The sequence below is a fragment of the Micromonospora fulviviridis genome (assembly GCF_014648395.1).
GTDB classification, from domain to species: domain Bacteria; phylum Actinomycetota; class Actinomycetes; order Mycobacteriales; family Micromonosporaceae; genus Micromonospora; species Micromonospora fulviviridis.
Window position 1 is genome coordinate 440,719 of record NZ_BMRA01000004.1, and the last position, 56,033, is coordinate 496,751.

56 protein-coding genes and 1 pseudogene (2 of these 57 only partly in view) are annotated in these 56,033 nt (G+C 74.9%); 45 read left to right on the top strand and 12 right to left on the bottom strand.

The window, feature by feature from the left end; all coding sequences use genetic code 11:
- The 15 genes from IEY96_RS13440 to IEY96_RS13510 all read left to right on the top strand — a co-directional run.
- Positions 1-654 carry the 3' portion of a cell division protein FtsQ/DivIB gene (locus tag IEY96_RS13440; RefSeq protein ID WP_189195136.1) on the top strand. The gene continues 165 nt to the left of window position 1, outside the view, so 654 of the gene's 819 nt are visible here — the last part of the coding sequence; the start codon falls outside the window, past its left edge; the stop codon is at positions 652-654.
- A 238-nt stretch (positions 655-892) separates the two neighbouring features.
- Positions 893-2,008 carry a cell division protein FtsZ gene (gene ftsZ, locus IEY96_RS13445; RefSeq protein ID WP_189195137.1) on the top strand — a complete coding sequence of 372 codons (1,116 nt, stop codon included), beginning with the start codon at positions 893-895 and terminating at the stop codon, positions 2,006-2,008.
- Between the two features lie 9 nt (positions 2,009-2,017).
- Positions 2,018-2,764 carry a YggS family pyridoxal phosphate-dependent enzyme gene (locus IEY96_RS13450; RefSeq protein ID WP_189195138.1) on the top strand — a complete coding sequence of 249 codons (747 nt, stop codon included), beginning with the start codon at positions 2,018-2,020 and terminating at the stop codon, positions 2,762-2,764.
- Positions 2,765-2,959: 195 nt separating this feature from the next.
- A complete protein-coding gene (locus tag IEY96_RS13455; RefSeq protein ID WP_189195139.1) occupies positions 2,960-3,655 on the top strand; it encodes a cell division protein SepF in 696 nt (231 codons plus the stop codon).
- A gap of 28 nt (positions 3,656-3,683) precedes the next feature.
- A complete protein-coding gene (locus IEY96_RS13460; protein WP_091320368.1) occupies positions 3,684-3,989 on the top strand; it encodes a YggT family protein in 306 nt (101 codons plus the stop codon).
- Between the two features lie 41 nt (positions 3,990-4,030).
- Positions 4,031-4,834 carry a DivIVA domain-containing protein gene (locus tag IEY96_RS13465; RefSeq protein ID WP_189195140.1) on the top strand — a complete coding sequence of 268 codons (804 nt, stop codon included), beginning with the start codon at positions 4,031-4,033 and terminating at the stop codon, positions 4,832-4,834.
- Positions 4,835-4,907: 73 nt separating this feature from the next.
- Positions 4,908-5,636 carry a hypothetical protein gene (locus IEY96_RS13470; RefSeq protein WP_189195141.1) on the top strand — a complete coding sequence of 243 codons (729 nt, stop codon included), beginning with the start codon at positions 4,908-4,910 and terminating at the stop codon, positions 5,634-5,636.
- A gap of 2 nt (positions 5,637-5,638) precedes the next feature.
- A complete protein-coding gene (locus tag IEY96_RS13475) occupies positions 5,639-5,947 on the top strand; it encodes a DUF167 domain-containing protein (RefSeq protein WP_091320381.1) in 309 nt (102 codons plus the stop codon).
- Between the two features lie 22 nt (positions 5,948-5,969).
- On the top strand, positions 5,970-7,475 hold the full coding sequence (locus IEY96_RS13480; protein ID WP_189195143.1) for a potassium/proton antiporter: 1,506 nt from the start codon (positions 5,970-5,972) through the stop codon (positions 7,473-7,475).
- A gap of 222 nt (positions 7,476-7,697) precedes the next feature.
- On the top strand, positions 7,698-8,117 hold the full coding sequence (locus IEY96_RS13485; RefSeq protein WP_091268039.1) for a TraR/DksA family transcriptional regulator: 420 nt from the start codon (positions 7,698-7,700) through the stop codon (positions 8,115-8,117).
- 67 nt (positions 8,118-8,184) lie between these two features.
- The gene (gene lspA, locus IEY96_RS13490) at positions 8,185-8,787 is read left to right on the top strand and encodes a signal peptidase II (protein ID WP_189195144.1); all 603 of its coding nucleotides are present in this window, start codon (positions 8,185-8,187) and stop codon (positions 8,785-8,787) included.
- Positions 8,784-9,728: an RluA family pseudouridine synthase gene (locus IEY96_RS13495; protein ID WP_189195145.1), complete on the top strand. Its 945-nt coding sequence runs from the start codon at positions 8,784-8,786 to the stop codon at positions 9,726-9,728. Before lspA ends, IEY96_RS13495 begins: the two co-directional genes overlap by 4 nt.
- 7 nt (positions 9,729-9,735) lie before the next feature.
- Positions 9,736-10,596, top strand: coding sequence for a hypothetical protein (locus IEY96_RS13500; protein WP_189195146.1), 861 nt, complete (start codon positions 9,736-9,738; stop codon positions 10,594-10,596).
- A 117-nt stretch (positions 10,597-10,713) separates the two neighbouring features.
- The gene (locus IEY96_RS13505; protein ID WP_189195147.1) at positions 10,714-12,207 is read left to right on the top strand and encodes an AAA family ATPase; all 1,494 of its coding nucleotides are present in this window, start codon (positions 10,714-10,716) and stop codon (positions 12,205-12,207) included.
- Between the two features lie 47 nt (positions 12,208-12,254).
- Complete coding sequence (locus IEY96_RS13510) at positions 12,255-13,160, top strand: DUF2567 domain-containing protein (RefSeq protein ID WP_308429908.1); 906 nt, start codon at positions 12,255-12,257, stop codon at positions 13,158-13,160.
- On the opposite strand, the gene IEY96_RS13515 is transcribed toward IEY96_RS13510, so the two are convergent.
- Positions 13,126-13,830 (bottom strand): LON peptidase substrate-binding domain-containing protein, encoded by a 705-nt coding sequence (locus tag IEY96_RS13515; protein ID WP_189195148.1) that lies wholly within the window; start codon positions 13,828-13,830, stop codon positions 13,126-13,128. The genes IEY96_RS13510 and IEY96_RS13515 overlap by 35 nt on opposite strands.
- Positions 13,831-13,937: 107 nt before the next feature.
- On the opposite strand from IEY96_RS13515, the gene hisD reads away from it, so the two are divergent.
- The 12 genes from hisD (at position 13,938) to hisF (ending at position 22,090) form a co-directional block, all read left to right on the top strand.
- Positions 13,938-15,260, top strand: a complete 1,323-nt coding sequence (gene hisD, locus IEY96_RS13520; protein ID WP_189195149.1) for a histidinol dehydrogenase — start codon at positions 13,938-13,940, stop codon at positions 15,258-15,260.
- Complete coding sequence (locus IEY96_RS13525) at positions 15,257-16,330, top strand: histidinol-phosphate transaminase (protein ID WP_189195150.1); 1,074 nt, start codon at positions 15,257-15,259, stop codon at positions 16,328-16,330. Before hisD ends, IEY96_RS13525 begins: the two co-directional genes overlap by 4 nt.
- Positions 16,327-16,938 carry an imidazoleglycerol-phosphate dehydratase HisB gene (gene hisB / locus IEY96_RS13530; protein WP_107079486.1) on the top strand — a complete coding sequence of 204 codons (612 nt, stop codon included), beginning with the start codon at positions 16,327-16,329 and terminating at the stop codon, positions 16,936-16,938. Before IEY96_RS13525 ends, hisB begins: the two co-directional genes overlap by 4 nt.
- Complete coding sequence (locus tag IEY96_RS13535) at positions 16,938-17,108, top strand: CG2302 family histidine operon protein (protein WP_189195151.1); 171 nt, start codon at positions 16,938-16,940, stop codon at positions 17,106-17,108. Before hisB ends, IEY96_RS13535 begins: the two co-directional genes overlap by 1 nt.
- Positions 17,105-17,728: an imidazole glycerol phosphate synthase subunit HisH gene (gene hisH / locus IEY96_RS13540; protein ID WP_189195152.1), complete on the top strand. Its 624-nt coding sequence runs from the start codon at positions 17,105-17,107 to the stop codon at positions 17,726-17,728. The genes IEY96_RS13535 and hisH overlap by 4 nt, the downstream gene beginning before the upstream one ends.
- A 58-nt stretch (positions 17,729-17,786) precedes the next feature.
- Positions 17,787-18,110: a hypothetical protein gene (locus IEY96_RS13545; protein ID WP_189195153.1), complete on the top strand. Its 324-nt coding sequence runs from the start codon at positions 17,787-17,789 to the stop codon at positions 18,108-18,110.
- A 16-nt stretch (positions 18,111-18,126) separates the two neighbouring features.
- Positions 18,127-18,855, top strand: a complete 729-nt coding sequence (gene priA, locus IEY96_RS13550) for a bifunctional 1-(5-phosphoribosyl)-5-((5-phosphoribosylamino)methylideneamino)imidazole-4-carboxamide isomerase/phosphoribosylanthranilate isomerase PriA (protein ID WP_189195154.1) — start codon at positions 18,127-18,129, stop codon at positions 18,853-18,855.
- Positions 18,852-19,295, top strand: a complete 444-nt coding sequence (locus tag IEY96_RS13555; RefSeq protein ID WP_229791579.1) for a RidA family protein — start codon at positions 18,852-18,854, stop codon at positions 19,293-19,295. The genes priA and IEY96_RS13555 overlap by 4 nt, the downstream gene beginning before the upstream one ends.
- Before the next feature lie 81 nt (positions 19,296-19,376).
- Positions 19,377-19,823 carry a MarR family winged helix-turn-helix transcriptional regulator gene (locus tag IEY96_RS13560; protein ID WP_189195155.1) on the top strand — a complete coding sequence of 149 codons (447 nt, stop codon included), beginning with the start codon at positions 19,377-19,379 and terminating at the stop codon, positions 19,821-19,823.
- A gap of 5 nt (positions 19,824-19,828) precedes the next feature.
- On the top strand, positions 19,829-20,254 hold the full coding sequence (locus IEY96_RS13565) for an organic hydroperoxide resistance protein (RefSeq protein WP_189195290.1): 426 nt from the start codon (positions 19,829-19,831) through the stop codon (positions 20,252-20,254).
- Entirely contained in the window at positions 20,251-21,249 is a 999-nt protein-coding gene (locus IEY96_RS13570) for an NADP-dependent oxidoreductase (protein ID WP_189195156.1), read from the top strand. Before IEY96_RS13565 ends, IEY96_RS13570 begins: the two co-directional genes overlap by 4 nt.
- A 73-nt stretch (positions 21,250-21,322) precedes the next feature.
- Positions 21,323-22,090, top strand: a complete 768-nt coding sequence (gene hisF, locus IEY96_RS13575) for an imidazole glycerol phosphate synthase subunit HisF (RefSeq protein ID WP_189195157.1) — start codon at positions 21,323-21,325, stop codon at positions 22,088-22,090.
- 70 nt (positions 22,091-22,160) lie between these two features.
- Here the strand turns inward: hisF and IEY96_RS13580 are convergent, their stop codons facing one another.
- The gene (locus IEY96_RS13580; RefSeq protein ID WP_189195158.1) at positions 22,161-22,622 is read right to left on the bottom strand and encodes a hypothetical protein; all 462 of its coding nucleotides are present in this window, start codon (positions 22,620-22,622) and stop codon (positions 22,161-22,163) included.
- Positions 22,623-22,763: 141 nt separating this feature from the next.
- The gene (yczE, locus tag IEY96_RS13585; RefSeq protein ID WP_189195159.1) at positions 22,764-23,429 is read right to left on the bottom strand and encodes a membrane protein YczE; all 666 of its coding nucleotides are present in this window, start codon (positions 23,427-23,429) and stop codon (positions 22,764-22,766) included.
- A gap of 58 nt (positions 23,430-23,487) precedes the next feature.
- On the opposite strand from yczE, the gene yczR reads away from it, so the two are divergent.
- From yczR to IEY96_RS13600, 3 genes are all read left to right on the top strand, one after another.
- A complete protein-coding gene (yczR, locus tag IEY96_RS13590; RefSeq protein ID WP_189195160.1) occupies positions 23,488-24,945 on the top strand; it encodes a MocR-like transcription factor YczR in 1,458 nt (485 codons plus the stop codon).
- A 66-nt stretch (positions 24,946-25,011) separates the two neighbouring features.
- Entirely contained in the window at positions 25,012-26,289 is a 1,278-nt protein-coding gene (locus IEY96_RS13595; protein WP_229791580.1) for a low temperature requirement protein A, read from the top strand.
- Positions 26,290-26,355: 66 nt separating this feature from the next.
- Positions 26,356-27,663, top strand: a complete 1,308-nt coding sequence (locus tag IEY96_RS13600) for a low temperature requirement protein A (protein WP_229791581.1) — start codon at positions 26,356-26,358, stop codon at positions 27,661-27,663.
- A 72-nt stretch (positions 27,664-27,735) separates the two neighbouring features.
- Here the strand turns inward: IEY96_RS13600 and IEY96_RS13605 are convergent, their stop codons facing one another.
- From IEY96_RS13605 to IEY96_RS13615, 3 genes are all read right to left on the bottom strand, one after another.
- Positions 27,736-29,562: an AMP-dependent synthetase/ligase gene (locus tag IEY96_RS13605; protein WP_189195161.1), complete on the bottom strand. Its 1,827-nt coding sequence runs from the start codon at positions 29,560-29,562 to the stop codon at positions 27,736-27,738.
- Between the two features lie 142 nt (positions 29,563-29,704).
- Positions 29,705-30,655 carry a terpene synthase family protein gene (locus IEY96_RS13610; RefSeq protein ID WP_189195162.1) on the bottom strand — a complete coding sequence of 317 codons (951 nt, stop codon included), beginning with the start codon at positions 30,653-30,655 and terminating at the stop codon, positions 29,705-29,707.
- Between the two features lie 125 nt (positions 30,656-30,780).
- A complete protein-coding gene (locus tag IEY96_RS13615; protein ID WP_189195163.1) occupies positions 30,781-31,410 on the bottom strand; it encodes a TIGR03085 family metal-binding protein in 630 nt (209 codons plus the stop codon).
- Positions 31,411-31,627: 217 nt separating this feature from the next.
- Here IEY96_RS13615 and IEY96_RS13620 point away from each other — a divergent pair, with 217 nt between their 5' ends.
- Both IEY96_RS13620 and IEY96_RS13625 read left to right on the top strand, forming a co-directional pair.
- Positions 31,628-33,502: an ABC transporter ATP-binding protein gene (locus tag IEY96_RS13620; RefSeq protein ID WP_189195164.1), complete on the top strand. Its 1,875-nt coding sequence runs from the start codon at positions 31,628-31,630 to the stop codon at positions 33,500-33,502.
- Complete coding sequence (locus IEY96_RS13625) at positions 33,499-35,286, top strand: ABC transporter ATP-binding protein (RefSeq protein ID WP_189195165.1); 1,788 nt, start codon at positions 33,499-33,501, stop codon at positions 35,284-35,286. The genes IEY96_RS13620 and IEY96_RS13625 overlap by 4 nt, the downstream gene beginning before the upstream one ends.
- A 21-nt stretch (positions 35,287-35,307) precedes the next feature.
- Here IEY96_RS13625 and IEY96_RS13630 read toward each other — a convergent pair whose 3' ends face one another.
- From IEY96_RS13630 to IEY96_RS13640, 3 genes are read right to left on the bottom strand one after another with little or no spacing between them, the layout of a single operon-like run.
- Positions 35,308-35,907 carry a TetR/AcrR family transcriptional regulator gene (locus IEY96_RS13630; RefSeq protein ID WP_189195166.1) on the bottom strand — a complete coding sequence of 200 codons (600 nt, stop codon included), beginning with the start codon at positions 35,905-35,907 and terminating at the stop codon, positions 35,308-35,310.
- Positions 35,907-36,662: an ABC transporter permease gene (locus IEY96_RS13635; protein WP_189195167.1), complete on the bottom strand. Its 756-nt coding sequence runs from the start codon at positions 36,660-36,662 to the stop codon at positions 35,907-35,909. The genes IEY96_RS13630 and IEY96_RS13635 overlap by 1 nt, the downstream gene beginning before the upstream one ends.
- Positions 36,659-37,384 (bottom strand): ABC transporter ATP-binding protein, encoded by a 726-nt coding sequence (locus IEY96_RS13640; RefSeq protein ID WP_189195168.1) that lies wholly within the window; start codon positions 37,382-37,384, stop codon positions 36,659-36,661. Before IEY96_RS13640 ends, IEY96_RS13635 begins: the two co-directional genes overlap by 4 nt.
- A gap of 104 nt (positions 37,385-37,488) precedes the next feature.
- Here IEY96_RS13640 and IEY96_RS13645 point away from each other — a divergent pair, with 104 nt between their 5' ends.
- From IEY96_RS13645 to IEY96_RS13665, 6 genes and pseudogenes are all read left to right on the top strand, one after another.
- Positions 37,489-37,878: a MerR family transcriptional regulator gene (locus IEY96_RS13645; protein WP_189195169.1), complete on the top strand. Its 390-nt coding sequence runs from the start codon at positions 37,489-37,491 to the stop codon at positions 37,876-37,878.
- Positions 37,875-38,879, top strand: coding sequence for an aldo/keto reductase (locus IEY96_RS13650; protein WP_189195170.1), 1,005 nt, complete (start codon positions 37,875-37,877; stop codon positions 38,877-38,879). The genes IEY96_RS13645 and IEY96_RS13650 overlap by 4 nt, the downstream gene beginning before the upstream one ends.
- A gap of 215 nt (positions 38,880-39,094) precedes the next feature.
- Positions 39,095-39,763, top strand: a pseudogene (locus IEY96_RS32625) (phosphoribosyl-AMP cyclohydrolase); the annotation flags it as partial.
- Positions 39,764-39,949: 186 nt separating this feature from the next.
- On the top strand, positions 39,950-40,384 hold the full coding sequence (gene hisI / locus IEY96_RS32630; protein WP_229791595.1) for a phosphoribosyl-AMP cyclohydrolase: 435 nt from the start codon (positions 39,950-39,952) through the stop codon (positions 40,382-40,384).
- Entirely contained in the window at positions 40,381-41,934 is a 1,554-nt protein-coding gene (locus IEY96_RS13660; protein ID WP_189195171.1) for an anthranilate synthase component I, read from the top strand. Before hisI ends, IEY96_RS13660 begins: the two co-directional genes overlap by 4 nt.
- Positions 41,931-42,485 carry a Trp biosynthesis-associated membrane protein gene (locus IEY96_RS13665; RefSeq protein WP_189195172.1) on the top strand — a complete coding sequence of 185 codons (555 nt, stop codon included), beginning with the start codon at positions 41,931-41,933 and terminating at the stop codon, positions 42,483-42,485. Before IEY96_RS13660 ends, IEY96_RS13665 begins: the two co-directional genes overlap by 4 nt.
- A gap of 52 nt (positions 42,486-42,537) precedes the next feature.
- Here IEY96_RS13665 and IEY96_RS13670 read toward each other — a convergent pair whose 3' ends face one another.
- Positions 42,538-42,822: a hypothetical protein gene (locus IEY96_RS13670; protein ID WP_091322413.1), complete on the bottom strand. Its 285-nt coding sequence runs from the start codon at positions 42,820-42,822 to the stop codon at positions 42,538-42,540.
- 489 nt (positions 42,823-43,311) lie between these two features.
- On the opposite strand from IEY96_RS13670, the gene trpC reads away from it, so the two are divergent.
- The 3 genes from trpC to trpA are packed head-to-tail and all read left to right on the top strand — an operon-like array spanning position 43,312 to position 46,198.
- Positions 43,312-44,115 carry an indole-3-glycerol phosphate synthase TrpC gene (gene trpC, locus IEY96_RS13675; protein WP_189195294.1) on the top strand — a complete coding sequence of 268 codons (804 nt, stop codon included), beginning with the start codon at positions 43,312-43,314 and terminating at the stop codon, positions 44,113-44,115.
- Positions 44,116-44,157: 42 nt separating this feature from the next.
- Positions 44,158-45,390 (top strand): tryptophan synthase subunit beta, encoded by a 1,233-nt coding sequence (gene trpB, locus IEY96_RS13680; RefSeq protein ID WP_189195173.1) that lies wholly within the window; start codon positions 44,158-44,160, stop codon positions 45,388-45,390.
- A 4-nt stretch (positions 45,391-45,394) separates the two neighbouring features.
- A complete protein-coding gene (gene trpA / locus IEY96_RS13685) occupies positions 45,395-46,198 on the top strand; it encodes a tryptophan synthase subunit alpha (RefSeq protein ID WP_189195174.1) in 804 nt (267 codons plus the stop codon).
- Positions 46,199-46,210: 12 nt separating this feature from the next.
- On the opposite strand, the gene IEY96_RS13690 is transcribed toward trpA, so the two are convergent.
- Positions 46,211-46,744, bottom strand: a complete 534-nt coding sequence (locus IEY96_RS13690) for an NUDIX hydrolase (protein WP_189195175.1) — start codon at positions 46,742-46,744, stop codon at positions 46,211-46,213.
- A 103-nt stretch (positions 46,745-46,847) separates the two neighbouring features.
- Between IEY96_RS13690 and lgt the strand changes: the two genes are divergently transcribed.
- Positions 46,848-48,065, top strand: a complete 1,218-nt coding sequence (gene lgt, locus IEY96_RS13695) for a prolipoprotein diacylglyceryl transferase (protein ID WP_189195176.1) — start codon at positions 46,848-46,850, stop codon at positions 48,063-48,065.
- 11 nt (positions 48,066-48,076) lie between these two features.
- Positions 48,077-49,258, top strand: coding sequence for an FAD-dependent oxidoreductase (locus IEY96_RS13700; protein ID WP_189195177.1), 1,182 nt, complete (start codon positions 48,077-48,079; stop codon positions 49,256-49,258).
- A 39-nt stretch (positions 49,259-49,297) separates the two neighbouring features.
- Here the strand turns inward: IEY96_RS13700 and IEY96_RS13705 are convergent, their stop codons facing one another.
- A complete protein-coding gene (locus IEY96_RS13705) occupies positions 49,298-50,143 on the bottom strand; it encodes a GNAT family N-acetyltransferase (protein WP_189195178.1) in 846 nt (281 codons plus the stop codon).
- A 146-nt stretch (positions 50,144-50,289) separates the two neighbouring features.
- Between IEY96_RS13705 and gltB the strand changes: the two genes are divergently transcribed.
- Together gltB and IEY96_RS13715 are read left to right on the top strand one after the other, a co-directional pair.
- On the top strand, positions 50,290-54,957 hold the full coding sequence (gene gltB / locus IEY96_RS13710; protein ID WP_189195179.1) for a glutamate synthase large subunit: 4,668 nt from the start codon (positions 50,290-50,292) through the stop codon (positions 54,955-54,957).
- Positions 54,950-56,033, top strand: the 5' portion of a protein-coding gene (locus IEY96_RS13715; RefSeq protein ID WP_189195180.1) for a glutamate synthase subunit beta. Its footprint extends 425 nt past the window's final position; only the first 1,084 of its 1,509 coding nucleotides appear in the window; the start codon lies at positions 54,950-54,952; its stop codon lies beyond the right edge, outside the window. The genes gltB and IEY96_RS13715 overlap by 8 nt, the downstream gene beginning before the upstream one ends.

Below are 56,033 nucleotides of genomic sequence, written 5' to 3' on the forward strand. Positions count from 1 at the left end.
CTGCCCTGGGCGGTCACCGTCGCCGTGCTGGCCGTCGCCGGCCTGGTCGCCTGGACCGTGCTGGGCACCGGCCTGTTCGGCGTCCGGGAGGTGCGGGTGGTCGGCGCCGAGCTGGTCACCCCGGTCGAGGTACGCGACGCCGCGGCCGTGCCCGACGAGGCGCCGCTGGCCCGGGTGGACCTGGCCGCGACCGCCCGCCGGGTCGGCGCGCTCGCCCCGGTGGAGCGGGCCACGGTGGAGCGGGACTGGCCGGGCGCCCTGGTGATCCGGGTGGTGGAGCGGACCCCGGTGGCCGCGGTGCCGCAGGGCGACCGGTGGGTCGTCGTCGACCGCGCCGGCGTGGTCTTCCGGAACCTGGACCAGGCCCCCGGCGGGCTGCCGGTCATCCAGGTCGGCAGTCCGGCCCCCGGCGACCCGGGCACCCGCGCCGGGCTGGACGTGCTCGCCGCGCTCAGCCCGAAGCTGCGTGCCGAACTGGTCGCCGTGGACGTGGCCGGGTTGGCCCGGATCACCCTGCTGCTGCGCGGCGACCGGAAGGTGGTCTGGGGCGACGCGACCCGCAGCCCGGACAAGTCCAAGGTGGCCACCGCCCTGCTCGGTCGGAAGGCCGACACGATCGACGTGAGCGCCCCGGACGTGGTCACCCTCCGGTGATCCGCCGGTCGGCCGACGTGAGCCCGCCCGCTCCGCCCGCGACACGCCGGAAAGGTCCTTGGCTCAGCGCGCGGCGGCGCATACGTTGCCCCGAAGAGATCAGTGGTTGACATAGCTCTAAGCCTCTAGTAGAGGGTGAGAGTTTCAGCCGTCGGCATCGCTGGGAAATGCTCCGCTGCTGGTCTGGCCAAGCCGTGTGGGGTCGGCCCATGCCAATCTCGAAGGGAAAGGACCGGAGATGACACCTCCGCACAACTACCTGGCGGTCATCAAGGTCGTCGGCATCGGGGGCGGTGGCGTGAACGCCGTCAACCGGATGATCGAGGTTGGGCTCAAGGGCGTCGAGTTCATCGCGATCAACACCGATGCGCAGGCGCTGCTCATGAGCGACGCCGACGTCAAGCTCGACGTCGGCCGGGAGCTGACCCGCGGCCTGGGCGCCGGCGCGAACCCGGACGTCGGCAAGAACGCCGCCGAGGACCACCGCGACGAGATCGAGGAGGTGCTCAAGGGCGCCGACATGGTCTTCGTGACCTGTGGCGAGGGCGGCGGCACCGGCACCGGCGGCGCGCCCGTCGTGGCGAACATCGCCCGCAAGCTCGGCGCACTCACCATCGGCGTGGTCACCCGCCCGTTCTCCTTCGAGGGCAAGCGCCGCCAGGTGCAAGCCGAGGCGGGCATCGAGGAGCTGCGCAACCAGTGCGACACGCTCATCGTGATCCCGAACGACCGGCTGCTCGCGCTCGGCGACCGGAACATCTCCATGATGGACGCCTTCCGCACCGCGGACCAGGTGCTCCTCTCCGGTGTCCAGGGCATCACCGACCTGATCACCACGCCGGGTCTGATCAACCTGGACTTCGCCGACGTGAAGAGCGTGATGAGCGGCGCCGGCAGCGCACTCATGGGCATCGGCAGCGCCCGCGGCGAGAACCGCGCCGTGGAGGCGGCCGAGGCGGCCATCTCCAGCCCGCTGCTGGAGCAGAGCATGGACGGCGCGCGGGGCGTGCTGCTCTCCATCGCCGGTGGCTCCGACCTGGGCCTGTTCGAGATCAACGACGCCGCCCAGCTGGTCACCGACGCGGCCCACCCGGACGCCAACATCATCTTCGGCGCGGTCATCGACGACGCGCTCGGCGACGAGGTGCGGGTGACCGTGATCGCGGCGGGCTTCGACGGGGGCGCGCCGGCGTACAAGGCCGTCGAGCCGTCCCGCAAGACCAACCAGAACCCGCCGACCCAGGCGAACGCCCCGGTCAGCCCGCCGGCCACCATGCCGGCCCCGCAGCAGTCGCCGCGCCGGGTGCTCTTCGACGACGTCGACGTGCCGGACTTCCTCAAGAACGGGTCCTGAGCCGCGCCGATGACCGAATCACCCACCACGGTGCGACCCGACCGTCGCGCCGAGCTCGCGGCCGGCCTCGCCCGGGTCCGGGCCCGCATCGCCGACGCCTGCGCGGCGGCCGGCCGGGACCGGGGCGAGATCACCCTGGTCGCGGTCACCAAGACGTACCCGGCCGCCGACGTGGTCGCGCTGGCCGGGCTCGGGGTGACCGACGTGGGGGAGAACCGCGACCAGGAGGCGGCCCCGAAGGCCGCCGAGGCGGCCGCCGCCGGCGCCACGCCGCGCTGGCACTTCATCGGCCAACTGCAGCGCAACAAGGCCCGTTCGGTGGTCCGCTACGCCGACGTGGTCCAGTCGGTCGACAGCGTGCGGCTGGCCGCGGCCCTGGACGGCGCCGCGACCGCCGCCCGGGACCGGCCGCTGGACGTGCTGGTGCAGGTGAGCGTCGACGGCGACCCGGCCCGGGGCGGGGCGCTGCCGGACGTGGCCGACCCGGACCGGGGGCTCGACGCGGTGGCCGCGGCGGTGGCCGGCGCCGGCGGGTTGCGGCTCGCCGGCCTCATGGCGGTCGCCCCGCTGGGCTGGGAGCCGGATCGGGCGTTCGCCCGGCTGGCCGAGGTGGTGGCGCGATTCCGCGCGGACCATCCCGAGGCGACGGTGCTGTCGGCGGGTATGAGCGGCGATCTGGAAATCGCGATCGAATACGGCGCGACACATGTCCGCGTCGGTAGCGCGTTGCTCGGAATGCGCTCCACGCTGCGGTAGCCTGACCGCGAAAGAAGCAAATTACATCAGTGTTGTTCAGGAACGGCGTTCCCGTAGCCGGGGGCCGTGGCGAGCGGACCGCGAATCGCTCGCCGGGGGATTGCCGATCCGGTCCGGTGGGCATCGTTGTCCACTCGTGATCAAAGCGACACGGCACGGGGGCGCGTGCCGCACGGCGGACGGAAGGGCGCGGGGATGGGTGCACTGCGCAAGGCGGGGGTCTGGCTCGGTCTCGTCGAGGAGGACGATGAGCGGGCGTACGACGACGGTGGCTACGACAAGGGTGGCTACCGCGAGTCGCGCTACCGGTCGAGCCGCTACTCGGAGGAGTTCGCCGACGACGAGGACGACGAGTCCGAGGAGCCGCCGGCCACCCGTGGCCGGGTGGGCGACCGCGGCCGGCTGAGCGAGCGCGCGTCGAGCCGCGCCGTCGACGCCGACCGGGCCGAGGTGGAGCGGCCGGAGCGGACCGAGCGGTCCAGCGTCCGGTCGATCACCCGCTCCGGTGCGGGGGAGACCTCCGGCGCGCTGACCTACCACACCCGCGACAACCTCGCCCTGGCGCCGCAGGCCCAGCCGCGCGAGCGGGCCGTGGTGCCCGAGGACGAGCAGCGCTACCAGATCACCACCCTGCACCCGACCACCTACCGGGAGGCGCGCACCATCGGCGAGCACTTCCGCGACGGCGTACCGGTGATCATCAACCTCACCGAGATGGACGAGGCGGACGCCCGCCGGCTGGTCGACTTCGCCGCCGGGCTCGCGTTCGGCCTGCGGGGTACGATCGAGCGCGTGACCAACCGGGTGTTCCTGCTCTCACCGGCCAACGTCCAGGTCACCGCGGAGGACAAGGCCAAGATCGCTGAGGGCGGCTTCTTCAGCCTGAGCTAGCCCGCACGACCGAGGGACGTCGCCTGCCGTGTTGTCGATTCTGTTCCAGGTGCTTTATCTGCTCCTGTATTTCTTCCTGCTCATCCTGTTGGCCCGATTTGTCCTCGGCGCTGTTCTGGCCTATGGTCGCCGCTGGCAACCGGGCCGGGGAGCATCGGCGGGACTGGAAGTCGTGTGGAGCGTCACTGATCCGCCCCTGCGCGCGTTGAGGCGTGTGATCCCACCGCTTCGAATTGGTACCGTGAGCATCGACCTGGCCTCCCTTGTGCTCCTGGTTATCCTGTTCGTGCTGATGGAGTTCGTGTTAGGGCAACTGATCAGAGCGTTCGCCTGACCAGACTGCTTTCGCGGCCGCAACTGACCCGAGGAGTTTCGATGCCGCTGACCCCGGCTGACGTCCACAACGTCGCCTTCAAAAAGCCGCCGATCGGCAAGCGGGGGTATGACGAGGAGGAGGTCGACGCCTTCCTGGACGAGGTCGAGCGCGAGCTTGCCCGTCTGATCGAGGAGAACAACGAGCTGCGCGCCCAGGTGGAGCGCGGCGGTCGGGGCGGCGCTCCCTCCGGCCCCGGCGGCGACGCCCGCCTCGCGGCGGAGCTCAACGACGTCAAGGCCCAGCTCGACCGGGTGCAGCGCGACAAGGCGGCCGCCGAGCAGGCGGCCCGGGCGATGCAGGCCGAGCTGGAGCAGGTCCGCGCCCAGGGTGGCCCGGCCAGCGCGGCGGACGGCGAGCAGCAGGCCCTGCGCGTGCTCATGATGGCCCAGCGCACCGCCGACGACCACGTGTCCGACGCGCGCCGCGAGGCCGACCAGCTGCTCTCCGAGGCCCGTTCCAAGGCCGAGGAGGTCACCCGCGAGGCCCGCGCCAAGGCCGACGCCCTGGAGCGGGACGCCCGCCAGCGGCACCAGGAGGCCATGGGCGGCCTGGACGCCAAGCGCACCGCGCTGCAGAAGCACATCGAGGAGCTCAAGCAGTTCGAGCGCGAGTACCGCACCCGCCTCAAGGCCTACCTGGAGAGCCAGCTGCGTGACCTCGACGGTCGCGGCCAGGGCCTGGAGGCCGAGATGACCCGCTCCGAGGGCAACCGTGCCACCGGCGGCAGCAACGGCCTCGCCGCGGCCGGCCTCGCCGGCTCCTACGGCGGCGGCCGCGCGGGCTCGCTCGAGTCCGGCCGCTGATCCCGCCGTCGGTGGCCGTCCCCGGGACGGCCACCGACCGCGCAGACCGACACGACGCGGCCGGGGGTGAGCCGTGATAGCCGCCAGCATCCTGCTCATCCTCGGCGCGGTCGTGCTCCTGGTCGCCGGGCTGGCCGGTGGGTCCAGCCCGCTGCTGATCACCTCGATCGCGGCCAGCCTGCTGGCCGCCGTCGCCCTCGTGGCGTTCGCCCGCCAGGCGGCCGCCGCCCGGGCCACGGCCGGCCGGGAGACCGGGCCGCGCCGCCGGACCGCGCCCGGCCCGTCCCACGACGGGCCGGAGATCCCGGTCCCGCACGTTCCGTCGACGGTCGGCGCCGGTGGACCCGGGTGGCGGCAACCACCCGAGCCACCGGCAGCCGACCCGTTCGACCCGCCGGCCGACCGGTTCGACAGTCCGGCCGACCCGCTGGCCGAGCCCTACTCGCCGGCGGAGCCCTACTCGCCGGCCGAGCCCTACTCGCCCCCCGCACCGCGCGGTCCGTCGCGTGCCGAGACGGCGGCGGACGCCCCGGCGCCCACCTCGCCGGCGCCGGACGGCCCGTTCGAGGGGGACCCGCCGGCCGAGGTTCTCTCCGCCGGGGAGGTCGCCCGGCTGGTCCGGCTCGACGGCGAGGTCCGGGTGGTCGACGGCCACCCCCGCTTCCACCTGCCCGGCTGCCCCCACCTGGTGGGCCGGGTCGACGAGCCGCTGCCGGTCGCCGAGGCGGTCGGGCTGGGCTTCACCCCGTGTGCCGGCTGCGCGCCGGCCACCACCCTGCTCGCCGAGGCCCGGCCCCACTGATCATGGTGACCATGGACGACACGCTCACCGTCGCCGTACGGGTGAAGCCCGGGGCCTCGCGGGCCCGCGTCGGCGGCCGGTTCGACGGCCCGCACGGGCCGGCCCTGGTCATCGCCGTGAACGCGCCCGCGGTGGACGGCCGGGCCACCGAGGCGGCCCGCCGGGCCCTGGCCGACGCGCTCGGCGTCCGGCCGGCGGCGGTCTCCCTGCGGGCCGGCGCGGCCAGCCGGGACAAGCTCTTCCTGGTCGAGCACCCGGCCCCCGGGCTGCCCGACGTGCTCCGGCGGCTCCGCGACGGATCGGCCGGGTGAGGACCCTCCGGACCGGTCCCGCATGACGCCGGGGCTCGACGTCGCGCTGCTGGTCGGTGCGGGCGTCCTGCTGGTCGCGGTGGGCGCGGTGCGCTTCTCCACCCGGCTCGGCGTGCCGAGTCTCCTGGTCTACCTGGCGCTCGGGGTGGCCATCGGCGAGGCCGGCCTGGGCATCCGCTTCGACGACGTCGAGCTGACCCGGGTGCTCGGCTTCTGCGCGCTCATCGTGATCATCGCGGAGGGCGGGCTGAGCGCCCGGTGGAGCACCCTGCGGCCGGTGCTCGGCCTGGCCGCCGCGCTCTCCACGGTCGGCGTGGTGGTCAGCATCCTGGTCGTCGGCGTGGTGGTGCACCTGCTGCTCGGCCTCGACTGGCGGCTGGCCCTGCTCTACGGCGCGGTGCTGTCGTCCACCGACGCGGCGGCCGTCTTCGCCACCCTGCGCCGGCTGCGCCTGCCGCCCCGCCTCGTGGCCACCCTGGAGGCCGAGTCCGGGATCAACGACGCCCCGGTGGTCATCCTGGTGCTGCTGCTGTCCCGGGCCGGCGTGGAGGCCGCCCACCCGTGGTGGCACGAGGTGCTCCTGGTCGGCTACGAGCTGGGCGCCGGCGCGGCGGTCGGGGTGGCCGCCGGTATCGCCGGCCGGTACGCGCTGCGCCGGGCCGCCCTGCCGTCCGCCGGCCTCTACCCGATCGCGGTGGTCGGCTTCACGGTGCTGGCGTACGCGGCCGGCTCGGTGCTGCACGCCTCGGGCTTCCTGGCCGTCTACGTGGCCGGCGTCCTGCTCGGCAACGCCCGGCTGCCGCACCGGCAGGCCATCCTGGGTTTCGCCGACGGGCTGGCCTGGCTGGCCCAGATCGGCCTGTTCGTGCTGCTCGGCCTGCTGGTCTCGCCGAGCCGGCTGGCCGCGGCGGTGCTGCCGGCCGTGGTGACCGGGCTGGCCCTTCTGCTGCTCGCCCGGCCGCTGTCGGTGGCGGTCTCCGCGCTGCCGTTCCGGTTCCGGGTGCGCGAGCAGCTCTTCCTCTCCTGGGCCGGGCTGCGCGGCGCGGTGCCGATCGTGCTGGCCACCATCCCGCTCTCGCTGCGGGTGCCGGGCGCCGACCGGCTCTTCGACGCGGTCTTCGTGCTGGTGGTGATCTTCACGCTGCTCCAGGCCGGGACCCTGGCGCCGGCGGCCCGCCGGCTCGGGGTGACCGCGCCGGCCGAGGCGGCGGAGATCCTGCTGGAGACGGCCCCGCTGGAGCGGATGCGGGCCGACCTGCTCCAGCTGGAGGTGCCGCCCGGCTCCCGGCTGGGCGGGGTGCACGTGGACGAGCTGCGACTGCCGGTGGGCGCCTCGGTGACCCTGGTGCTGCGCGACGGGGTGGGCTTCGTGCCCGGTCCGGACACCCGGCTGAAGGCCGGGGACAGCCTGCTCATCGTGGCCACCGCGGAGGTGCGGGACGAGGCGGAGCGGCGGCTGCGGGCGGTGAGCCGGCGGGGTCGGCTGGCCCGGTGGTTTGGCGAGTACGGCGAGGACCGGACCGGCTGATCTGCTAGCGTTCGTTTTGCCCTAATTGGTGGCTGTTCAGGGCTGAATCGCGGTGCGACGGTGCGGCACGTTGTCGGACGCCTGTACGTTCCGTATTCTTGCCACCCTCCGGAGTGCGCGGCCCTGTCGCCGCGCGCCCGTTCTGTACATGGGGGACGCCGACGCCGGCGGTCCCCGCCCAGGCACGCTGACCGCCGCGGCACGCGGCTGAGGGAGCTGACGATGGCGAAGCCAGCCGACACCAGGACCGCCGGTCGCAAGCCGGTGGCGAAGGCCACCCGCAGCGCCGCGGAGACCGAGAAGATCCGGGCCGCCCTGGCGGCACGGCGGGACGAGCTCAACGCCGAGTACGATCAGACGCTGAGCGAGATCACCGAGCTGCAGCGCGACCGGCTGACCGACTCGGCCGGGGACGACCAGGCCGACACCGGCACCAAGACGTTCGAGCGCGAGCAGGAGATCTCACTCGCCAACAGCATCAAGGAGCGGATCACGCAGGTCGAGCGCGCGCTGGAGCGGCTCGACGAGGGTGGCTACGGCTGGTGCGAGCGGTGCGGCAACCCGATCCCGGTGGAGCGGCTCGCCGCGTTCCCGTCGGCCACCCTCTGCGTGAGCTGCAAGCAGCTGGAGGAGCGGCGCTGACGTCCGTTCCCCGGCGGCCGAACGGCAGACGGTGACCGCCACCGTCGCGAACGTCGATGGGGAGCAGATGACCGCAGCACCGCCCGCCGGGTCCGGCAACGCCGACCCGGGCACCGGCACGCCCCGCCGCAAGGCGACCGGCCTGCTGCTCGGCGTGGCCCTGACCTCGCTCGTCGCGGACCTGGTCACCAAGCAGCTCGCGCTCTCGGAGCTCACCGGGCGGGGGCCGGTGTCGCTGCTCGGCGGCGCGGTCTACCTCAGCCTGACCCGCAACAGCGGCGCCGCGTGGAGCATCGGCTCCGACCACACCTGGGTCTTCCCGCTGATCACCATCGGCGTGATCGCCTGGATCGCCTGGATGGCGCTGCGGCTGCGGTCGCTGCCCTGGGCCGTGTCGCTCGGCCTGGTGCTGGGCGGGGCGCTGGGCAACCTCACCGACCGGATCTTCCGCGCCCCGGGGCACTTCGTCGGGCACGTCGTCGACATGGTCAGCCTCTTCGACCCGTACGGGCAGGTCTGGCCGGTGTTCAACCTGGCCGACAGCTCGCTGGTCTGCGGCGTGCTGCTGGCGGTGTTCCTGGAGCTGACCGGCCGGCAGCGGGACGGCTCCCGGGCCACCGCCGAGCGATCCGGCGACGAGCGCCCCGTCGAGCAGCGGGAGCGCGCGTGACCTCCGCCTTCGCCGCCGGCGGCGACCACCGGTCCCTGCCCGTCCCGGACGGGCTCGACGGCATGCGGCTGGACCAGGCCGTCTCCCGGCTCTTCGGGCTGTCCCGGACGGCCGCGGCGGCGCTGGTCGACGCCGGGGACGCGCTTGTCGACGGCGCGGTCCGGCCCAACTCGCACAAGGTCAAGGCGGGCTCCTGGCTGGAGGTCACGCTGCCCGCGCCGGCCGCTCCGCCGACCGTGGTGCCGCAGGCCGTGTCGGGCCTCACCGTGGTCTACGCCGACGACGACATCGTGGTGGTGGACAAGCCGGTCGGGGTGGCCGCCCACCCCAGCCCCGGCTGGACGGGCCCGACCGTGATCGGCGGGCTGGCCGGGATCGGCCACCGGATCTCCACGAGCGGCGCCGCCGAGCGGCAGGGCGTCGTGCACCGGCTCGACGTGGGCACCACCGGCGTCATGGTGGTGGCCAAGAGCGAGCAGGCGTACACCGCGTTGAAGCGGGCGTTCAAGTACCGCGAGGTGGAGAAGCGCTACCACGCCGTGGTGCAGGGCCACCCGGACCCGCTGCGCGGCACCATCGACGCGCCGATCGACCGGCACCCGCACCACGACTACCGCTGGGCGGTGGTCTCCGGCGGCAAGCCGAGCATCACCCACTACGACACCATCGAGGCGTTCCCCTCGGCCAGCCTGCTCGACGTGCGGCTGGAGACCGGGCGTACCCACCAGATCCGGGTGCACTTCTCCACGCTGCGGCACCCGTGCGTGGGCGACCTCACCTACGGCGCCGACCCGACCCTGTCCGCCCGGCTCGGCCTGGCCCGGCAGTGGCTGCACGCCCGCTCGCTGAGCTTCCTGCACCCGCGCACCGGCGACGAGGTCACGTTCGTCAGCGAGTACCCGGACGACCTGGCCCGGGCGCTGGAGATCCTGCGCGACTGACCCGCCGATGACGACCGACACCGAGCCGCCGCGCCGGTCGCGCTCCGGCGCGCTCACCTGGCTCGCCCTCGCCTGCGCGCTGGTGGTGCTGGTGGTCGCCGTCGCGCAGCGGCACGACCGGCCGGTGGGGGACCGCACGGTGGGCGAGGTGACCCGGGTCGGGGTGGCCGACGGCGACGCCGTCCCGGCCTACCTGCGCGCCGCCGCCGACGAACTCGCGCGGCTCGACGCCCCGGCGCCCGGCAGCTACGCCCTGGTCTCGTTCGCCGCGTACCTGACGCCGGCGCAGGTGGCCGTCGCGCTGGGCGGCGCCCCGGTCTCCGCGGTGGTGGCCCGGGTGCCGGTGCCCGGGCGGCAGACCGAGATCGTCCGGATCGCCGCGCTGCGCCTGCCTGAGGACGTGGTCGCCGGGATGGCCGAGGTGGCCGGGCGCAAGGACCGGGAGGCCGCCGACTACCGGGCCCGCGCCGCCGCCCCGGCGGCCACCGCCGATCCGGAACTGCGCCGGGTGTACGACACCGGGGCCGCGGTGGCGGCGCGGGAGGCGGCCGGCTACCGGGCGGGCTGCGCGTGCGTCTACGCCGCAGTGGTCCGGGACGCCCCGGACGCCCTGCGGGCGCTGGCCGCCCGCCCCGGCGTCCGCGCGGTCGACCCCGCCCCGGAGGTGACCCGGTTGGACCGAACGGTGTTCACCCCGCCGCTGCCGGAGCAGCGCGACGTGGCCCGGCCGCCGGCCGACACCGGACTCGCGCCGAGCGCCGGTATGGGTAATTCGTCGGAAGCTGCACCGACGGTGACCGGATCCTCACCGGCCGCCGGACGGCCCGCCGGGGGAGCGGGACCACCCAATCCGGCTCCCACCTCCTGAGACGTGCTGGTGGGCGGCTTGCGGCCCCGGCCGACGGTGAGGAGGCCCACCGGGGGATGTGCGAATCGGGGTGTGGTCCGAATAGGGTTTCGTTCGTAGCCTGTCAGGCGGAGATCGATGGGCTGGGGGAGGGGCGAGGCCTTGGACGGCAGCGAGACCGGTTGGGGTCGGCAGGCTGAGCCGGCGCCACGGTGGCGGGCGCTGCTCGACCGGGCCCGGCTCGCCGGTCGCGGCGCCGAGCAGCCCGACACCGACCACCGCGCCGAGGAGAACCCGGCGCCGCCCCCGGAGACGCTGCCCCGGCGCGCCGCCGGCACCGGCTGGACGGGCCGTGCGCAGGCCGTCGCCCGCCCCGCCGACGCGTCGTTCGGCGCCGAACCGGCCTACCGGGTCGAGGCGACCTACCGGGTGGAGCCGGCCTACCGGGTCGACCCGCGCTACGGCGGTGAGCCGGCGTACCAGGCCGAGCCTGCCTACCGCGCCGAGCCGGAGCCGCGCGCCGAGCCGTCCTGGCGGGCCGAACCGGTCCACCCGCCCGAGCCGACCTACCCCGAGCCCCCGCCGCGCGGCCGCGGCACCGCCTCGGTCGAGTCCCGGTACGCCCTGCTCGACGGCGGCTACCAGCCCGAACCGCCCCCCGCGGAGTCCCGCTACGCCTTGCTGGACCGGGGCCGCTACCGCCCGGACGTCCATCCGGTCCCCGAGCCGCCCCGCATCGAGCCACCCCGCATCGAGCCGGCGCGCATTGAGCCGCCCCGGATCGAGCCGGCGCGGGTGGAGTGGCGCGCCCCGGAGCCGGCGACCGAGCTGGAGCGCGCGGCCGGCGTGCTCCGCCGCGAGCTGGGCGGGCCCCGGGTGCTCGCCTTCGCCAACCCCAAGGGCGGCGTGCACAAGACCACCGCCACCGTGCTCGCCGCGGCCACCGTGGGCAGCGTCCGCGGGCGCGGGGTGCTCGCCTGGGACGACAACGAGCTGCGCGGCACCCTCGGCCTGCGCGCCGGCAGCGCCCGGCACGCCCGCACCATCCGGCACCTGATCCACGACCTCGCGCAGATCGAGATCCTGGAGGGCGCCACCCTGCTGGAGCACCTCGACGACTACCTCCGGCACGCCTCCGACGGCTCGTACGACGTGCTGGCCGGCGAGGAGAGCCCGCGCTTCGCCCAGCGGCTGGACCAGTTCACCGTCAAGCGGGTGCTGGAGCTGCTGCGGCGCACCCACGACGTGGTCTGCGTGGACACCGGCAACAACGTGGAGAGCCCCAACTGGCGCACCGTCATGCAGGCGGCCGACCAGCTCGTGGTGACCACCGTGCCCCGCGAGGACGCGGCGTTCAGCGCGGACTGGATGCTCGACCTGCTGCACGAGGAGGGCATGGGCGAGCTGGCCGACAACGCGGTCACCCTGATCTCCTGCCCCACCCCCGGTCGTACGCCGCTCCAGGACGACCTGGAGCGGCACTTCGCCACCCGGACCCGGGCGGTGGCCGTGGTGCCCTACGACCCGGCGCTGGAGACCGGCTCCTCGATCGAGTACCACCAGCTCCAGGCGGAGACCCGGCAGGGCTGGCTCAAGGCCGCCTCGGTGATGCTGGAACCGTTCGCCCGCTGACCGCCACCGCCGCCCCGCGCGGCCCCGTCGCCTGAGAGGATCACCGGGTGAGTCCGGACACCCCTGATCCCGAGCGGGTCGCCGACGGTCCCGGCGCGCCCGGCGCCGCCGCCCGCCCGCCCGCCGGTGCGGAGAACGCGCCGAACGGCGACACGGGCAGCTTTCCGACCGGCGGCACGGAGAGCTTCCGGCCCGGCCGGTCCCCGAACGAGGGCGAGCCCCCCGGCTGGCCCGGCGGCCTGCCGGTGCCCGCCGGCACCCCGGTGACCGCGCCCGGCGCGGACCCGCTCGCCGGCTATCCCGGCGTGGTCGGGGCCATGCCGGGTGCGCCGGCCGCCACCCGGCGGGCCGGCGGCCGGGCCGCCGTGGTGGCGCTCGGCACGGCGCTGCTGCTGACCGTGCTCGGGGCGCCCCTGGGCCTGCTGTGGGCCCTGGTGGCCCCCGGCACGCCGGTGCGGATGACCGCCGAGGGCGCCGTCTACGCCACCCCGCAACCGGAGCAGCCGATCGCCGCCGACGGCTGGTTCAGCCTGCTCGGGCTCGGCTTCGGGGTGCTCGCCGCGATCACCCTCTGGGTGGTGCTGCGCCGCCGGCGTGGCCCGGTCGGCCTCGTCGCCGGGATCCTCGGCGGGCTCGGCGCGGCGGTCGTGGCCTGGCAGGTCGGCCGCCGGATCGGGCTCGGCACCTTCCAGCGGCTGCTGGACACCGCGCCGCCCGGGACCGACTTCACCAAGCCCGCCGACCTGCGCGCCGGCGGGATCGACTGGTACGGGCCGCTGCCCGTCCCGCACGGCAACCTGCTGCTGGCGGCGTTCGGCGCGGCCGTGACGTACACCCTGCTGGCCGGCTGGTCGCGGTGGCCCTCGCTGCGGCCGGAGCCGCAGTGGGACGGAGGCTGGGCGCCCGGCGGGCCGGGGATCAGTTCGGAGCCGGGGGACCAGCCAACTCGCTGAGCGGCACGGGGACCGCCCGGACCTCGCGCAGCAGGGTGGTCTCCCGGTGCAGCAGCCGCAGCTCGGCCCGGAGCCGGCCGGCGGTGTCGTCGATGGCGAGCAGCCGCTGCCGGTCGTCGACGGTCAGCGCCGCGGTGGCGGCGACCAGGTGCGACAGCACCGTCGGGTCCTCCGGCAGCTGCTCGGAGATCTCCTGCGGGTCCGGCCGGACCAGGTTCAGGTACTGCCGGAAGACCGAGATCACCCGGGCGGCCAGCAGGTCGGCCACCTCGTCGGTGCCGGCCGGTTCGGGCAGCCACTCCACCTCGGCGGTCAGGTACGGCGCGGCGGCGTCGTCGACCTCGGCGATGCGGAACCGCCGCCGCCCCACGGTGACGATGTCGAACCCGCCGTCGGCCAGCTCGGTGACCTGCCGCAGCTCGGCGGTGCAGCCCACCTCGTGCAGGGTGACCTCGCCGCCGGCGGTGCCGGGGCGGTCCGGCGGCCCGGCCGGCGCGACCTCCCAGCCGGCCCGGATGGCCACCACCCCGAACTCGCGCGGCGCGCCCTCGGGCAGCCCGACGAGGTGGCGCACCAGCGCCCGGTAACGCTCCTCGAAGATGTGCAGCGGGAGGACCAGCCCCGGGAACAGGACCGTCCCGAGCGGGAAAACCGGCAGCCGTGCGGTCACGTGATCGAGAGTATCCCGAGCGCGTCGCGGCGGCGTGTCCCGGCTCACCGTCCCGGCGTACGGGCGGCTCCGGTCGGGGCGCGGACCGGCAGCCTAGACTCGCAAGGGTGTTGAATCGGATCGACCTGCGCGGCGGGGCGCGTGACCCGCGCCGCCTGCTGCCCCGTGCCCAGCTCGACGTCTCCGTGGCCGTCGAGAGGATCCGCCCCCTCGTGGAGGCGGTCCGGGAGCATGGGTACCCGGCGATCCGGGAGGCGAGCGAACGGTTCGACGGCGTCTCCCCGGAGCGGCTGCGGGTGCCGGTCGAGGTCATCCGCGCCGCCGAGGACACCCTCGACCCGCAGGTCCGCGCCGCGCTGCTGGAGTCGATCACCCGGGCCCGCAAGGTCCACGCCGACCAGCGCCGCGTCGACCACACCACCCAGGTGGTGCCGGGCGGCACCGTGACCGAGCGCTGGGTGCCGGTCGACCGGGTGGGCCTCTACGTCCCGGGCGGGCTGGCCATGTACCCGTCGACCGTGGTGATGAACGTGGTCCCCGCCCAGGCGGCCGGGGTCCGTTCGCTGGTGGTGGTGAGCCCGCCGCAGAAGGACAACGGCGGCCTGCCCGACCAGCGGGTGCTCGCCGCCTGCGCGCTGCTCGGCGTCGACGAGGTCTACGCGGTCGGCGGGGCCCAGGCCGTGGCCATGCTGGCGTACGGCGCGACCGTCGACCCCGAGGGCGCCGAGCGCTGCGAGCCGGTCGACATGATCACCGGCCCCGGCAACATCTGGGTCACCGCCGCCAAGCGGCTGCTGCGCGGCGTGGTCGGCATCGACGCCGAGGCCGGCCCCACCGAGATCGCCATCCTGGCCGACGACACCGCCGACCCGGCGCACGTCGCCGCCGACCTGATCAGCCAGGCCGAGCACGACCCCCTCGCGGCCAGCGTGCTGGTCACCCCGTCGGTGGCGCTGGCCGACGCGGTCGACGTCGAGCTGGCCCGGCAGGTGCCCGCGGCCAAGCACGCCGAGCGGATCGGCACCGCGCTGCGCGGCGAGCAGAGTGGCGTCGTCCTCGTCGACGACCTGGAGGCCGGGCTGCGGGTGGTCGACGCGTACGCGGCCGAGCACCTGGAGATCCAGACCGTCGACGCCCGCGAGTGGGCGTTGCGGGTGCGCAACGCCGGGGCGATCTTCGTGGGCGCCTGGTCGCCGGTGTCGCTGGGCGACTACTGCGCCGGCTCCAACCACGTGCTGCCGACCGGCGGCTGCGCCCGGCACTCCTCCGGCCTGTCGGTGCAGTCCTTCCTGCGCGGCGTGCACCTCGTGGAGTACACGCAGGACGCGCTGCGCGAGGTGGCCCCGCACGTGGTCACCCTGGCCGGCGTCGAGGACCTGCCGGCGCACGGCCAGGCGGTCAGCGTGCGCTTCCCGGGGGCGACCTCGTGACCACCCTCGACGACCTGCCGATCCGCGACGACCTGCGGGGCCTGACGCCCTACGGGGCGCCGCAGCTGGACGTGCCGGTGCGGCTGAACACCAACGAGAACTCCTACCCGGTGCCCGAGCCCGTGGTGGAGGCGATCGGCAAGGCCCTCTCCGCCGAGCTGCGCGACCTCAACCGCTACCCGGACCGGGACGCCGTGGCCCTCCGCGCCGACCTCGCGGAGTACCTGGGCCACGGGCTCACCGTCGACCAGGTGTGGGCCGCCAACGGCTCCAACGAGATCCAGCAGCAGCTGCTCCAGGCGTTCGGCGGCCCCGGGCGCACCGCGCTCGGCTTCACCCCGGCGTACTCGATGCACCCGCTGCTCGCGCTCGGCACCGGCACCGGCTGGATCCCGGCCGCGCGCGGCGCGGACTTCGGGCTGACCGCGGCCGACGCGGTCGCCCAGGTCCGGGAGCACCGGCCCGACGTGGTCTTCCTCTGCTCGCCGAACAACCCGACCGGCACCGCGCTCGACCCGGCCGTGGTCGCCGCCGTGCTGGCCGAGGCGCCCGGCATGGTGGTCGTGGACGAGGCGTACGCCGAGTTCGCCCGGCCCGGCACGGTCAGCGCGCTCGCCGTGCTGCCCGGGCACTCCCGGCTGGTGGTGACCCGGACCATGAGCAAGGCGTTCGGCTTCGCCGGCGGCCGGCTCGGCTACCTGGCCGCCGACCCGGCCGTGGTGCGGGCGGTGCAACTGGTCCGGCTGCCGTACCACCTCTCGGCGCTCACCCAGGCCGCCGCCCGCGCGGCGCTGGCCCACCGCGACGCCCTGCTCGGCACGGTCGCCGCGATCATGGAGCAGCGCGACCGGATCGTGGCCGAGCTGCGCGCCCGCGGGCACCGGGTGGCCGACAGCGACGCCAACTTCGTGCTCTTCGAGGTCGGCGGCGACCAGGCCGCCGCGTGGCGCGTCCTGCTCGACGCCGGCGTGCTGGTCCGCGACGTCGGCCTGCCCGGCTGGCTGCGGGTCACCGCCGGCACCCCCGCCGAGACCGACGCCTTTTTGTCTGCGATGGAGAAGCTGTCATGAGTCGGACCGCCCGGGTGGAGCGGATCACCAAGGAGACCAAGGTCCTCGTCGAGATCGACCTCGACGGCACCGGCAAGGCCGACATCGAGACCGGTGTCGGCTTCTACGACCACATGCTGAACCAGATCGCCCGGCACGGCGGCTTCGACCTGACCGTGCACACGGTCGGCGACCTGGAGATCGACGCCCACCACACCATGGAGGACACCGCGCTGGCCCTGGGCGCCGCGTTCGACCAGGCGCTGGGGGACAAGGCCGGCATCCGGCGGTACGGCTCGGCCACCGTCCCCATGGACGAGGTGCTGGTCCGGGCCGCCGTCGACCTGTCCGGCCGGCCGTACGTGGTGCACGACGAGCCGGCGCTCGCGCCGTACATCGGGCCGGTCTACCCGACCAGCATGACCCGGCACATCTGGGAGTCGTTCGGCCAGGCCGCCCGGGTCACCCTGCACGTGGACGTGCTGCGGGCGGCCCGGCCCGGCGGCAACCCGGACGCCCACCACGTGGTGGAGGCCCAGTTCAAGGCGGTCTCCCGGGCGCTGCGCGAGGCCACGTCGATCGACCCGCGGTCGGCGGGCGCGATCCCCAGCACGAAGGGCGCACTCTGATGCGGGCGCTGCCGACGCTGCTGCTGATCCTGGCCGGGGTGCTGGTCGGCGGGACGTGGTCGCTCCACAAGCAGGGCGCCGCCCGCGGCGCGGTGGTGGTCACCGGGCTGCTGGCCGTGCTGGCCACCGCGGGCGGGCTGCTCTGGCTGCTGCCGGGGGAGGGATCGTGAGCAGGCGTGTCGTGGTGCTCGACTACGGCTCGGGCAACCTGCGGTCGGCCGAGCGCGCCCTGGAGCGGGCCGGTGCCGACGTCACCGTCACCGCCGACCTGACCGCCGCCGCCGAGGCCGAGGGCCTCGTGGTGCCGGGCGTCGGCGCGTTCGCCGCCTGCATGGCCGGGATCGAGGCGCTGGGCGCCGGCCCGGTCATCGCCGACCGGGTGGCCGCGGGCCGCCCGGTGCTGGGCATCTGCGTCGGCATGCAGGTGCTCTTCGAGCACGGCGACGAGCACGGCGTGGTCACCAAGGGGCTCGGGCTGCTGCCGGGCGGGGTGACAAAGCTGCCCGCGCCGCGGCTGCCGCACATGGGGTGGAACACGGTGCACGCCCCGGCCGGCTCGGTGCTCTTCGCCGGCCTGCCGGCCGACGCCCGGTTCTACTTCGTCCACTCCTACGGGGTGACCGAACCGGCGGCGCTGGCCGCCGCCGGGGCCGCCGTCACCACCGCGTACCACGGCACGGACTTCGTGGCCGGGGTCGAGCGGGGCGCGCTGTCGGCGGCCCAGTTCCACCCGGAGAAGTCGGCCGACACCGGGGCGGCCCTGCTGCGCAACTGGCTCGGCACACTGTGAGCGCGAGGAGTGAGCCGGGGTTGCGAGCCCCGCAGTCGCGAACGAACGGTGGCGCAGTGTGAGTAAGGAGCGGGCCCGCCGCCGGGAGGCCCGCCAGGCCGAGCTGGAACGGGAACGCGCCGCACGCGCCCGCCGGGCGGCGCGACGGGAGCGGCGGCGCGTGGTCGCCCGCCGGTTCACGCCGAAGCTGCGGCGGGGCCGCACGGGCCGGCTGCGCCGGCACAGCCGCGGCGAGCGGGCGGCCATCGTGCTGCTCACCGGCGCGGCGGTGGCCGGTATCTGGAGTTTCGTCGACGACCTGGCGCTGCGGCTGGCGCTGGTCGTGTTGTTGCTGCTGGTCCTGCCCGCGGTCGTGGTGATCGCCCTGGACCGTCGTTCCTGATGCGAGGAGTAGAGCGTTGAGCCTCACCCTGTTGCCCGCCGTGGACGTCGCCGACGGCCAGGCCGTCCGGCTCGTCCAGGGCGCCGCCGGCAGCGAGACCGCGTACGGCGACCCGGTGGAGGCCGCCCTCACGTGGCAGGCCGACGGCGCCGAGTGGATCCACCTGGTCGACCTGGACGCCGCGTTCGGCCGGGGCACCAACGCCCACCTGCTCGCCGAGGTGGTCCGCCAGCTCGACGTGAAGGTCGAACTCTCCGGGGGCATCCGGGACGACGAGTCGTTGCAGGCTGCCCTGGGCACCGGGGCGGCCCGGGTCAACATCGGCACCGCCGCGCTGGAGGACCCGGAGTGGTGCGACCGGGTCTGCGGCGAGTACGGCGACCGGGTGGCCATCGGGTTGGACGTGCGCGGCCGTACCCTCTCCGCCCGGGGCTGGACCCGCGACGGCGGTGACCTCTACGAGGTGCTGGCCCGGCTGGACAAGGCCGGCGCCAGCCGTTACGTGGTCACCGACATCACCAAGGACGGCACCATGCGCGGCCCCAACCTGGACCTGCTGCGCGAGGTCTGCTCCCGCACCGACGCCCCGGTGATCGCCTCCGGCGGCGTGTCCACCCTGGACGACCTGCGCGCGCTGGCCACCCTGGAGCCGGTGGGCGTGGAGGGCGTGATCGCCGGCAAGGCGCTCTACGCGGGGGCGTTCACCGTCGCCGAGGCGCTCGCCACCCTGCGGGCCGGCGCGTGACAACCGTCGCGGGCGACAGCGCCCGGTCGGAGCGGGAGCTGCCGGCCGGTGGGGCCGTCACCCGGCTCGGCTCGGGCGGCCCGTGGGAGGCGCTCTACGGCTACTGCCGGGTGGTCCGCGCCGGGCAGCTGGCGATCACCGCCGGCTGCACCTCGACGGTGGACGGCAAGGTGGCCCACGTGGGGGACGCCGCGGCGCAGACCGCCCAGGCGATCCGCATCGGCCTGGACGCGCTCGCCGAGGTCGGCGCGGAGCCGGCCGACGTGGTGCGCACCCGGATGTACGTGACCGACCGGATGTACGCCGACGAGGTGGGCCGGGCGCACAACGCGGTGTTCGGCGCGGTCCGCCCGGTGGCCACCATGGTCGTGGTGGCCGGGCTGATCGACCCGGAGCACCTGGTCGAGGTCGAGCTGGAGGCCTGGCTCGGCGACCGCTGACGGCCGTCCCCGTGGTGTGGGGGCGGCCACTCCGCGGCCCATTCGGTTGTGCACAACTCAATTGGGGGCTACGTTTTCGGGGTGACCGATGATCTGGTGCTGCGCCGGCAGGTGTGCTTCGCCCTCTACGCGGCGTCGCGCGCCCTCACCGACGTCTACCGGCCCATCCTCGACGAGCACGGCCTGACCTACCCGCAGTACCTGGTGCTGCTGGTGCTCTGGGAGCGCGGCGACGACGCCCCCACGGTCTCCGAGCTCGGCGCGCGGCTCCGGCTCGACTCCGGCACCCTCTCGCCGCTGCTCAAGCGGCTGGAGGCGGCCGGCCTGGTGGTGCGTACCCGCTCGGCGGCCGACGAGCGCCGGGTCGAGGTGGGCCTCACCGCGCAGGGCCGGGCCCTGCGGGAGCGGATGGACGAGGTGCCGCGGCGGGTGGCCCACGCCACCGGCCTCACCGAGGCCGAGCTGGTCGCCCTGCGCGACACCCTCACCCGGGTCACCGAGACGATCCACCGACAGAAGGAGCAGTGACCACCATGCAGGTGCTCTACACCGCGTCCGCGCAGGCCACCGGCGACGGCCGGGACGGCCACGTCCGCACCTCCGACGGCGGCCTCGACCTGGACCTGGCCATCCCGAAGGAGATGGGCGGCGCCGGCGGCGCGACCAACCCGGAGCAGCTCTTCGCGGCCGGCTACGCCGCCTGCTTCCACTCCGCGCTGCGCGTGGTCGCCCGGAAGGCCCGGGCGGACGTCTCGAACTCGGTCGTCGAGGCCGAGGTGGGCATCGGCCCGAACGGCAGCGGCGGCTACGGCCTGGCCGTCACCCTGGTGGTCGACCTGCCCGGGGTCGAGCGGTCCGCCGCGCAGCAGCTCGTCGAGGCGGCCCACCAGGTCTGCCCGTACTCCAACGCGACCCGGGGCAACATCGAGGTCACCCTCACCGTGCGGGAGGCCCGATGAGCACCAACCGGGAGATCCACCTGGCGTCCCGGCCGCAGGGCTGGCCCACCGCCGACAACTTCCGCCTGGTCGAGACGGAGGTGCCGACCCCGGGGCCGGGCCAGCTCGTGGTCCGCAACCGGTTCATGTCGGTGGACCCGTACATGCGCGGGCGGATGAACGACGTCAAGTCGTACGTGCCGCCGTTCGCGCTCGACGCCCCGCTCGACGGCGGCGCGGTCGGCGAGGTCGTGGCCGGCGACGCCGAGGGCTTCGCGCCCGGCGACGTCGTGCTGCACGGTCTCGGCTGGCGGGAGTACGCGCTGGTCGACGCCAAGGGCGCACGGAAGGTCGACCCCGACCTGGCCCCGGTCAGCGCGTACCTGAGCGTGCTCGGCATGACCGGGCTGACCGCGTACGCCGGGCTGCTCGACGTGGCCGCCATGAAGCCGGGCGAGACGGTCTTCGTCTCCGGCGCGGCCGGCGCGGTCGGCAGCATGGTCGGGCAGATCGCCAAGCTGCGCGGCGCGGCCCGGGTGGTCGGCAGCGCCGGCTCCCCGGCCAAGGTCGAGCGGCTCCGGGCGCTCGGCTTCGACGCCGCGTTCGACTACCACGACGGCCCGGTCCGCGACCAGCTCAGGGCCGCCGCCCCGGACGGCGTCGACGTCTACTTCGACAACGTGGGCGGCGAGCACCTGGAGGCCGCCATCGGCGCCATGAACCTGCATGGCCGGGCCGCCATCTGCGGCATGATCGCGCAGTACAACGCCACCGAGCCGCCCGCCGCCCCGCGCAACCTGGCGCTGCTCATCGGCAAGCGGCTCACCCTGCGCGGCTTCCTGGTCGGCGACCACGGGCACCTGCGCGAGCAGTTCGTCAAGGAGATGGCCGGCTGGCTGCGGGACGGCCGGATCTCCTACGACGAGACGGTGGTCGACGGCATCGAGCGGGCCCCGGAGGCCTTCCTCGGCATGCTGCGCGGCGAGAACCTGGGCAAGATGCTCGTCCGTCTGTGACGCGGCACTCGTTCACGGCGGCCGGCCCGGTCGGGTCGGCCGCCGTGCCGTGCCGGTTGGATAGGCTCGGGGCATGACGGTGGCGGTACGGGTGATCCCCTGTCTCGACGTGGACGCCGGGCGGGTGGTCAAGGGGGTCAACTTCCTCGACCTGCGCGACGCCGGCGACCCGGTCGAGCTGGCGGCCGCGTACGACCGGGCCGGCGCGGACGAGTTGACCTTCCTCGACGTCACCGCCTCCAGCAGCGACCGCGCCACCATGCTCGACGTGGTGCGGCGCACCGCCGAGTCGGTCTTCATCCCGCTCACCGTCGGCGGTGGCGTCCGCCAGGTCGCCGACGTCGACACCCTGCTGCGCGCCGGCGCGGACAAGGTCGGCGTGAACACCGCGGCCATCGCCCGCCCCGAGTTGATCGCCGAGATCGCCGACCGGTTCGGCCGCCAGGTGCTGGTGCTCTCCCTCGACGTACGCCGGGCCCCGGCCGGCACGACTCCGAGCGGCTTCGAGGTGACCACCCACGGCGGGCGCCGGGGCACCGGCCTCGACGCCGTGGAGTGGGCGGCGCGCGGCGCCGAACTGGGCGCAGGCGAGATCCTGCTCAACTCGATGGACGCCGACGGCACCAAGGCGGGCTTCGACCTGCCGCTGATCGAGGCCGTCCGCGCGGTCGTCGACGTGCCGGTGATCGCCAGCGGCGGGGCCGGCGAGGTCGCCCACTTCCCGCCGGCCATCGGCGCGGGCGCCGACGCGGTGCTCGCGGCGAGCGTCTTCCACTTCGGTGAGCTGACCGTCGGCGAGGTCAAGGACGCCCTGCGCGGCGCGGGCCACCCGGTCCGCTGACGCCCGCCCGTCTGGCGGCTCGGCGGGGCGGTCAGGCCGGTCCCGCGAGGTGGCGGGGAGCCGCCGCCGGTCAGGGGCGGCCGGAGTGGCCCTCGGGGGAGCGGCGGGGCATCGGGATCGAGCGGACCGCGTACTCCTGCACGGCGGCGGCGTGGTCGTCATCGTCGAGCTGCCAGTCGGACTCGCCGGGGGCGGGGCGGCGACTCAGCACGCCCTGCACGGTGTCGACGGTGGTGCCCAGCCCGGCGCTGGGCCGGGTGCGCCAGAGCCGCTCGCCGTCCGGTGTCACCCGGAACCAGCCGTCGGTGACGCTGACCAGGCCCGCGCCGACGAGCCGGCGGACCGCGCCCTCCACCTCGTGCCGCTCGGGGATGGCCTGGTTGAGGTGGTCGGCGGTGGAGAGGACGTCGGCGAGGCGCACGCCCTCCGGCCGCCGGGTGTCGGCGGCCCGGCGGTGCCGACCGGCGCCGCTCGCGATGATCAGTGAGACGAAGATCCAGGCGTCGCTCCAACGCCAACCGTTCTCCCCCATGAACGAATGATGCCCGGCGACGACGGCGGAGAAAACACCCGGTTTCGCGGCCGGACGTCGCCGCAGCTCAGCGACGTCCGGCCCGTCCCAAACCCTTGCGGTCGGCGCGGTGGGGGTGACGCTGCGTGGTCGGGGGCCGGTTCAGGCCGCCTCGCCGGCCGCCCTCGGCGCGCAGGCGACCACCGGTTCGTCGGCCGGCCGGGCCGGCACCGCGAAGATCGGGATGAACAGCTGGGCGAGCGGCCCGATGGCCAGCGCGTACGCCACGGTGCCGAGACCCACGGTGCCGCCGAGCAGCCAGCCCAGGCTCAGCACGGTCACCTCGATGACGGTCCGGACCAGCCGTACGGAGTAGCGGGGCCGGCGCGCCGTGAAGCCGGTCATCAGGCCGTCGCGCGGGCCGGGGCCGAGCCCCGCGCCCAGGTAGAGGCCGGTGGCGGCGCCGTTGGCGACGATCCCGGCGACCAGCAGGGTGGCGCGGACCGGCAGGCCGTCGCCGGGTGGCAGCACGGCCAGGGTGGCGTCGACGACCAGGCCGATCACCACGACGTTGCTGATGGTGCCGAGGCCGGGGCGCTGCCGCAGCGGGATCCAGAGCAGCAGCACGAGCGCGCCGACCGCGATGGTGACCGTGCCGAAGGAGAGGTGCGTCTGCCGGGCGAGCCCCTGGTGGAACACGTCCCACGGGTCGAGTCCCAGGCCGGACCGGATCATCAGCGCCATGCTGATCCCGTAGAGGGCGAGCCCGGCGTAGAGCTGGACGAGCCGGCGGGCGGGCCGGTGCCGGAGATTGCCAATTGGTGCCATGCATGCCACCCTAGGGGCCAATCCTGCCCATGACAGAGCCAATTCCGGAGGGGTGGCCATGACGAGTCAGGTGCGTGGCGTCCAATTGGCTCGGCTCCTCGGGCAGTGGCATGCCCTGCCGGGCCGCCGGCGCAGCCCGGACTACGCCGCGCTCGCCGCCGCGGTCCGGGGGCTGCTCGCCGACGGCCGGCTCCCCCTCGGGGTACGCCTGCCGGCCGAGCGCGACCTGGCCGAGGCGCTGCGGATCAGCCGCACCACGGTCACCGCGGCCTACCGGGAGCTGCGGGAGACCGGCCACCTGGCCAGCCGGCGGGGCGCCGGGAGCTGGACCATGCTCCCCGGCACGCACCGGGTGGCCAGCACCGGGCTCTGGACCCCGCTCGACGACCGGGACATGATCGACCTGGGGGTGGCCGCGCTCTCCGCCCCGGCGCAGCTCGTGCCGGCGGCCCGGGCCGCCGCCGAGGACCTGCCCCGCTACCTCGGCGGTGCCGGCTATCACCCGACCGGCATCATCGAGCTGCGCGAGGCGGTGGCCCGCGCGTACACCGACCGGGGGCTGCCGACCAGCCCGGAACAGATCATGGTCACCAGCGGCACCCAGCACGCGCTGGACCTGGTGCTGCGGCTGGCCCTGTCGCCCGGCGGCGGGGTGCTGGTGGAGTCCCCGACGTACCCGAACGCCCTCGCCGCGCTGTCGGCCCGGCGGGCCCGGATCACCACCCACGGGCTCGCCGCCGACGGGGACGGCTGGGACGCCGACCTGCTGCTGGGCAGCATCCGGCAGACCCGGCCCAAGCTGGCGTACGTGATCCCCGAGTTCCACAACCCGACCGGCCACCTGATGGCGACCGACCTGCGTGAGCGGCTGGTCGGCGCGGCGCACGCCGCCGGCACGGACCTCGTGGTGGACGAGTCGTTCGTGGACCTGCCGCTGGACGGCACCCCGCTGGCGCCGCCGGTGGCCACCTTCGACCGGCACTCCCGGGTGATCAGCATCGGCGGGATGAGCAAGCCGTACTGGGGTGGCCTGCGGATCGGCTGGGTCCGGGCGTCCGCCCCGCAGGTGCAGCGGCTGGCCGCCGCCCGGGTCGGCGTGGACATGGCCAGCCCGGTGCTCGACCAGCTCGTCGCGGTGCACCTGCTGGCCCAGGGGCCGAGCATCGTGGCCGCCCGGCGGGTCCAGCTCGCCGCACAGCGGGACGCCCTCGTGGCGGCGATGGCCGACCGGCTGCCCGACTGGCGGGTCACCGTGCCGCGCGGCGGGGTGACGCTCTGGGTGGAGCTGGACGGCCCGATCTCCAGCGCGCTGGCCCGGGCCGCCGAGGAGGTCGGCGTACGCCTGGCGCCCGGACCCCGGTTCGGCCTGGACGGCACCCTGGAGCGGTTCCTCCGGTTGCCCTTCACCCTGCCCACCGCGGACCTGGTGGAGGCCGTCGGCCGGCTCGCCGCGGTCCGCTACGACCTGGACCGGACCGGCCGCCCGCAGTGGCGGGAGCCCTCCGTCATCGCCTGACCCGCCCGAGGCGCCGGACGTCCCCGGGGACAGCGCCCCGGCCGCCCGGCTGCCAGACTGTCCGCCGTGAAGGACCGGACGCGGCGCGGGCCACGGATGCGGGTGATGACCGAGGGCGCCTCGGTCACCCCGCTGGAACTCTTCTTCGACCTGGTCTTCGTCTACGCGCTCACCCAGGTGACCGCGCTGATGGCGACCGACCTGACCTGGCCCGGCATGGGTCGGGGCCTGCTGCTGCTGGCCCTGCTCTGGTGGTGCTGGTGCTGCTACGCCTGGCTCGGCAACACCGTCCGGGCTGACGAGGGCGTGGTCCGGGTGGCCCTCTTCGCGGTGATCGCCACCATGTTCGTGGTCGCCGCGACCATCCCCGAGGCCTTCGTCGACCTGTCCGGCGGGCTCTCCGGCCCGGTCGTCTTCGCCGCCTGCTACCTGGTCGTCCGGGTGCTGCACCTGGCGATCTACTGGCACGCCGCCCGCGGCGACGACGGGCTGCGCCGGCAGCTCGTGCGGGCGGCCCTGCCGATGCTGGGCGGGGCGGTGCTGCTCTTCACCGCCGCGCTGCTGCCCCCGTACCTCACCGACGACCCGGGGCGGGTCGTCGCGCTGCGTACCCTGCTCTGGGTGCTCGCCCTCGCCGTCGACTACGGCGGCATCATGGCCATCGGCGCGGCGGGCTGGCAGATCTTCTCGGCCGCGCACTGGACGGAGCGGCACGGCCTCATCATCATCGTGGCGCTGGGGGAGTCGCTCGTCGCCATCGGCGTCGGCATCACCGCGCTGCCGATCTCCTGGCCGATCATCGTGGCCTCGTTCCTCGGCGTCACGGTGGCGGCGGCGCTGTGGTGGGCGTACTTCGACGTGGTGTCGATCGCCGCCGAGCGGGTGCTGGCGCGGGCGCAGGGTGCCGAGCGGGCCGCGCTGGGCCGGGACTCCTACACCTACCTGCACCTGCCGATGGTCGCCGGGATCATCCTGCTCGCCCTCGGCTTCAAGAAGGTCCTGGCGTACGTGGGGGACGACACCCACCACCGGCTCACCGACCCGCTGCACGGGCTGGGCCTGCTCGCCCTCTACGGCGGCGTGATCGTCTACCTGCTCGGGCACGTGGGCTTCCGGCTGCGCAACATGCGCTCGGTCAACTGGCCACGGGTCGCCACCACGGTGCTGCTGGCGCTGCTCCTGCCCGTGGCCGACCACCTGCCGGCGCTGGCCGCGCTGGGGCTGCTCGCCGTGGTCTGCGCCGGCATGGTGGGGGCCGAGGTGGTGCTGTTCGGCGAGGCCCGCCGCGCGCTGCGCGACGAGTTCCTCACCGAGCACGGCGCCGGTCCCGCGCCCGGCCGCTAGCCCTCGTTCCGGTACGGATCGTCGGATCGGCACCGGCGGCCCGCGCGCGCCCCGGACACTGCCCAGGTGGGGAACGGCGGTGGTGCCCGGTGGTCCCGCGTCGTGCGGCCCGGCGCGCCCGGATCGCGGACCACCCGGCTGGAGCTCTTCTACGACCTGGTCTTCGTCTTCGCGTTCATCAACGTCACCACGCTGACCGCCACCCTGCTCTCCCCGGCCAACCTCTACCGCTGCCTGCTGGTGCTGGCGCTGCTCTGGTGGTCGTGGACCGGCTTCGCCCGGCTCGGCAACGCGGTGCGCGCCGACCAGGGCCTGCTGCCGCTGGTCGGCTTCCTCACGGTCGCCGCGACCTTCCTGCTGGTGCTCAGCGTGCCCGGCGCGTTCGTCGACCAGCCCGGCGGGCTCAACGGGCCGCTGGTCTTCGCGGGCTGCTACTTCTTCATCCGGATGGCCCAGTTCGCGGTCTTCGCCTGGGTGGACCGGGCGGACCCGGTCCGGCGCAGGCGGCTGCTGCTGCGCGCCGCGCTGCCGACCGTGGCCACCGCGCTGCTGGTGGTCGGCGGCACGCTGCCCCAGCGGCTCGACGACCGGTCGTTCGCCGTCGCGCTGCAGCTGGCGCTCTGGACCGTGGCGCTGCTGGTCGAGTACGTCGGCGGGGTGACCCTGGCGCGGCGGTGGTGGGTGGTGGTCTCCGCCGGCCACTGGGCGGAACGGCACGCCCTGATGGTGCTGATCGCGCTCGGCGAGTCGATCATCGCGCTCGGGCTCGGCCCGAAGACCGGGCTGCCGCTCACCCGCCCGGTGGCGATCGCCGCGCTGCTCGGCGTCCTGGTTGCGGCGATGCTCTGGTGGGCGTACTTCGACACCCTGGCGTACGCGCTGGAGCAGGCGCTGCACCACGCCCGCGACCCGGCTGCCCGGCTCCGGCTCGCCCGGGACGTCTACACGTTCCTGCACCTGCCCCTGATCGCCGGAATCATCCTCTTCGCCCTCGGCCTCAAGGACCTGCTCGCCGAGTCGGCCAGCCCGGCAACCCCCAGCTGGGGCGAGCCGCTGGGCGGCTTCTGGGCCGCCATCCTCTACGGCGGGGTGGGTCTCTACCTGCTCAGCCTCGCCGGCTGCGCGCTGGTGGCGCTGCGGGAGGTGCACTGGCCGCTGCTGATCACGGTCGTGGTGCTCGCCGCCGTCGCCCCGTTCGCCGCCCCGATCCCGGAGCTGGCCGCGCTGGGCCTCCTGGCGTTGGTCACCACCATCGGGGTGATCGCCGAGACGTTCAGCGAGGACGGCCGGCGGCGCCAGGTCCGGCAGCTCGCGCTGGAGGAACAGCTCGCCGCCGAGGCGGACCAGAGCCACTGGCGCCAGGGGCACCTTTGAGCGCGCCCGGGAAGCGCGGCGGCGGCCGTGCTCCGGGACGGAGGGGCACGGCCGCCGGGCGGTGCGGGCTCGCTACAGCTCGGCGAGGGTGCCCGCGTACATCTTGTCGATCTCGTCGGCGAAGTTGGTCTCCACGCTCCGGCGCTTGATCTTCAGCGACGGGGTGACCTCGCCGTCCTCGATGGTGAGGTCCCGGGGGAGGATGGTCACCTTCTTGATCGTCTCCCAGCGGTTCAGCTTGCCGTTCAGCTCGGCAACGTAGCCCTCGACCATGGCCTGCGCCTCGGGCGAGGTGACGATCGCCGTGTAGTCGCGGCCCTCCAGCGGCGTGCCGGCGGCCCACGCCTTGATCGCGTCCGGGTCGAGCGTGACCAGCATGGTGCAGTAGTTGCGCGCCTGCCCGATCACCACCGCCTGGGAGGTGTACGGGCACACGGCCTTGAACATGCCCTCGATGTGCGACGGCGCGATGTACTTGCCGCCGGACGTCTTGACCAGGTCCTTCTTCCGGTCGGTGATGCACAGGTAGCCGTCGTCGTCGAGGGTCCCGATGTCCCCGGTGCGGAAGAAGCCGTCCTCGGTGAACGCGGCGGCGGTCTCCTCCGGCAGGTTGTGGTAGCCGCGCATGACCGGCTTGCCCCGGACCAGGATCTCGCCGTCGCTGTCGATCCGGCACTCCAGGTCGCCCATGGCCCGGCCCACGCTGCCGATCTTCAACCCGCCGGGCGGGTTCACGAACGCGCCCGCGCTGGTCTCGGTGAGCCCGTACCCCTCGGAGATGGGCAGGTTGGCCGCGGCGAAGAAGGTGCCGATCTCCTTGCTCAGCGGCGCCGCGCCGGAGACCAGCACCCGCATCCGGCCGCCGAGCCGGGCCTGGAGCTTGCTGAACACCAGCTTCTCGGCCACCGCGTACTTCAGCTTCAGGCCGGCCGGCACCGGCTTGCCGGCCTGCTCCAGCGCGACCTTCTGCTTGCCCACCGCGACGCCCCAGGCGAAGATCTTCGCCTTCGCGCCGCCGGCGCCCTGGGCCGTGGTGACCGCCTTGTTGTAGACCTTCTCGAAGACCCGGGGGGCGCCGCACATGAGCGTCGGCCGGATCACCCCGAGCAGGTCGACCAGCTTGTCCACCCGGCCGTCGACGTAGGTGGGCAGGCCGACGTGGGTGGCGCCGCAGAGCAGCGTCTTGCCGAACGAGTGGGACAGCGGAAGCCAGAGGTACTGCAGGTCGTCGACGTGCAGCAGGCCCAGCTCGGCCTGCGCCACGCCCTCCCAGCACCAGCCGCCGTGCAGCAGCTCGACGCCCTTGGGCCGGCCGGTGGTGCCGGAGGTGTAGATCAGGGTGGCCAGGTGGTCCGGGCCGATCCCGGCGACCAGCATGTCGATGAGGTCGGGCTCGTTCTCCAGCGCCCGGGCCCCCCGCTCCTCCAGTTCGGCCAGGGTGAGCTGCGGGACGGTGGCGGCCGGGTCGGGCGCGCCGTCGAAGAGCACCACGTGGGTGAGCGCCGGCACCGCCGTGCCGGCGATCTTCGCCGCCTGGGCCGGGTTCTCGGCGAAGAGCACCTTCGACCCGGAGTCGGCGATGATGTACGTCGCGTCCTCCGGCTCGGTGGTCGGGTAGACGGTGGTGGTGGCCCCGCCGGCGCACATGATCCCGAAGTCGGCGAGCACCCACTCCAGTCGGGTGTTCGCCAGGATCGCCACCGGGTCCTCCAGGCCGACGCCGAGCCCGTGCAAACCGGCGGCGATCGCCTTGGCGCGCTGCCCGACCTGCTCCCACGTCAGCCAGACCGGTCCCGAGTCGTCCGGGGCGGGATGGGCGAACGCGTGGCGGTCGGGGGAGTCCGCCACACGCTTGAGGAACATGTCGGGTACGGAACGGTACGGTACATCGAGAGCCATCGCTGTAGCCGCCTTCAAGGGTGGAGGGACGTGACGGGGGTCACGCCAATCTGCGGTTACCGAAGAGTATTGCCTCGACCCGGGCAGCGGCTAGCCCTCCTGGCCTGGGGCGACCGCCGTCCCGGGAGGTGGAACGCCCGGCTCAGGCGTACCGGGTGGCGGCGCGGGACCAGTCGTAGGTGGCCCGGATCCAGTTCCGCCGGGTGGCGAGGAAGGCCCGCACCCCGTCGTCGCCCGTGGCGGCCAGCGCCGCGTCCCGCTCGGCGTACGCGGCCAGACCCTCGTTGAACCGGGTGGCCGCCGCGCGCAGCGCCGCCTCCTCGCCCTGCCCGGTCTCACCGGCGATCGTGGTGACCAGGTTGTGCGCGTCCGGGCCGGTCGCCCGCTCCTTGTCGTAGGAGAAGAGGTCGTTGCACCAGCAGACCAGGTCGGTGGCGAGCGCGTCCAGGTCGGCCAGCGCCGGATCCGCCCGCCGGCCGGGGTCGGACCGCTCCGGGTGCGCCAGGTCGGTCAGCGTGAAGCTGGGCCGGACGCCCCCGGTGTGCCGGCGCATCTGCACGTACTCGGCCACCCCGGGCACCCGGCGGTGCTCGCGGTTGGCCGCCTCCCAGAGCAGCGCCAGCAGGTACTCCCGCAACTGGCTGACCAGGCTCAGCAGCAGGCCCGGCCGCTTCCGGTCGCGGACCCGCCGGCACAGGTCGTCCAGCGCCACGGCGAGCGGGCCGGCGTCGGCCGGGACCGGCGCGGCCGGGTCACCGTGCCGGTCGAGCACCTCCAGCAGGTCCGCCACGGTCGGCGCGAGCCGGGTCGGGCTGGCCCCCAGGCCGTCCTCGTCGCAGGCGTCGTCCATGACGAACAGCCAGCTGATCAGGTCGGCGAGCAGCCGCAGGCCGTCGACCGACGCGTCCGGGCAGGCCCGCCCGGCCAGCTCCGCCGCGTGGGCGCCGCCCAACCGGCGCAACCCGTCGGGGGTGTCGATCAGGCCCAGGTCGCGTACCCACCCGGCGCTCTGTCCGGCGACCAGGTCGACGGCGGCGTGCCGGCGCGCCGGGAAGGGGGGTACGTGCAGAGCCGAGAGCGCGAAGCCTCGCATCCGTCTCCCCTGTCCGCCGCCTCGGGGTGGGGCGGCGGGACAGGAGCGTACGGCAGCGCGGATCGGCTTTCGTCGCTGGGCCGAAGCTGTTCCACCGGCCTCGGTGACCGGTTCGGCACACTGGGTCAGAAGCCGAGGCTGGCCGCCCGCAACCGCTCCGCCGGCTCGGTCGGGCCGTCCACCTGGACCCGGGCCACCCGCTGCCGGCCGGAGATGAACAGCACCAGTTCGCCCGGGGCGCCCACCACGCGCAGCCGTTCGCCGCCGCGGCCGACGGTGCGCTCGCCGTAGCCGGGGGCCTGGATCAGCAGGTCGGCCGGGAAGCGCCGCAACGCCACCCGGGCCAGCACGGCGGCCCGCTTCCAGAGCGTTGCCTGCTGCCGGGCCGGCAGGTCCCGGGGGAGCCAGCCCGCCCGGGCCCGGCGCACGTCCTCGTGGTGGATGAAGAACTCCAGGCCGTTGACGAGTTCGTCGGTGAGCGGGTTGCTCACCGGGCTCCACAGCGGCGGGCGGCGGACCCGGGCCACCAGGTCCGCGTACGGCCCGGCGGCCACCCGCCGGCGGACCGCCTCGCCGTGCCCGCGCAGCGGCGGCAGCAGGATGCCACCGGCGGCGTCCGGCCGGCGCTCCCGCACCAGCAGGTGCGCCGCCAGGTCGCGGGTGGTCCACCCCTCGTTGACCGTCGGCGCGTCCGGTCCCAGCTCCAGCATCAGGTCGGCGAGCGCCTCGCGCTCCGCCCGGGCGTACCGCGGCATGGCCCGATCGTAGGCCCGGCGGGGCCCTGTCGGCGCGTCCGGCGCGGCCGGACGTCGGCGTCCCTGCGCCGGCGGGTGGCCGGTCGCGGGGCGTCCGCCCTGGTGGGCGGGGCCGAGGGGGAAGGAGTGACGGTGGACATATCGGGGCCGGTCGGCGGAGTCGGGGTCGAGCGGTAAGGATGAGGAGGGAAAACTGCGGCTTACGGCGGGGGAGAGCGTGGCGAGCGGGACAAGCAGGGACGTCGTCGGCAGAGGGCTACAGGTGCTCGGCCGCGCCATCCGGGAGCAGCCGCGCATCTTCGCGGTGGCGGTGACCGGCAGCGTGCTCTTCGGCCTCATGGTGATCGCCAGCGCGTACGTGGTCGGCGCGGTGGTCGGCAAGGTGGTGGTCCCGGCGGTCGCCCGCGGCTCGGTGACCGACGGCGCCCTGGCGCTCGCCGCGGCCGCGCTGTTCGGGATCAGCGTGCTGCGGGTGGTCGGCATCTTCGGCCGCCGGCTCGGCGCGGGCTACATGCAGTACCGGCTCCAGGCCGCCTACCGTCGCCGGGTCACCCGCCGGTACCTCGACCTGCCGCTGGCCTGGCACCACCGCAACGCCACCGGCACGCTGCTCTCCAACGCCAACTCGGACGTGGAGGCCGCCTGGTACCCGATCGCGCCGCTGCCCTTCGCCGTCGGCACCCTGGTGATGCTGGTCGGCGCCGTGGTCTCGCTCTTCCTCACCGACTGGGCCCTCGCGCTGGTCGGCCTCGCCGTCTTCCCGGCGCTGTTCGCGCTCAACGTGGTCTACTCCCGCCGGATGGCGCCCCGCCAGGCCCGTGCCCAGCGGCTGCGCGCCGAGGTCAGCAGCATCGCGCACGAGAGCTTCGACGGCGCCCTGGTGGTCAAGACGATGGGCCGGGAGGCCCAGGAGACCGCCCGGTTCGCCGCCCGGGCCGGCGACCTGCGCGACGCGCTGATCTCCGTGGGCAAGCTGCGTGGCGTCTTCGACCCGATGCTGGAGACGCTGCCCAGCCTCGGCACGCTCGCCGTGCTGGTGGTCGGCGCGATCCGGCTCCGGCAGGGCGCGATCACCGTGACCGAGCTGGTCAGCGTGGCCTTCCTCTTCACCGTGCTGGCCTTCCCGGTCCGGGCCATCGGCTGGGTGCTGGCCGAGCTGCCGCGCAGCGTCGCCGGCTGGGACCGGGTCCGCCGGGTCCTCGACGCCACCGGCGAGATGCCGTACGGCGACGTGACGCTCGACCCGGCCACGCCGACGCCGGCCGCCCTCGCCTTTCACGACGTGCACTTCGGGTACGAGCCGGCCGAGGCGCACCTGCCCGGCGCCGAGGTGCTCGGCGAGGTCACCTTCACCGTGCCGGCCGGGAAGACGGTCGCCCTGGTCGGGCCGACCGGCGCCGGCAAGTCCACCATCGCCTCGCTGGCCGTGCGGCTGGTCGACCCGCGTACCGGGACGATCACCCTGGACGGGGTCGACGTGCGGGAGCTGACGGCCGCCTCGCTGGCCTCGACCGTGGCCCTGGTCGCCCAGGTGCCGTTCGTCTTCGACGACACCGTGCGGGCCAACATCACCCTGGACCGCCCCGGCATCGGCGACGAGGAGGTCTGGGCGGCGCTGCGGCTGGCCGAGGCGGACGGCTTCGTGGCCGCGCTGCCCGAGGGGCTGGACACCATGGTCGGCGAGCGGGGCACCTCGCTCTCCGGCGGGCAGCGGCAGCGGCTCACCCTGGCCCGGGCGCTCGCCGGCCGGCCCCGGCTGCTGGTGCTCGACGACGCCACCAGCGCCGTCGACCCGCGGGTGGAGGCGGCCATCCTGGCCGGGCTGCGCGCCCCGGCTGACGGCGGGGCCCCCGCCTCGATCCTGGTGGTCGCCTACCGGCGGGCCACCATCGCGCTCGCCGACGAGGTGATCTACGTCGAGCACGGCCGGGTGGTGGCTCGGGGCACGCACACCGACCTGCTCGCCACCGTCCCCGGCTACGCCGACCTGGTCACCGCCTACGAGCAGGCCGAGCAGGAACGCGAACAGACCCGCACGTACGACGAGGTCACCCCGCTGACCTCCGGCCTGGAAGTCGAGGTTGACCGGTGAGCGCGACTGTTGAGGCCGAACGGCCGGCCGAGGCGACCGAGTCGACCTGGCGGACGCTGCGGCGTGGGCTGGCGCTCTCCCCGGAACTGAAGACCGGGCTGGCCGGCACCGTGGCGCTGGCCCTGATCTACATGATCGGCCGGGTCGCCGTGCCGGTGGCCGTGCAGCGCGGCATCGACCACGGCATCGTCGGCGGCCTCGACCTGGACGTCGTCACGCTGACCGTGGTGGTCACCGCCGCCGTGCTGGTGGTCACCACCACCTGCGGCTACCTGATGATGCGCCGGCTGTTCACGGTCAGCGAGACCGCGCTGGCCGGGGTGCGCACCCGGGCGTTCCGGCACGTGCACGACCTGTCCATGCTGCACCAGCAGTCCGAGCGGCGCGGCTCGCTGGTCTCCCGGGTCACCAGCGACGTCGACCAGATCACCCAGTTCCTCCAGTGGGGCGGCGTGATCCTCATCGTCAACCTGGGCCAGCTCGTGGTGACCACGGCCGTGATGCTCGCGTACTCCTGGCAGTTGACCCTCGTGGTGCTCGTGGCGTTCACGCCCGCGGTGCTGGTCATCCGGCTGCTCCAGCGCCGGCTCGCCGGCGCCTACGGGCTGGTCCGGCAGCGGATGGGCACGCTGCTCGGCACCATCGGCGAGAGCGTGGTGGGCGCCCCGGTGATCCGGGCGTACGGGATCGCCGGGCGCACCGCCCGGCGGCTGGACGCGGCCATCGAGGGGCAGCGGCAGGCCCAGCAGAAGGCCATCCGGATCAGCATCCTGGGCAGCTCCGTCGGCGAGCTGGCGGCCGGCCTGGCCCTCGCGGGCGTGGTCGTGGTCGGGGTCAACCTCGGCGTCGACCGCACCCTGTCCATCGGCCAGCTCACCGCCTTCCTGTTCCTGGTGACGCTCTTCATCCAGCCGGTGCAGATCGCCACCGAGGTGCTCAACGAGGCGCAGAACGCGATCGCCGGCTGGCGCCGCGTGCTCGACGTGCTGGACGTCGCGCCGGACGTGGCCGACCCGGGGGAGCAGGGCCGGGAGCTGCCGCCCGGCCCACTGGACATCCGCTTCGCCGGGGTGACCTTCGCCTACCCGGGCGGGCCGCCGGTGCTGCACGACGTGACGGTGGAGATCCCGGCGAAGAGCCGGGTGGCCGTGGTCGGCGAGACCGGCAGCGGCAAGACCACCTTCGCCAAGCTGCTCACCCGGCTCATGGACCCCACCGAGGGCGAGGTGCTGCTCTCCGGCGTCTCGCTGCGCGAGGTGCGCTTCGAGTCGCTGCGCTCCCGGGTGGTGATGGTGCCGCAGGACGGCTTCCTCTTCGACGCCACGGTCGGGGAGAACGTCCGCTTCGCCCGCCCGGAGCTGACCGACGCGCAGCTCACCGCCGCCTTCTCCGAGCTGGGCCTGGCCGACTGGCTGGACGGGCTGCCGGCCGGGCTGGACACCCCGGTGGGCGAGCGCGGCGAGGCGCTCAGCGTCGGCGAGCGGCAGCTCGTCGCGCTGGCCCGGGCGTACGTGGCCGACCCCGACCTGCTGGTGCTGGACGAGGCGACAAGCGCGGTCGACCCGGCCACCGAGGTACGCCTCCAGCGCACCCTGGACGCGGTCACCCGGGGCCGGACCACGCTGGCCATCGCCCACCGGCTCTCCACCGCCCAGGCCGCCGACGAGGTGATCGTGGTGGACCGGGGGCGGATCGTGCAGCGCGGCCCGCACGACGAGCTGCTGCGGGACCCGGAGTCGGTCTACGCCCTGCTCTTCGCCTCCTGGCTGGAGCAGACCCGGTAGCCCGGCGCGCGGCCGGCCGGGTCAGGCGGCGTCGAGCGGCCCGGTCAGGTAGCGCTGGATCGTGGGGCCGATCGTGGCGGCCAGCGTGTCCGGGGACGCGGAGGCGACCGGTTCGAGGCGGATCACGTACCGCATCATGGCCAGGCCGGCGATCTGGGTGGCCACCAGCGCGCCCCGCAGCGGCACCTCGGCCGGGTCGAGGTCGAGCTGCTCGACGACCCGCCGCAGCACCTGGGTGACCAGGAACTCCCGCAGCAGGCGGGCGGTCCACTGGTTGCTCATCGCCGAGCGGAGCAGGGCCACCGCGGCGGTCCCGACCGGGGAGTCCCAGACGGCCAGGAAGGTGCGGACCAGCCGCTCGCCGACCTCGTCCCGGCCACCGGCCAGCACCCGCGGCACCAGCTCGGCCGGATCGACGGGAATCGCCACGGTGGCCCGGAACAGGTCCTCCTTGGTGCCGAAGTAGTGGTGCACCAGCGCCGGGTCCACCCCGGCGGCGGTGGCGATCGCCCGGATCGAGGCGGCGTCGAAACCACGGTCGGCGAACGCCGCCCGGGCCGCCGTGAGGATGGCCTCCCGGGTGTCCGGATTGCCGGGCCGCCGGCCGGTGCGCCGCGCCATCACCCGCTGCGCCGCCGCAGCGTCGCGGCGGCCAGCACCAGGGCCGCCACCGTCGCCCCGGCGACGATCGCCACGTCCCGCCACATCGTCCCGGTGGAGTCGGCGTGCGCGCCCACCTCCTGGAGCGCCTCGACGGCGTACGACAGGGGCAGCACGTCGCTGATCGCCTGGAGCCAGCCGGCCATCTCGCCGCGCGGCACGAAGAGCCCGCAGAGCAGCAGTTGCGGCAGGGCCACCACCGGCAGGAACTGCACGGCCTGGAACTCGGTGCGGGCGAACGCCGAGCAGAGCAGGCCGAGCGCCACCGCCAGCACCGCGTTGAGGCCGGCGATCATCACCACCAGCCACTGGCTGCCGGCCGTGTCCAACCCGAACACCTGGTAGGCCACCAGCGAGGCGAGTGTCGACTGGAGCACCCCGGCCAGCCCGAACGCGATGCCGTAGCCGAAGAGCAGGTCGATCTTGCCGAGCGGGGTGGTGAGCAGCCGCTCCAGGGTGCCGGTGGTGCGCTCGCGCAGCATGGCGATGCTGGTCACCAGGAACATGATGATGAACGGGAAGAAGCCCAGCATGATCAGTGCGACCCGGTCGAAGACGCTCGGCCGGCCGGGCACGGTGGGCTGGTCGACGTACATGAAGTAGACCAGCGTGAGCAGAACGGTGGGCACGACCACCAGCATCGCCACGGTGCGCCGGTCGTGCCGGAGCTGGCGCAGGATCCGCCCGGTGGTGGCGGCGAGGATGCGGAAATTCACTTGTCGGCCTCCTGCTCGCTCGCCCTGATCAGCCGGAGGAACGCCTCCTCCAGGTCGTCCACGCCGGTGGTGGCGCGGACCGCGTCCGGGGTGTCGTCGGCGATGAGCCGGCCGTCCCGGATGAGCAGCAGCCGGTCGCAGCGGGCCGCCTCGTCCATCACGTGGCTGGAGACCAGCAGGGTGGTGCCGGCGGCGGCCATGGCGTGGAACCGGTCCCACAGGTCGGCGCGGAGCACCGGGTCCTGGCCGACCGTCGGCTCGTCGAGGATGACCAGTTCCGGGTCGCCGACCAGCGCGCAGGCCAGCGAGGCACGGCTGCGCTGCCCGCCGGAGAGGGTGCCGACCAGTTGGTCGGCGGCCCGCGCCAGCCCGACGTCGGCGACCGCCCGGTCGGCCTCGGCCCGACCCCGCCCGTGGAGCACCGCGAAGTAGCGCGCGTTCTCCCGGACCGTGAGGTCGGCGTAGACGCTGGGCGCCTGGGTCAGGTAGCCGACGCGCCGGCGCAGCTCCGCCGCCCCGGCGGGCCGGCCCAGCACCGTGACGGTGCCCGAGCCGACCGTCTGCACCCCGACGATCGCCCGCATCAGGGTCGTCTTGCCGCTGCCGCTCGGCCCGAGCAGCCCGGTGACCGTGCCGCGGGGCACCGCGCAGGAGATGCCCTGGAGCACCCGCTGCCGGCCCCGGTCGACCACCAGGTCACGGACCGACACCGCGTCGTCCATGCCCGCCTCCCGAAACTCATCAAGTGTTGAACTCAACGCTAGATGAGTTGTGTGCCCGCGCACAAGGTTGACTTCGAGTGCCCTCGAACTGGAAGCCTTGGTGCGTGGACATCAGCACGCAGGAGATGAGCCTCACCGTCGGTGAGGCGGCGGAACGGGTCGGCCTGACCACCTACACACTTCGCTGGTACGAGCAGGAGGGGCTGGTCGCCCCGGTCGGCCGGGACTCCGGCGGCCGCCGGCGCTACACCGAGTCCGACGTCAACTGGCTGTTCCTGCTCACCCGGCTGCGCCGCACCGGCATGCCGGTCCGGGACATGCGGCGCTACGCCGAACTGGCCCGGCAGGGGGACCGCACGCTCGGCGCCCGGCGGGCGCTGTTCGAGGAGCACCGGAGCCGGGTGCTGGCCCGGATGGCCGAGCTGGAGGAGGACCTCAAGGTCCTCGACCACAAGATCGACGCGTACCGGCGGGCCGAGGAGGAGCTGGCATGATCAAGCGACGCGTGGGGGCGACCGGCCCGGAGGTCTCGGCGATCGGGCTGGGCTGCATGGGCATGAGCTTCGCCTACGGCGGCGCCGACGACGCCGAGTCGACGCGGACCCTGCACCGGGCCCTCGACCTCGGGGTCAACCACCTCGACACCGCCGACATGTACGGCTTCGGGGCGAACGAGCGGCTGCTCGGCCCGGTGGTCCGGGCCCGCCGGGACGAGGTCTTCCTGGCCACCAAGTTCGGCAACCGGACCAGCGGCGACAGCTTCGGCGGCACCGGCAGCCCGGGCGCCTTCGTGGACAGCAGCGCCGCCTGGGCCAGGCAGGCCTGTGACGCCTCGCTGGACCGGCTCGGCATCGACACCATCGACCTGTACTACCTGCACCGGCGCGACCCGCGGACCCCGATCGAGGAGACCGTCGGCGCGCTGGCCGAGCTCGTCCAGGCCGGCAAGGTGCGGCTCATCGGCCTCTCCGAGGTCAGCCCGGCGACCCTGCGGGCGGCCCACGCGGTGCACCCCGTCTCGGCGGTCCAGATGGAGTACTCCCTGTTCACGCGGGACGTCGAGGACGAGATGCTGGCCACCTGCCGGGAGCTGGGAGTGTCCCTCGTGGCGTACTCGCCGGTCGGCCGCGGGCTGCTCACCGGGGCGATCACCAGCCGCGAGCAGCTCGCCGACGACGACTGGCGGCGGACCGTGCCGCGCTTCGCCGACGGCAACCTCGACGCCAACGTGCGGCTGGCCGAGGCGGTCCGTGAGGTGGCCGCCGAGATCGGCTGCACACCGGCCCAGGCCGCGCTGGCCTGGCTGCTCGCCCAGGGCGAGGACATCCTGCCGATCCCCGGCACCAAGCGGGTCCGCTACCTGGAGGAGAACGCGGCCGCGGCCGACCTCAGGCTCACTCCGGAGCAGCAGGACCGGCTGCGCGGAGCGGTGCCCGCCGGCGCGGTCGCCGGGGAAAGGTATACCCCGGCAGGAATGCGAACGGTCGGTCACTAGTTCCTCGCATCGGACACGGCGTCCGGCATCGGTCATTGCGCCGAAGATCGGACGTCCGGCACCATGGCGCGGTGGTTCCCGCTCCGTTGCCCGAGACCGGCGGCGGCTCCAGGTCGCTGCGCGGCGACAGACGCGCCGAGCTGGAGTTGCCGGGATTCCTCGACGACTGGGCCGCCCGCCTCCGGCAGGCCGCCGACCGTCCCGTCGTGGGGATCATGCTGCGTGGCAGCCATGCCCGGCGGGCCGCCACCGAGCACAGCGACGTCGACGTGGACGTGCTGCTCGCCGCCGACGACGAGCGGCCCGGCGGCACCGGCGAGCGGCCCGCCGCCCCGGGAACCGGGGCGGCGGGTCCGGCCCGCCCCGACACCCCGTACGCGGCCCGCCGGGCGTACCTGGCGGAGTTCGACGGCCGGCTGGTGCACGTCTCGGTGGCCTCCCGCGACGTCCGCTCCTGGGTGCACCGGCTCGGCCAGCCCGCCGACTGGGCGTTCGGGCTGCCGGTCACCGCGCCGGCCCGGCTGCTCTGGGCGGCGCCGGAGTGGCGGCGCCGGATCGACCTGCCGGTGCTCTGCCAGCCCGCCGACGAGCCCCGCCTCGAGGAGCTGATCGCCACCCTGGGCAAGGTGGCCGGCGCCCGATGGGCCGGCGACCCGGTGGGGGTCCGGCTCGCCGCCGCCGACCTGGCCCGGCTCTGTCCGTCGGTGCTGCGGCTGGCCAACCCGTCCGTCCGGGTGGTGTCCCGCCGGGCCGCCCTGGCCGCCGCGCTGGACCTGCCGGTCGCCCCGCCCGGCTACCGCGAGGACATGCTGCGCTGCCTCGGCCTGCGCCCCGGCGACACCGCCGAGGTGGCCGCCGCGGCCGGCCGGCTGGTGACCGGGATCGTCCCGCTCGTCCGCCCGTACGCCGGGGAGATCGCCGCGGTCGGCGGCGCGGACCTGGCCGAGGCCCTGGTGGACGGCCGGCTGGACCGCTACCTCGGCCAACTGACCCGCGCCCTGGACCACCGCGCGTCCGCCCCCCGGGACACGTCGGCGGTGCCGGTGCCCCGTGCGGGAGAATGGTCAACCGTGCCCGCCTCTGACGCGCCGGTGACCGGCGTTCCCACCAGCTCCGGCGGCGCCGCGGCCCCCGGCCCGGCCCGCCCCTCCCGGCTCGACCCGGCCATCGCGGCCCGGCTGCGCCGCACCCCCGACGGCCTGGTGGCCGCCGTGGTCCGCGCGCACGACTCGGGCGAGGTGCTGATGGTCGCCTGGATGGACGACGAGGCGCTGCACCGCACCCTCACCACCGGCCGGGCCACCTACTGGTCGCGCAGCCGCCAGGAGTACTGGGTCAAGGGCGCCACCTCCGGCCACCACCAGTACGTCCGTTCGGTCGCCCTGGACTGCGACGGCGACGCGCTGCTGGTCAGCGTCGACCAGGTCGGCGCGGCCTGCCACACCGGGCACCGCACCTGCTTCTTCACCGAGCTGCCGGTCAGCTCCCCGGAGGCCACCTCATGACCGACGGCACGGTCAGCCCGGACCAGGGCACCTTCGCCGGCCTGGCGGCCCGCTGGCGGGTCGTGCCGGTCACCCGCCGGCTGCTCGCCGACGCGGAGACCCCGGTGGGCGTCTACCGCAAGCTCGCCGGAGGCCCCGGCACGTTCCTGCTGGAATCCGCCGAGCAGGGCGTCGGCTCGGCCGGGATGGCCTGGTCCCGCTACTCCTTCATCGGGGTGCGCAGCAGCGCCACGCTCACCGAGCGGGACGGCGCGGCGGTCTGGGCCGGCGAGCCGCCCGCCGGGGTGCCGACCGCCGGCGACCCGGTGACCGCGCTCCGGGAGACCGTCGCCGCGCTGGCCGGCCCGGCCTGGGACCCGGCCAGCGGCATGCCGCCGCTCACCGGCGGCATGGTCGGCTACCTCGGCTACGACCTGGTCCGCCGCTTCGAGCGGCTGCCCGAGCTGACCGAGGACGAGCTCGACGTGCCCGAGCTGGGCATGATGCTCGCCACCGACCTCGTGGTCCTCGACCACTACGACGGTTCGGCGATCCTGGTCGCCAACGCGGTGCTGCCCCCGCTCGACGCCCCCGACCGGGAGTCGCTGGTCGCGGCCGCGTACCACCACGCGGTGGGTCGGCTGGACGCGATGACCACCGCGCTGTCCCGACCGATTCCGCCCATGATCTCGACGGTCGCCCGGCCCGGCGTGGGCGAGGTGCTCAGCCGGACGCCGGAGGGCGGCTACCCGAAGGCCGTGGAGGCGGCCAAGGAGGCGATCCGGGCCGGCGAGTGCTTCCAGATCGTGCTCAGCCAGCGCTTCGAGCGCCCCACGCACGCCGACCCGCTCGACGTCTACCGGGTGCTGCGCACCACCAACCCCAGCCCGTACATGTACCTGCTGCGCTTCGACGGCTTCGACATCGTCGGCTCCTCGCCCGAGGCGCACCTCAAGGTGAGCACCACGGCGGACGGGCGGCGCCGCGCGCTGCTGCACCCGATCGCCGGCACCCGGCCGCGCGGCGGCTCCCCGGCGGCGGACGCCCGGCTCGCCGCCGAACTGCTCGCCGACCCGAAGGAGCGCGCCGAGCACGTCATGCTGGTCGACCTGGGCCGCAACGACCTGGGCCGGGTCTGCCGGCCGGGCACGGTGGAGGTGCCGGAGTTCGCCACCATCGAGCGGTACAGCCACGTCATGCACATCGTCTCCACGGTCGTCGGCGAGCTGCGGGCGGACCGCACCGCCTTCGACGCGCTGGCCGCGACCTTCCCGGCCGGCACCCTCTCCGGCGCGCCGAAGGTGCGGGCCATGGAGATCATCGAGGAGCTGGAGCCGGTCCGGCGCGGCCTCTACGGCGGCACCGTCGGCTACTTCGGCTTCGGCGGCGACCTGGACATGGCGATCGCCATCCGCACCGCGCTGATCCGCGAGGGCCGGGCCTACGTGCAGGCCGGGGCCGGGGTGGTGGCCGATTCCGATCCCGCCGCCGAGGACCAGGAGACCCGGAACAAGGCCGCCGCGGTGCTCGCCGCCATCGCCGCCGCCGAGACGCTGCGGCCGGCCCGATGAGCGCGTCGACCGGCGCGCCCGCCGCCCGGGGCCGGCGCGAGCTGACGTACGCCGTGCTGCTCTGCCTGGCCGGCGCGGGCCTGGCGTTCTGGGCTGTGACCCGGACCTGGTCGGTCGAGCTGACCGCCCGCGGCTCGCTGCCGCCCACCCGGCACGCCCGCACCGGCGCGGACCTGCTGCCCTGGGTGTCGGCGCTGGCCCTGGTCGGGCTGGCCGGCGGCGGCGCGGTGCTGGCCACCCGGGGGCGGGTGCGGCGGCTGCTGGGCGGCCTGCTGACCCTGCTCGGGCTGGGCGTGGCGGCCGGCGGCGCCTACGGCCTGACCGAGGCCGGCGTGAGCCGGCAGTGGCCGGCGCTGGTGCTGGCGGGTGGGCTGGTCCTGGCGGCCGGCGGACTGCTCACCGCGCTGCGCGGCGGTGGCTGGCCCGCGATGGGCGCCCGCTACGAGCGGCGGCCGGCGGAGCCCGGCGGCGCGGACCGGCCGGCGGTCGAGCGCGGCACCCGGGACGCGTGGGAGGCGCTCGACCGGGGCGAGGACCCGACCGTGCGCTGACCGCACCGGCTGGGCGCCGCGAGGGTCCGCGGTGGTCGCGGCGCTCCCTCGGTCAGCGCACCGGCTGGGCGTCGCGCGCGTCGCGGCGCTCCCGGACCGCGGCACCGGCCGCGGCGCGGGCCGCGGCCAGTTCGGCCACCAGGCGGTCCAGTTCGCGGCGCTGCGCGGCCCGGGCCCGGTCGGCGCAGACCGCCTCCCAGGCGTTGCCCCGGGCGGTGCGCGTCCGCCCGTCGCCGGCCATGGCTTCGAGGGTGTGCACGACGCCGACGGCTAGCGCCGCGACGTTCCGGGAGATGGTGGTGAATCCGAGAGTCTGGTTCGGACCGTTGGCGCTCATGGTCACCCCGCACGAGATCGTTGGCGACGGTAGGCAGCCGCCTCATCGAGTCTGCCCGAGGAAGATGCTGCCGGGCTCGCGTTTCGCCCCCGTGAAACGCAGGTCAACTCTGCGGCACCCGGCCCGACCTGGGCAGGGCCGTTCGGCCTTGAGCTTGCTCACAGCATCGACGGTCGTCACGGTCGTGCGGCAGGCGGGCCGCCATGGTGAGATGGGTCATGGGCGGCGGTCGATGTGGCGGCCGGGGGCGCGGGACGCGCCCGGGTGACGCCGGTCGATGGGCGCGGTGGCGCTGCGTGACACCCCGTTCACCCGAAGTCGGTCATCATGCCACAGCCCATTTCGTGAGGAGCGCCATACCCCCGGCACCTGGCGCCAGGTGGCGCCCCCTAGCATCGGCCCATGACACCCGGAGAGGGGAGTCCGTTGGTGACTGCTGAGCATGCGCACGCGGAGGGGGACGAGGCCGGATCGGCGGCGTCCGCAAGCGTGCTCGACGAGATCCTGGCCGGCGTGCGCGAGGACGTGGCCCGGCGACAGGAGCAGGTTCCGCTGGAGCGGATCCGCGAGCTGGCCGCCGCCGCGCCGCCGCCGCTGGACGCGTACGCGGCGCTGCGCCGGCCCGGCGTGGCCGTGATCGCCGAGGTGAAGCGCTCGTCGCCGTCCAAGGGGCGGCTGGCCGAGATCGCCGACCCGGCCGACCTGGCCAGCGACTACGCGGCCGGCGGCGCCCGGGCGATCAGCGTGCTCACCGAGGGCCGCTGGTTCGGCGGGTCGCTGGACGACCTGGCCGCGGTCCGCGCCGCCGTGAACGTGCCGGTGCTGCGCAAGGACTTCGTGGTCTCCAGCTACCAGGTGCACGAGGCCCGCGCGCACGGTGCCGACCTGGTGCTGCTGATCGTCGCCGCGCTGGAGCAGAACGTCCTGGTCGGGCTGCTGGAGCGCATCGAGTCCCTGGGCATGTGCGCGCTCGTCGAGGTGCACACCGAGGAGGAGGCCGACCGGGCCATGGAGGCCGGCGCGCAGGTGATCGGCGTCAACGCCCGTGACCTGCGTACCCTGGAGGTCGACCGCTCGGTGTTCGAGCGGATCGCGCCCGGCCTGCCGAGCAACGTCGTCAAGATCGCCGAGTCCGGCGTGCGCGGCCCGCACGACCTGATCCGGTACGCCTCGGCCGGCGCCGACGCGGTCCTGGTCGGCGAGGGCCTGGTCACCCAGAAGAGCCCCCGCGAGGCGGTCGCCGAGCTGGTCAACGCCGGCAACCACCCGGCCACGCCCCGCCCGGTGCGCTGACGCCGCGCCGGCTCCCCGACAGGCAGCGAGAGGACTCCCGCGATGAGCACTGACGCCGCGGCACCGGCCGGCCGGCTCCCCGACGCCGCCGGTCACTTCGGCCGGTTCGGCGGCCGGTTCGTTCCCGAGGCCCTCGTCGCCGCGCTCGACGAGCTGGACGCGGCGTACCGGAAGGCGATGACCGACGAGACCTTCCTCGCCGAGTTCGACGCCCTGCTGCGCGACTACGCCGGCACCCCCTCGCTGCTCTACGAGGCCCGCCGGCTCTCCGCCGAGATCGGGGCCCGGGTCCTGCTCAAGCGGGAGGACCTCAACCACACCGGCGCGCACAAGGTCCGCAACGTGCTCGGCCAGGCCCTGCTCACGAAGCGGATGGGCAAGCAGCGGGTGATCGCGGAGACCGGCGCCGGCCAGCACGGCGTGGCCACCGCCACGGCCGCCGCCCTGTTCGACCTCGAGTGCGTGGTCTACATGGGCGAGGTGGACACCGAGCGGCAGGCGCTCAACGTGGCCCGGATGCGGATGCTCGGCGCCACCGTCGTCCCGGTCACCACCGGCTCGCGGACGCTCAAGGACGCGATGAACGAGGCCATGCGGGACTGGGTCGCCAACGTCGACACCACCCACTACCTGATCGGCACCGCCGCCGGCCCGCACCCGTTCCCCGAGATGGTCCGGGACTTCGTGCGCGGCATCGGCGTGGAGGCCCGCCAGCAGTGCCTCGACCTCACCGGCGCGCTGCCGGACGCCGTCGCGGCCTGCGTGGGCGGCGGCTCCAACGCGCTGGGCATCTTCCACGCCTTCGTGCCCGACGCCGGCGTGCGGCTCTACGGCTTCGAGGCCGGCGGTGAGGGCGTGGCGACCGGCCGGCACGCGGCCAGCATCACCGGCGGCTCGGCGGGCGTGCTGCACGGCACGCGGACGTACGTGCTGCAGAACGAGGACGGCCAGACGGTCGAGTCGCACTCGATCTCGGCCGGCCTGGACTACCCGGGCGTCGGGCCGGAGCACGCCTGGCTGCACGACAGCGGCCGGGCCACCTACCAGCCCGTCGACGACGACGAGGCGATGGCCGCCTTCGAGCTGCTCTGCCGCACCGAGGGCATCATCCCGGCGATCGAGAGCTCGCACGCGCTCGCGGGCGCCCGCCGGATCGCCCCGCAGCTCGCCGCCGAGCTGGGCCGGGAACCGGTCATCGTGGTCAACCTCTCCGGCCGGGGCGACAAGGACGTGCACACGGCCGGCGGATACTTCGGCATCCTCGACAAGGAGTGAGAGCGTGAGCCGGATCGGGGTCGCCTTCGACAAGGCCCGGGCCGACGGGCGGGCGGTGCTGGTGGGCTGCATGCCGGCGGGCTTCCCGACCGTCGAGGACAGCATCGCCGCGATGACCGCCATGGTCGAGGCCGGCGTGGACGTCATCGAGGTGGAGATCCCCTACTCCGACCCGGTGATGGACGGCCCGGTCATCCAGAAGGCCAGCGACATCGCCCTGGCCGGCGGCGTACGCACCGCGGACACGCTGCGCATCATCGAGGCGGTCGCCGCCACCGGGGCGCCGGTGGTCACCATGACCTACTGGAACCCGATCGAGCAGTACGGCGTCGACGCGTTCGCCCGCGACCTGGCCGCCGCCGGGGGCACCGGCCTGATCACGCCGGACCTGATCCCCGAGGAGGCCGGCGAGTGGCTGGCCGCGTCCGAGGCGCACGGGCTGGACCGGACGTTCCTGGTCTCCCCGTCCTCCACGGACGCCCGGCTGAAGATGACCGCCGGGCACTGCCGCGGCTTCGTCTACGCCACCGCGATCATGGGCGTCACCGGCGCCCGGGCCCAGACCTCCGAGGCGGCCCCGGTCCTGGTCTCCCGGCTGCGCGAGGTGACCGACCTGCCGGTCGGCGTCGGGCTGGGCGTCGGCACCGGCGCCCAGGCCGCCACCGTCGCCGGCTACGCCGACGCGGTGATCGTGGGCAGCGCGCTGGTCCGCTGCGTGCTCGACGCCCCCGACCGGGCCGCCGGTCTCACCGCCCTGCGCGCCCTCAGCGCCGAACTCGCCGAAGGCGTCCGCAACCCCGCCCGCTGAACCGGCCGGGGCTCACCGCCGGGGGGTGCCCAGCTCGCCCCCGGCGCGCTGGCCGGGCGGCGGCGCCGCACCGGCCGGCTCGACGTCGCCGCCAACCCGCGTCGTCTCGCGCAGCACGCCCGAGCGGCCGGCGAGGGCGTCGGCCACGGCGGCGCGGGTGGTCGGGGTGAGCGCCTCGGGCAGCGCGTCCGCCGGGTGCCAGTCGAGCTGGCAGCCGCCCGCCGTGGCGTCGGCCGCCGCGTCGGCGCGTACCTGGGCCCGGAACACGTGCACCAGCACGTCCGGCAGGGCGCCGCAGCGACCGGCCGGGGGCGGGGGAGCGGCGGTGTCGCCGAGCCGGTAGAGGCCGACCAGGTCGACCAGGTCGACCTCCCAGCCGGTCTCGGCGCGGATCTCCCGGCGCGCGGCGGCGGGCGGGCTCTCGTCGCGGCGCAGCCGCCCGCCGGGCAACGCCCAGCGCCGGCCGCCGCCGGACTGCCGGCAGAGCAGCACCCGGCCGGCCGGGTCGGTGACGACCGCGGCGACCGCCCAGGTGAGCGCGCTCATGGACAAAGAGCCTACGACCGCGCAAACCAGAAGTCAGCCGACGCACGAACCCGGCCGGACCGGGGTGCCGCGAGCACGGTCCGTCCCGGTACCGTGTGCACCCGTGACCCTCGCCCCGATGACCCCACTGGCGGCCCTGCCCAGCCCCAGCACCGCCGTCTGGCAGCTCGGACCGGTTCCGATCCGGGCGTACGCGCTCTGCATCATCGTCGGCATCGTGGTGGCCTGCGTGGTCACCGAGTACCGGCTGCGCCGCCGCGGCGTCGCGCCCGGCGCCGTGCTCGACATCGCCGTCTGGGCGGTGCCCGCGGGCATCATCGGCGCCCGGATCTACCACGTGATCACCTCGCCGGAGAAGTACTTCGGGGCGGACGGCCAGCCGCTCAAGGCGTTCGCCATCTGGGAGGGCGGGCTCGGCATCTGGGGCGCGGTGGCCGGTGGCGCGGTCGGCGCCTGGTTCGCCGCCCGCCAGCTGGGCATCCCGTTCGCCGTGGTGGCCGACGCCCTGGCGCCGGGGCTGCCGCTGGCCCAGGCGGTCGGCCGGTTCGGCAACTGGTTCAACAACGAGCTCTTCGGCGGGCGCACCAGCCTGCCCTGGGGTCTGGAGGTCCACGTGATGGACCCGGACAACCCGGGGCACGCGCTGCGCGACGACGCCGGCAACCCGGTCCTCGAGCCCGGGCTCTACCACCCGACCTTCCTCTACGAGGCGCTCTGGAACATCGGCGTCGCCGCGCTGGTCCTGGTCCTCGACCGGAAGCTGCGGCTGGGCCGGGGGCGGGCCTTCGCGCTCTACGTGATGGGCTACACGGCGGGCCGGTTCTGGATCGAGCTGATGCGCACCGACGAGGCCAACCACATCCTCGGCGTGCGGCTCAACGTGTGGACCGCGGCGCTGGTCTTCCTCGGCGCGCTCGTCTACTTCGTGCGGGTGCGCGGGCCGCGCGAGTACCTGATCCCGGTCGGCGAGCCGGCCGCCCCGGTCCCGCCCGCGGGTGGCGACGTGTCGCAGGTCGACCTCTCCGCGCGGGAGGCCGGGGCGCGGCCGGTCGCGCCGGAGGGCTACCGGGTCGTGACCGAGGAGCAGTTCCGCGCGTACCGGGAGACCGGTGCGGTCCCCGCCGAGGAGCCGGCGGCGACGGACGAGGCCGAGCGGGACGAGGCCGCCGGGGCCGGGACCGAGGAGGCCGCCACCGACGCGGACGCCGCGGAGCGCGAGCCGGCGGAGGGCCCCGCCGACGAGGCGCGACCCGACCCGGACCGGACGGACGAGGACCGGGCCGGCGCCGGTGGCGCCCGCCCCGCCGACCGGGACAGCTGAGCGGGGGAGTCATGCGGAGCGCGGTGGTGGTCGGCGCCGGCCTCGGCGGGCTGGCGGTGGCCGGCGCGCTGGCCCGGTCCGGCTGGCGCGTCACCCTCCTGGAACGGGCCGACCGGGTCCGTCCGGAGACGACCGCCGTGGTGCTCTGGCCCAACGGGGTACGCGCGCTGCGTGCCCTCGGCCTCGGCGCCGGGCTGGACGCCATCGCCACCCCGCTGCCCGACGGCGGGGTACGCCGCCCCGACGGGCACTGGCTGGTGCAGCCCCGACCCACCCCGGCCGAGCGGATGCCGGTGGTGGTGCACCGGGAGGACCTGCACGACGCGCTCATCGCCGGGCTGGGCGACCAGGTGGAGCTGCGCACCGGCGTGACCGTCCGCACCGTGCGGGCGGCGTCCGGCGAGCGCCCCGCGGTCGGCGACGGCCGGCACACCGTCGAGGCGGACCTGGTGGTCGCGGCCGACGGCGCCGACAGCGAGATCCGCCGGCAGCTCGCCCCGGAGACGGCGGTGGTGAGCTCCGGCTGCGCCGCCTGGCGGGCCGTCATCCCCTGGTACCGGGCCCCGCAGCTCCCCGACGAGGTCTACGGCGAGACGCTGGGCGCGGGCTACCGCTTCGTGGCCGCCTCGCTCGGCGACCGGGGCAACGCGGGCGCCTCCCGCCGCGGCGGCATCTACTGGGTGGCCACCGCGGCCGGCGCGCCCCGCCCCGAGCCGCCGGAGACCCAGCTCGCCCTGCTCAAGCGCTGGTACGCGGGCTGGCCCGCACCAATCGCCACGCTGCTCGACGCGACCGACCCGGCCGACCTGGTACAGCAGGAGATCCGCGAGCTGCGCCCGCTGCCCCGGGCGTACGGCTTCCCGGCCGGGCCGGGCGGGGTGGTGCTGCTCGGCGACGCTGCGCACGCCATGCCGCCGCACCTCGGGCAGGGCGCCTGCCTCGCCTTCGAGGACGCGGCCACCCTGTCGGCGCTGCTGCGGGAGTCCCGCCTCCCCGACGCGGTGGCCGCCTACGACCGGTTGCGCCGGCCGCGCGCGGCGACCATGGTGCGGCAGACCCGGCGGATGTCGGCGGTGCTCCAGACCCGGGGCCGGCTGGCGCTGCGCGCCCGCGACGCCGCGTTGGGCACGATCAGCCCGCGGCTGCGTAACACGGCGGCAACCGCCGCCGCCTCCTGGCACCCGCCGGCCTGACCGGGCGTGCCGCCGCCGGGGCGACCCGACGAGCGGGCGTCAGCCGATCACGGCCGTGGGTTCGGCGATGCAGGCGGTGCCGACGCGGCGGAAGCCGACCCGTAGGTAGACGCGGGCGATCTCCTCGCTGCCGGCGGAGAGGAAGACCAGGTCGGTGCCGGCGGCGCGCAGCCGGTGGGCGAGCGTGGCGGTCACCGCCGCGCCGAGGCCGCGCCGGCGCGCGGCCGGCAGGGTGGCCACTCCGGCGATCTCCGCCACGTCGTCGACCCGCATGGCCATGCCGCTGGCCAGCGCCCCGTCGCCGGGGGTCTCGGCGAGCACCGAGATGCGCCGGCCGTCGGCGATGCGGACCGCCTCCTCCTCCAGCGCGGCCACGTCCAGCCGGGAGACCGCGGCGTCCCGCTCGGCCGGTCCGGCCTCGCCGCGCGCGGTGCCACCGCTCGAGAAGCCGACCGCGGCGACGGCCCGGCGCAGCGCCACGTCCGCCGCGAAGCCGGGGTCGGCGGGGTCGAGGACCCGCACCGGTACGTCGCTGAGCGTCGCCGGGTCGGGCAGGCGCTCCGGCTCCAGCACCATGAGCGGCGCCTCCAGCACGCTCAGCCCGGCCGAGCGGGCCACCGCCAGCAGGTCCGGGGTGACCTCGTGCACCCACTCGAACGCCTCCGGCAGGCCCAGTTCGCGCTGCCGGGCCCGGACCGCGGTCACGTCGGCCAGCGAGGGCGGCTCGGTGGCCTCCAGCCGGGGGCGGGCGTAGAACGGCCAACCGGCCCCGTCCCGGACGAACAGCACGAGGCCGCCGTGTTCCTCCGCCCGGGCACCGTCCCGGGGCACCGCGTCGTAGAAACGCTCAAGCCGGTCGAGCGCGTCAGCGCGTACGACATCCACCGCGCGAGACTACACGTCCCAGATTCTGGAAGTGTGATCAATCTGAACTGGCCTTGCGCCGGAAGCCCTAACGTAGACTCAATAAAACCCCCGAGGGCCGACGTCGTCCCCACCATGTTCCAACCTGAGTGACGACAGGAGGCCCGGTGGCCTTTCCGTACCCTCACAGCCCCCAGCCGGCCCCGCGGACGACGGGGCTCTACGACCCCGCGCACGAGCACGACGCCTGCGGTGTGGCCTTCGTGGCCGACCTGCACGGGCGCCGCTCCCACGAGGTCGTCGCGAACGGCCTCGGGGCGCTCTGCCGGCTGGACCACCGGGGCGCCCGGGGCGCGGAGCACAACACCGGTGACGGCGCGGGGATCATGATCCAGGTCCCGGACGCGTTCCTGCGCGCGGTCGTCGACTTCCCGCTGCCGCCGGTGGGCCAGTACGCCACCGGCCTGGTCTTCCTGCCCGACGACGACGCGGCCGAGGCCCGGGCCCGCCAGGTGGTGGAGAAGTACGCCCTGGTCGAGGGGGCCGACATCCTCGGCTGGCGCGAGGTGCCCACCGACCCGTCCGGCCTCGGCGAGACCGCCCTCGCGGCGATGCCCCGGGTCCGGCAGCTCTTCCTGGCCGCGCACCGGCTCACCGACGCGCCCGCCGGGCCGGCCGGCTCCCCGCTGACCGGGCTCGGCCTGGACCGGGTGGCGTTCTGCCTGCGTAAGCAGGTCGAGCGGGAGACCGCCGAGCGGGGCGTCCCGGCCTACTTCCCGTCGCTGAGCGGCCGGACGATGGTCTGGAAGGGGATGCTCACCCCGGACCAGCTCCCGGCGTTCTATCCGGAGCTGACCGACGAGCGGGTGGTGAGCGCCATCGCGCTGGTGCACTCGCGGTTCTCCACAAACACCTTCCCGTCCTGGCCGCTGGCCCACCCGTACCGCTTCATCGCCCACAACGGCGAGATCAACACGATCCGCGGCAACCGGAACTGGATGCAGGCGCGGGAGGCGCTGCTGCGCAGCCCGAACCTGCCCGGCAACATCCGGCGGGTCTTCCCGGTCTGCACCCCGGCCGCCTCCGACTCGGCCAACTTCGACGAGGTCCTCGAACTGCTGCACCTGGCTGGGCGGAGCCTGCCGCACGCGGTGCTCATGATGATCCCCGAGGCGTGGGAGAACGACCCGGAGATGCGCGCCGACAAGCGCGACTTCTACCGGTTCCACGCCAGCCTCATGGAGCCGTGGGACGGCCCCGCCTCGGTCGCCTTCACCGACGGCGAGATCGTCGGCGCGGTGCTGGACCGCAACGGGCTGCGCCCGGGCCGCTGGTGGCGCACCGCCGACGGGCTGGTGGTGCTGGGCAGCGAGGCGGGCGTGCTCGACCTGGACCCGGCCACCGTGGTCGCCAAGGGCCGGCTCCAGCCCGGCAAGATGTTCCTGGTCGACACGGTCAACGGCCGGATCATCTCCGACGACGAGATCAAGACCGAGCTGGCCGCCGCCCGGCCGTACGGGGAGTGGCTGCACGCCGGCCTCATCGAGCTGGACGAGCTGCCCCCGCGCGAGCACATCGTCTACACCCACGACTCGGTACGCCGCCGGCAGCAGACCTTCGGCTACACCGAGGAGGAACTGAAGATCCTGCTCGCCCCGATGGCCCGCAGCGGCGCCGAGCCGATCGGCTCGATGGGCACGGACACCCCGATCGCCCCGCTGTCGGCCCGGCCGCGGCTGCTCTACGACTACTTCCACCAGCTCTTCGCCCAGGTCACCAACCCGCCGCTGGACGCCATCCGCGAGGAGCTGGTGACCAGCCTGGCGTCCACCATCGGGCCGGAGGGCAACCTGCTCGACCCGGGTCCGGCGAGCTGCCGGCAGATCGTGCTGCCCTACCCGGTGATCGACAACGACGAGCTGGCCAAGATCCTCTCCATCGACGAGGACGGCGACCTGCCCGGCTTCAAGGCGGTCCGGGTCTCCGGGCTCTACCGCGTCCGCGACGGCGGCGCCGGCATCAAGGCCCGGCTCACCGAGATCTGCCGGCACGTCTCCGAGGCGATCGAGGACGGCGTGCGCATCCTGGTGCTCTCCGACCGGGACTCCAACGCCGACCTGGCCCCGATCCCGTCGCTGCTGCTCACCGCCGCGGTGCACCAGCACCTGGTGCGGGAGCAGACCCGCACCCAGGTGGCGCTCATCGTGGAGTCCGGCGACTGCCGCGAGGTGCACCACGCGGCCGTGCTGATCGGCTACGGCGCGGCGGCGGTCAACCCGTACCTGGCCTTCGAGTCGGTCGAGGACATGATCTCCACGGGCGCGCTGGTCGGCGTGGAGGCGGGCAAGGCGATCCGCAACTACGTCAAGGCGCTCGGCAAGGGCGTCCTGAAGATCATGTCGAAGATGGGCATCTCGACGGTCTCGTCGTACTGCGGCGCGCAGGTCTTCGAGGCGGTCGGCCTGGACACCCGGCTGGTCCAGCGCTACTTCCGGGGCACCCCGAGCACCATCAGCGGCATCGGCCTGGCCGAGATCCACGCCGAGGTGGCCGCCCGGCACGCCCTGGCCTGGCCGGCCCCGGGCGGGCGGGCCACCGACCGGCTGGAGGTCGGCGGCGAGTACCAGTGGCGCCGCGAGGGCGAGCTGCACCTGTTCAACCCGGAGACGGTCTTCCTGCTCCAGCACGCCACCCGCAGCCGCCAGTACGACGTCTTCCGGCAGTACACCGCCAAGGTCGACGAGCTGGCCGCGCGGGGCGGCTCGCTGCGCGGGCTGTTCAGCCTGCGTACCGGGGTGCGTCCGCCGGTGCCGCTGGACGAGGTCGAGCCGGCGACCGAGATCGTCAAGCGGTTCGCCACCGGCGCCATGTCGTACGGGTCGATCTCGGCGGAGGCGCACGAGACCCTGGCCATCGCGATGAACCGCCTCGGCGGCAAGTCGAACACCGGCGAGGGCGGCGAGGACGTCGACCGGCTGCACGACCCGCTGCGCCGTTCGGCGGTCAAGCAGATCGCCAGCGGCCGGTTCGGCGTGACCAGCGAATACCTGGTCAACGCCGACGACCTCCAGATCAAGATGGCCCAGGGCGCGAAGCCCGGCGAGGGCGGCCAGCTGCCCGGCAACAAGGTCTGGCCGTGGATCGCCCGGACCCGGCACGCCACCCCGGGCGTCGGCCTGATCTCCCCGCCGCCGCACCACGACATCTACTCGATCGAGGACCTGGCCCAGCTCGTCCACGACCTGAAGTGCGTCAACCCGGCCGCCCGGGTGCACGTCAAGCTGGTCAGCGAGGTCGGGGTGGGCACCGTGGCCGCCGGCGTGGCCAAGCTCAAGGCCGACGTCATCCTGATCTCCGGCCATGACGGCGGCACCGGGGCATCCCCGCTCAACTCGCTCAAGCACGCCGGCACCCCCTGGGAGCTGGGCCTGGCCGAGGCGCAGCAGACGCTGCTGCTCAACAAGCTCCGCGACCGGGTCACCGTGCAGGTCGACGGCCAGCTCAAGACCGGCCGGGACGTGCTGGTCGCGGCGCTGCTCGGCGCCGAGGAGTTCGGCTTCGCCACCGCCCCGCTGATCGTCGAGGGCTGCGTGATGATGCGGGTCTGCCACCTGGACACCTGCCCGGTCGGCATCGCCACCCAGAACCCGGTGCTGCGCGAGCGCTTCACCGGCCGGCCGGAGTTCGTGGAGAACTTCTTCCTCTTCCTGGCCGAGGAGGTCCGCGGCTACCTGGCCGAGCTGGGCTTCCGCAGCATCGAGGAGGCGATCGGGCACACCGAGCTGCTCGACGTCACCGGCGCGATCGACCACTGGAAGGGCCACGGGCTCGACCTCAGCCGGGTGCTGGACCTGCCCGAGCTTCCCGAGGGCGCCGCCCGGCGCGGGATCCGGGCCCAGGACCACGGCCTGGAGTTGGCGCTGGACAACCAGCTCATCGCCCTCGCCGAGCCGGCGCTGCGCGACGGCACCCCGGTCCGGGTCGAGGTGGCCGTCCGCAACGAGCACCGCAGCGTCGGCGCGATGCTCGGCGGCGAGGTGACCCGCCGCTTCGGCGGCGCCGGGCTGCCCGACGACACCGTCGAGTTCCTGCTGCACGGCACCGCCGGCCAGTCGTTCGGCGCGTTCCTGCCGCGCGGGGTCACCCTGCGCCTGCACGGCGACGCCAACGACTACGTCGGCAAGGGCCTCTCCGGCGGGCGGCTGGTCGTCCGCCCGGACGCCGCCGCGCCGTTCGCCGGCGCGGACGCCGACCCGGGCCGCCGGGCCGAGGACCAGATCATCGCCGGCAACACCATCCTGTACGGCGCCACCGGCGGCGAGGTCTTTCTGCGCGGCCGGGTCGGCGAACGGTTCGCGGTGCGCAACTCCGGCGCGGTGGCCGTCGTCGAGGGCGTCGGCGACCACGGCTGCGAGTACATGACCGGCGGCACGGTGGTGGTGCTCGGGCCGACCGGGCGCAACTTCGCGGCCGGCATGTCCGGCGGCACCGCGTTCGTGCACCGGCTGGACCGGCGGCTGGTCAACGCCGAGCTGGTCGACCTGTCGCCGCTGCGCGAGGAGGAGCGGGAGCGGCTGCACGAGCTGGTCCAGCGGCACTTCGCCGAGACCGACTCGGTGGTCGCCGAGGAGCTGCTGAAGCGCTGGCCGGAGGCGGTGGAGGAGTTCACCGCCGTGGTGCCCCGGGACTACCGCCGGGTGCTGGAGATCATGCGGGCCGCCGAAGCCGCCGGCCGTGACGTCGACGACGCGGTGATGAGCGCCCTCTCGGCGCCGTCCGCCGTACCGGCGCCCCCCGCCCCGCGGGCGGTCGCCCAGGAGGTGGCTCGTGCCTGACCCGAACGGTTTCCTGCGCTACGACCGGCGGCTGCCCGCGCGCCGGCCGGTGCCGGTGCGGATCATGGACTGGCGGGAGGTCTACCCGCCGGCCGGCGAGGAGCTGATCCGCGAGCAGGCCACCCGCTGCATGGACTGCGGCATCCCGTTCTGCCACGACGGCTGCCCGCTCGGCAACCGGATCCCGGACTGGAACGACCTGGTCCGCACCGGCGCCTGGGACTCGGCGGTGGAGTCGCTGCACGCCACCAACAACTTCCCCGAGTTCACCGGCCGGCTCTGCCCGGCGCCCTGCGAGGCGGCCTGCGTGCTCGGCCTGGGCGGCCAGCAGCCGGTCACCATCAAGCAGGTCGAGGTGGAGATCGCCGACGCCGCGGTGGCCCGGGGCGGGCTGCGCCCGCAGCCGGCGCCGGCCCCGACCGGACGGTCCGTCGCCGTGGTCGGCTCCGGCCCCGCCGGTCTCGCCGCCGCACAGCAGCTCGCCCGGGCCGGCCACGCCGTCACCGTGTACGAGCGGGACGACGCGCTCGGCGGCCTGCTCCGCTACGGCATCCCCGACTTCAAGCTGGAGAAGCGGCACATCGACCGGCGGCTGGCGCAGCTCGCCGCCGAGGGGGTGCGCTTCCGCACCGGGGTGGACGTCGGCGTCGACGTCACCGCCGAGCAGTTGCGCGCCGAGCACGACGCGGTGCTGCTCGCCTGCGGCGCGCTGCAGGGCCGGGACACCCCGGAGACGCCGGGTCGGGCGCTGCGCGGCGTACACCAGGCCATGGCGCACCTCGTGGCCGCCAACCGAGTGGTGGCGGCGGCGGGTGCGGGCAAGCCGGCGCTGGCCACGCTCCCGGACGGCACCCCGATCGACGCGGCCGGCAAGCACGTGGTGATCATCGGCGGTGGCGACACCGCCGCCGACTGCCTCGGTGTGGCCCACCGGCAGGGCGCGGCCGGCGTGCACCAGCTCGACCTCTACCCGGAGCCGCCGGCCGACCGGGACGCCGCCCGCGACCCGTGGCCCACCTGGCCGTGGGTGCTGCGCAGCTACCCGGCGCACGAGGAGGGCGGCCAGCGGGTCTTCG

Excerpts from the sequence above, each read along its gene's own strand:
- ftsZ (WP_189195137.1), top strand. The coding sequence starts at position 893 with ATGACACCTCCGCACAACTACCTGGCGGTCATCAAGGTCGTCGGCATC.
- IEY96_RS13450 (WP_189195138.1), top strand. The coding sequence starts at position 2,018 with ATGACCGAATCACCCACCACGGTGCGACCCGACCGTCGCGCCGAGCTC.
- IEY96_RS13455 (WP_189195139.1), top strand. The coding sequence starts at position 2,960 with ATGGGTGCACTGCGCAAGGCGGGGGTCTGGCTCGGTCTCGTCGAGGAG.
- IEY96_RS13465 (WP_189195140.1), top strand. The coding sequence starts at position 4,031 with ATGCCGCTGACCCCGGCTGACGTCCACAACGTCGCCTTCAAAAAGCCG.
- IEY96_RS13475 (WP_091320381.1), top strand. The coding sequence starts at position 5,639 with ATGGTGACCATGGACGACACGCTCACCGTCGCCGTACGGGTGAAGCCC.
- IEY96_RS13480 (WP_189195143.1), top strand. The coding sequence starts at position 5,970 with ATGACGCCGGGGCTCGACGTCGCGCTGCTGGTCGGTGCGGGCGTCCTG.
- IEY96_RS13485 (WP_091268039.1), top strand. The coding sequence starts at position 7,698 with ATGGCGAAGCCAGCCGACACCAGGACCGCCGGTCGCAAGCCGGTGGCG.
- lspA (WP_189195144.1), top strand. The coding sequence starts at position 8,185 with ATGACCGCAGCACCGCCCGCCGGGTCCGGCAACGCCGACCCGGGCACC.
- IEY96_RS13500 (WP_189195146.1), top strand. The coding sequence starts at position 9,736 with ATGACGACCGACACCGAGCCGCCGCGCCGGTCGCGCTCCGGCGCGCTC.
- IEY96_RS13505 (WP_189195147.1), top strand. The coding sequence starts at position 10,714 with ATGGGCTGGGGGAGGGGCGAGGCCTTGGACGGCAGCGAGACCGGTTGG.
- hisB (WP_107079486.1), top strand. The coding sequence starts at position 16,327 with ATGAGTCGGACCGCCCGGGTGGAGCGGATCACCAAGGAGACCAAGGTC.
- IEY96_RS13535 (WP_189195151.1), top strand. The coding sequence starts at position 16,938 with ATGCGGGCGCTGCCGACGCTGCTGCTGATCCTGGCCGGGGTGCTGGTC.
- IEY96_RS13565 (WP_189195290.1), top strand. The coding sequence starts at position 19,829 with ATGCAGGTGCTCTACACCGCGTCCGCGCAGGCCACCGGCGACGGCCGG.
- IEY96_RS13570 (WP_189195156.1), top strand. The coding sequence starts at position 20,251 with ATGAGCACCAACCGGGAGATCCACCTGGCGTCCCGGCCGCAGGGCTGG.
- hisF (WP_189195157.1), top strand. The coding sequence starts at position 21,323 with ATGACGGTGGCGGTACGGGTGATCCCCTGTCTCGACGTGGACGCCGGG.
- IEY96_RS13580 (WP_189195158.1), bottom strand. The coding sequence starts at position 22,622 with ATGGGGGAGAACGGTTGGCGTTGGAGCGACGCCTGGATCTTCGTCTCA.
- yczE (WP_189195159.1), bottom strand. The coding sequence starts at position 23,429 with ATGGCACCAATTGGCAATCTCCGGCACCGGCCCGCCCGCCGGCTCGTC.
- yczR (WP_189195160.1), top strand. The coding sequence starts at position 23,488 with ATGACGAGTCAGGTGCGTGGCGTCCAATTGGCTCGGCTCCTCGGGCAG.
- IEY96_RS13605 (WP_189195161.1), bottom strand. The coding sequence starts at position 29,562 with ATGGCTCTCGATGTACCGTACCGTTCCGTACCCGACATGTTCCTCAAG.
- IEY96_RS13610 (WP_189195162.1), bottom strand. The coding sequence starts at position 30,655 with ATGCGAGGCTTCGCGCTCTCGGCTCTGCACGTACCCCCCTTCCCGGCG.
- IEY96_RS13615 (WP_189195163.1), bottom strand. The coding sequence starts at position 31,410 with ATGCCGCGGTACGCCCGGGCGGAGCGCGAGGCGCTCGCCGACCTGATG.
- IEY96_RS13630 (WP_189195166.1), bottom strand. The coding sequence starts at position 35,907 with ATGGCGCGGCGCACCGGCCGGCGGCCCGGCAATCCGGACACCCGGGAG.
- IEY96_RS13640 (WP_189195168.1), bottom strand. The coding sequence starts at position 37,384 with ATGGACGACGCGGTGTCGGTCCGTGACCTGGTGGTCGACCGGGGCCGG.
- IEY96_RS13650 (WP_189195170.1), top strand. The coding sequence starts at position 37,875 with ATGATCAAGCGACGCGTGGGGGCGACCGGCCCGGAGGTCTCGGCGATC.
- IEY96_RS13660 (WP_189195171.1), top strand. The coding sequence starts at position 40,381 with ATGACCGACGGCACGGTCAGCCCGGACCAGGGCACCTTCGCCGGCCTG.
- IEY96_RS13665 (WP_189195172.1), top strand. The coding sequence starts at position 41,931 with ATGAGCGCGTCGACCGGCGCGCCCGCCGCCCGGGGCCGGCGCGAGCTG.
- IEY96_RS13670 (WP_091322413.1), bottom strand. The coding sequence starts at position 42,822 with ATGAGCGCCAACGGTCCGAACCAGACTCTCGGATTCACCACCATCTCC.
- trpB (WP_189195173.1), top strand. The coding sequence starts at position 44,158 with ATGAGCACTGACGCCGCGGCACCGGCCGGCCGGCTCCCCGACGCCGCC.
- IEY96_RS13690 (WP_189195175.1), bottom strand. The coding sequence starts at position 46,744 with ATGAGCGCGCTCACCTGGGCGGTCGCCGCGGTCGTCACCGACCCGGCC.
- IEY96_RS13700 (WP_189195177.1), top strand. The coding sequence starts at position 48,077 with ATGCGGAGCGCGGTGGTGGTCGGCGCCGGCCTCGGCGGGCTGGCGGTG.